We start from the raw sequence: 51,578 nt of genomic DNA on the forward strand, positions 1-51,578 counted from the left end.
TCATCCCGGCCAGCGGCCCGGCGGCGGCTACGGCCCGCGCGCCCTCGCCGTCGGTGGCGTCCGTCGCTTCGGTCCCGTCGGCCGTCGGTGGGGCGGGCGGGGTCGCGCCGGGCTCGGTCATGTTCACCCCGGCGGCGACGAGTCTGTCGATGAGCGGGGCGAGTTCGGCGAGTTCGGCGACGATGGACGGGGCCTTCTCGGTGCCGATGCCCTCGACCTGCTGGATCGCTTCGGCGTCGGCGGCCCGCAGCAGGTCCATGGTGGCGAAGTGGCGTGCGATTCGGCGGGACATGGAGCGGCCGGTGCCACGCACGCCGAGGGCGCACAGGACGCGCGACAGCGGTTGGTTCTTGGCCGCGGAGAGCGCGGCGAGGAGGTTGTCGGTGCTGGTCTCCCCCATCCGTTCCAGGCCGAGGAGCTGGTCGCGGGTGAGGGCGAACAGGCCGGCGAGGTCGGTGACGAGTCCGGCCTCGACGAGTTGGACGACCCGGGTGTGGCCGAGCCCCTCGATGTCGAGCTGGTCGCGTCCGGCGGCGTAGGAGAGGGAGGCGACCAGGTGGCAGTCGCGGCCGTTGACGCAGCGCCAGCGCTGTTCGCCGGTGTCGATGCCCGATCCGCAGCGCGGGCACACCTCGGGGAACACGATGGGCTGTTCGTCGCCGGTGCGCAGATGGGCGACGGGCGCCTCGATGCGTGGGATGACGTCTCCGGCCCGGTGGACCATGACGTGGTCGCCGAGGCGCAGGTCGCGGCGGGTGATGTCGGCCGCGTTGTGGAGGGTGGCGTAGGTGATGGTGGAGCCGTCGATGCGCACCGGTTCCAGGACGGCGCGGGGGGCGATGATGCCGGTGCGGCCCACGTTCCACTCCACCGCCAGCAGCCGGGTGATCTTCTCGACGGCTGGCAGTTTGTAGGCGGTCGCCCAGCGCGGGGCGCGTGAACCCGATCCGGCCGCCCGCTGGTCGGCGGCGAGGTCGGCCTTGACGACGATCCCGTCGATCCCGAACGGCAGCGAGGCGCGCAGCCCGGCGATCTCGGCCACCCGGGCGAGGACCTCCTCGCCGGTGCTCGCGGTGATGCCGGGCACGGCCGTGGTCGCGGTGGTGTTCACGCCGTAGCCGCCGGTCCGGGTCATGAGGTCGCTGTGCGCGCTCTCCTCCAGCAGCGCGGCCAGCGCCGGTTCGGTGTCGTCCAGGGGCAGCAGCCCGTAGCCGAAGAAGGTCATCGGCACGGTGTACGCGCGGTCCTTCGCGCGCAGGGTGCCCGCCGCGGCGTTGCGCGGGTTGGCGAACGGGGCGCCGCCGTGCGCGGTGCGTACCTCGTTGGCGTGCTCGAACTGGGCGTTCGTCATCAGGACTTCGCCGCGCACCTCGACGCTCACGGGCTCCGTCAGTTCGTCCGGCAGGCCCTCGACGGTGCCGATCGCGTGCGAGACGTCCTCCCCGGCCGTCCCGTCGCCCCGGGTGATCAGCCGTGTGAGGCGGCCGCGGGTGTAGCGGGCCGCGATCGCGAGGCCGTCCAGCTTCGGTTCGACACTGAACGGGGTGACGTCGTGGCCGACGCGCCGGGTGAGCGAGGCGGTCCACGCGGTGAACTCCTCGGCGGAGAACACGTTGTCCAGGCTCAGCATCGCTCTCGTGTGCGGGACATCGCCCTCGACGGCTCCGCCGGCGACCTTGCCGGTCGGCGAGTCGGGCAGCACCTGCTCCGGGTGCTCGTCCTCCCACGCCGAGATGGCGCGCACCAGCCGGTCGTAGGCGTCGTCGTCCAGCACCGAAGTGCCACCCGCGTAGTAGGCGGCCGACGCCTTCACCGCGTCCTCGATCGCCTGCGCGTAGGCGACGGCGTCCACAATCACTGCACCGGGTGTTGTCATGCCCCACATCCTGCCTCCCACCACTGACAACGCCACGGAAGGAGAGGGCGGGACGGACTCGCGGGCGCGGTCCCGCGGCCCGGACACGCCGTTGATCCACCCGCCGCCCACCCCATAGGTTCCGGGGCATGACGAACGTGACGAACGTACGGGTCGGCGTGATGTACGACCGCGACTGGGCGCCCGAGGAGTTGCCCGGGTTCGCGCGGCGGGCCGAGGCGCTCGGGGTGGACGACCTGTGGGTGGTCGAGGACCTCGGCTGGAACGGCGGGGTGTCGGCGGCGGCCGTGGCGCTGGGGGCGACCGAGCGGCTGCGGGTGGGCATCGGGATCGCACCGGCGCCGTTGCGCAGTCCGGCGTTGCTGGCGATGGAACTGGCCACGCTGGCGCGGGTGTTCCCCGGGCGGCTGGTGGCCGGGATCGGGCACGGAGTGCGGGAGTGGATGGAGTCGGCCGGTGTCGCTCCCCGGTCGCCGCTGGCTCTCCTGGAGGAGACGATCACCTCCGTGCGCGCGTTGCTGCGCGGTGCGCGGGTCGACCTCGATGGACGTGAAGTGCGTCTGGACGGGGTGCAGTTGGTGCATCCGCCGGTCCAGGTTCCGCCGGTGGTGGCGGGCGTGGTCCGCCCTCGCTCCCTCGAACTGTCCGGCCGGGTCGCGGACGGCACCCTGATCGCCGAGGGGCACGGCCCGCGGGACCTGGAGAACACCCGGGCCCTCACCGCCAAGGGCGGGGCCGGCCCCGACCACACACTGACCGTGCTGTCCTTCGCCTGCGTGGGCGACGACCCCGAGCAGGTCGCGCGGATCCTGCACCCGCACACGGAGGGCCACGGCGCCTGGCTGGGCCGCCCGCAGGAGGAGGTGTTCACCGTCTCGGGCACCCCCGCGCAGGCCGTCGCCGACATCCGGGCCCTGAAGGACTCCGGCGCCGACACCGTCGTCCTGCGCATCGTCGGCCCCGAACCGCTGCGCCAGCTCGAAGCCGTGCTGACGGCTTTCGGACGCTGAACGGGTGGCCGGGCGGCCCGGACCGGCCCCGGGGCGCCCGGCCGGAACTCCGGGCCACCGTCCGGGCGTTCCCTCGTGGGTGGCGTACGACAACGGGGCCGTGCGTCCGTGAGCGGAACAGCGGGGTGAGGCATGGCGCGCCTACTGGTCATCGGCGGCGGGATCGCCGGCACGGCGGCGGCTCTGGCGCTGGACAAGGCGGGCCAGGAGGTCGCCGTGTACGAGGCGCATCCCGACTCCGCCGAGGACATCGGCGCGTTCCTCACCCTCGCGAGCAACGGCCTGCGGGCCCTCGCACAGCTCGACGCGACCCCCGCGGTCACCGCGATCGGCTTCCCGCTCACCACCATGCGGCTGCTGGACGCCCGGGGCGGCGAGGTGGCCCGCGCTCCGCTCGGCGAGGCCGACGACCCCGGGCTGCGGTACCGGTGCCTGCGCCGCGGCGAACTCGCCGCGGCCCTCCGGGCGGAGGCCGGCCGCCGCGGCATCGGTGTCGTCCACGGCGCCCGGCTCGCCTCCGTAGAGAGCGGCTCCGAAGGGGTCACCGCGCACTTCACCGACAGCAGCACGGCGACGGGCGACCTGCTGCTCGGCGCCGACGGCCTGAACTCCACGGTCCGCCGGGCCATCGCCCCCGCCGCACAGCCCCGTTACGCGGGGCAGCGGGTCTTCTACGGCTGCGCCACCGGCGCGCCGGCGGCCGGGGAGGACGAGGCCGCGTGCATCACGATGATCCGCGGCAGCGGGGCCGCCTTCGGCCACACGACGTCACCGGAAGGCGAGACGTACTGGTTCGCCCGGGTCACCGCCGACGCCCCGCTGACCGCCGACGAGATCGCGCACGCCGCCCCCACCCAATGGCGTGACCTGCTTGTTCCGTTGCTGCGCGAGGACGCCACGCCCGCCGCGGACATCGTCGCGGCCACCACGGCCCCCGTCCTGGTCACCAACGCGACCGAGATGCCGTGCGGCACGCCCTGGCGCTCCGGCCGGACCCTGCTCATCGGCGACGCGGCCCACGCGGCGTCCCCCGCGACCGGACAGGGCGCCTCCATGGCCCTGGAGGACGCGGTGATCCTCGCCAAGTGCCTGCGCGACGCCCCGGACACCGAGGCGGCGCTCGCCCACTACGAGGCGCTCCGCCGCCCCCGCGTGGAACACAACACGACCGTCAGCGGCAACATCTCCCGCGGCGTCCACACCCCGCGGCCCCGCACCCCCGGGAACCCGCCCCCGGCCCGGCCCGACGAGGAACTCACCCGCCAGCTGGAGTGGACCACGGCCCTCCTGTGACCAGCACGGTCCGCGAACTCCCGGCTCCGCACAGCGACTTGCCGGGGTGCCCGGTCGGGCGCTCGCTACGATCCTCGGCGTGTGCGCAAACATCATGGTCGCCGAAGACGACGCGAAGCAGGCAGAACTGGTGCGTCGCTACCTCGAGCACGAGGGACACGCGGTCACGGTCGTCGAGGACGGCCGTGCGGCTCTCGAGGAGGTCCGGCACCGGGAACCCGACCTGCTCGTCCTCGATGTGATGATGCCCCGGGCCGACGGCCTCGACGTGGTACGCATCCTGCGCGCCGAGGACCGGGAGATACCGGTCCTGATGCTGACGGCCCGCAGCACGGAGGACGATCTCCTGCTCGGGCTGGATCTCGGCGCCGACGACTACATGACCAAGCCGTTCAGCCCCCGTGAACTGGTGGCCCGGGTCCGCACGCTGCTGCGCCGCAACCGGCGCGCCGCGGCCCCCTCCCCCGCCGTCGACCCCGCGCCCGTGCCCGGCCCCGCGCCCGCCGGGGCCGAGGCCGAGTCCGACGACGCGCTGACGGTCGGCACGCTCCGGGTCGATCCGGTCCGGCACGAGGTGTCGGTCGGCGGGACACCGGTCGTGTGCACGCCCGGCGAGTTCCGCATCCTCGCCGCGATGGCGGCGGAACCCGACCGGGTGTTCACCAGGCAGCGGCTCCTGGCGGAGCTGCACGGCTTCGACAAGTACATCAGCGGCCGCACCGTCGATGTGCACGTCATGCATCTGCGCAAGAAGATCGAGCGGGCCCCGCGGCGGCCGGTCCGGCTGCTCACCGTCTTCGGCGTCGGCTACAAGCTGACCGACCCGGCCAAGGGAGCACGCCGTGCGTCGTCGTGACGAGCGGGCGGCACGGACGCGGCTGCCGCTCCGCAGGAGCCTGCTCGGCCGGCTGCTGACCGTGTCGGCGCTCGTGGCCTTCTGCTCGGTCGCCGCCACCGCCTGGCTCGCCGTGCAGACGACCTCCGTCGCGATCCGCCAGGAGCAGGGGCGCAACCTCAGCACCGACGCGAGGATCTACGACACCCTGCTGGGCTACGCGGCCGGCCATCCCGACTGGGCGGGCGTCGACGGCACCGTACGGGATCTGGCCCGGGAGTCCGGGCGCCGGGTCGTGCTGACCACCGAGGACCGGCAGCCGCTCTTCGACTCCGCCGCCGGCGCCCCGCCCGCCGCCGAGCTGCCGGCGCAGGCTTCGGCGGTCGTCGACCCGCTGTCGGTCGACACCGTGCTGGTGCCCGACGCCGTTCCGGTCGGCACGGACCGCGTCGATCCACGGGCCGTCGGGCCCTTCCTGCTGCCCGCGAAGGAACGAACGCTCCTGCGCAGGGCCACCACCCGCAGCGCGGAGTGCCTCGCGGGAATGGGGATCGCCGCGGACGTCGTCGACAGCCCCAGCGGGCGGCCCTGGGTCCGGTTCGTGAGCGACGGCACCGACCGCGACAGCGAGCTGAAGTGCCTGTCCGTCGACGGCGCCGGTACCACCGCGACCGAGGACAAGGCCCTGCGGGCGCTGGAGCAGCTCGCCGACGCCTGTCTGAAGCGGCAGGGCCGCACGGGCGTGAAGCTGAACCTGGATCTGTCCTGGGACCGGGGATACGGGCAGGAAGGCACGGATGTCGGCTCGTCGGCGCCCGTCCCCGTGCCCGACACCGGCCTCACCAAGGAAGAGGCGATCGAGCGGCGCAGGGCCGAGGAGAAGGCGGCCGCGGCGGGCGTTCCGGCGGACGGCAGGAAGACGGTCTCGGACGAAGGCGCGGACCAGGCCCGCGGCAGCGGGTACGACCGGGCCGTGGCCGCCTGTGTCGGCAGCGCCCGCCGTGAACAGCTCACGGCCTATGTCGCCGCGCCCGCCCTGCTGTTCATCGACGGCCCCGGCGCCGTCAGCGTGCCCGGTTTCGACCTCTCACCGGCCAACACCGCGCGCATCGCCGGAGTCACGGCCCTCGTCCTCGCCCTCACCGTCGGCGCCTCGGTGATCGCCGGAACCCGGCTGGTACGCCCGCTGCACGCGCTCACCGGCGCCGCCCAGCGGATGCGGGACGGCCTGGACTCGGCTCCGGTGCCGGTCGGCGCGGACAACGAGATCGGACGCCTCGCGCTGGCCTTCAACGACATGGCCGCGCACCGGACCCGGCTCGAGGAACAGCGCAAGGTGATGGTCAGCGACGTCGCCCACGAACTGCGCACCCCGCTGAGCAACATCCGTGGCTGGCTGGAGGCGGCGCACGACGGTCTGGCCGAGCCGGACCCGGCGTTCGTCTCGTCGCTCCTCGACGAGGCGGTGCAGCTCCAGCACCTCATCAACGATCTCCAGGACCTGGGGGCCGCCGAAGCGGGCGCGCTGCGGCTGCACCTGGAGCCGGTGACCGTCGGCGACCTCCTCGGCCAGGTCGCCGCGGCGCACCAGGGGCCGGCCGAGACCGCGGGTGTGACCCTGAAGGTCGCCACGGCGCCCGGCGCCCCTCCCCCGCCGCCGGTCGAGGCGGACCCGGTCCGGCTGCGCCAGGCCGTCAGCAACCTGCTCTCCAACGCGGTACGCCACACCCCGCCAGGTGGCCGGGTGACGCTGCGTTCGTACGTCACGAAGGGCGGGGACGAGGTGGCCGTGGAGGTGTCCGACACCGGCAGCGGCATCCCGGCGGGCGATGTCCCGCATGTGTTCGACCGCTTCTGGCGGGCGGAGAAGTCCCGCAACCGCAGCACCGGCGGCAGCGGCCTCGGGCTGGCGATCGTGCTCAAGCTGACCGAGGCGCACGGGGGCACGGTGACCGTGGAGAGCACCGAGGGAGAGGGCTCCGTCTTCACCCTGCGGTTGCCCGCCATGACCGACGGGAACGCCGAGCGGCCGAGAAGCGGCGAGGGGACCCCCGTCCGACCCTGATGCGACGACCCTGATGCGATGACCACGGCGCTCTGACAGCTTCTTCACAAGTGACGGCAAGTCTTCGGTCATGCCCGCGGCCACCGAGGCCGGGCTGGAACTGGAGTCCTACATGTCCCGCCGTCCCATCCTGCGTCTCGCCGTGCTGACCGCCCTCGCCGGCGGCGCGCTGCTCGCCCCCGCCACCGCGGCCCTCGCCGCCGACCCGTCCCCGGCGGCGTCCGCGCCGACGGACGGCAGGGACACGACCGTGGACCAGAAGAAGGCCGAAGACGCCAAGACCAAGGAGGAGGAGGCGGTCGCGGCCCGGAAGGCCGAGGCCGCCAAGCAGCTGCCGCGGGGCGGCGTCGACGCGGGCGAGGCCCCGGCCGGCGGCAGCGGCTCCGGCACCACCGCTCTCGTCGGTTCCGCCGCCGGCGCCCTGCTGCTCGCGGGCGCGGGCACCTTCGTGGTACGCCGCCGCGCCGCCGGCCGCCCCACCGGCTGACCCCACACCCCACCCGACCGACACACCCTGGCGCCGCCCCTCACGGGCGGCGCCCTCGCGTATCGCCGCGTGTCTTCACGTACCTCGCGTGTCTTCACGTACCTCCGCGCGTCGCCGCGCGCGCACTCGGCGCGTCGCCCCGCACCTCCGCGCGTCGTCGCGGACTTCCGCTCACCTCCGCGGGTCTTCGCGCCTCCGCCCACCCCCGCGGGCGTCCGCGGGGCGTCCGTGTACCGCCGCGCACGCATCCACCCTGCTTGGAGCCCGTCATGTCCCCCGCACACCGTCCGGTACGGCCCCGCGCCACCTTGTCGGTCCCGGCCGCCGCCCGTCTCGTCCGCCTCGCCCTCGTCGTACCGGCGGCGCTGGCCGTGTTCAGCGGCTGCTCGTCCGCCCCCGAGAAGGCCGCCGCGGCCACCCCGGTTTCCTCCGCCGCCGCGGGCACCCCCGCGCCCGGCGGCGCGCCGCAGTCCGAGCAGCCCCCGGCCCCCGCCGAGGTGAGCATCCCCTCGCTCAAGATCACCGGTCCCCTGATGGAGCTCGGCCTCAACACCGACGGCAGCGTCGAGGTCCCGCCGGCCGACAAGGGCATGACCGCCGGCTGGTACACCGGCGGTGCCGTGCCCGGTGAACCCGGTGCCGCCGTCATCATCGGCCACAACGACACCCGGTTCGGCAAGGCCGTCTTCCATGACCTCGACAAGATCGCCGAGGGTGCGGAGATCACCGTCACCGACGCTCAGGGGGATGCGGCGCACTTCTCCGTCACGAGCACCGAGAGCGTCAGCAAGAGCTCCTTCCCCACCGAGAAGGTCTACGGCCCGACAGGGGACCGCGCCCTGCGGCTGATCACCTGCGACGGCGACTTCGACGCCGAGGGACACCCGGTGAACAACCTCATCGTCTACGCGACGCGGGACTGACCCACGGGCCGGGACCGGCGGGCGCCCCGCTCAGCCCTCGCGGAGGCGGGTCGCCAGGGCGGCCAGGGTCTGGGCCGTGTCGGTCAGGGACTGGACGGCCGCCTCCAGGTCCGCGGCCAGGAGGGGCGCCGGGATGGCGACGACCGCCGGCCCGGGTGCGGGGACCGGCGTTCCGCGGTAGCCGATGGGACCCTCGTTGTAACGCTGGTAGTAACCGGTGAACGCCCGGCCGACGGGACCCTCGACGAAGCGGACCCGGGCGAGCTGGGTCTCGGTCGCACCCGAGTTGCGGGTGATGTCGAGACGGTAGTGACGGTAGGGCGCGGGGGCGGCTCCGAGCTGGAACTCCCGCGCCTGGTAACGCCCGTCGAAGGTCTCTCCGGCACGGGAGTCCAGGCGCGTCCAGGTACGGCCGTCGGTCGAGCCGTGGAGGGTCCAGTCGCGCGGGTCGCGATCGGGGCAGTCGTTCGCCGACGTCAGGGTGTACGAGGTGACGGTGGCGGAGCGGGCGAGGGTGAATCGGAGTGTGGCGGTGTCGTCGAAGGCCAGCCACTTGGCCCGGGTGCCGGTCAGCAGGTTGTCCGCCGTCTCCCCGCCTTCCTCGAACTCCTCGCTCGCCTCGACGTCGGTCACCTCGACGTCGTCCGACCTCGTACCGGACGCCCCGGCCGCGGCCAGCGGGACCTGGAGCACGGCCACGCCGGAGTTGCCCCGCTGATCACGCCAGGTCACCCGTTCCACGGGGGCTCCACCGTCGTCCACCAGCAACCGCAGTTCGTGCGAGGCGTGCCAGCCTCCGCCCCATCCCTCCTCGGTGAGGAAGCGATGCAGGCGGCCCGCCGACGCCTCCTCGAGCCCTTCCGGATACACCCGGCCGCCGGTGAGGCGGCCCCGGTACTCGTAGGCCGTACCGTCGGCGGCGCGGTGGCAGCCGTGGAAGTCGGACATGTTCGACTGGAAGCTGATGGCCGATTCGGTCCCGTCCACCCCTCGCCAGCCGAGCTGCGCGGGCAGCGAGTGCTCGTCCCGGTCGAGGTGGAACACCAGCCGCGGGGCCTCCTGCCAGGGCGTGGACGGGGAGGCGTGGGCGGCGCGGAGTTCCGTCCGGAAGGCGAAGACCGAGTTCCGGGCGGCCTGCGCCGCCAGCGCACGCTCCGAGCGGCCCCGCTCGTCGACGGAGTCCAGGGTGATCCGGTAGAGCCGGAGCGTGCTGCGCGCCTCGGCCGACGCCCGTATCTCCAGGGTGTTGGTCCCCGGCTTCAGCAGGGCGGCCGGTACCGCGAACACGTTGTCCTGCGGAAGGTCTCCGCCGCCGGGCACGGTGAGGTTCTCGGCCAGCGCCTCGCCCTGGAGCAGTACGTCGATCGGCGCGTGGCCCGGGGCGGAGCCGAGCCTGGAGACGAGTGCCGTGACGGTGAGCGTCGCCTCGGGGATGTCCTCCGGGTCCGCCACCTCGAAGTCCAGCGTCACCGTGCCGCCCGCGTTCAGCGTCAGGTGGGATCCGCCGAACTCGGCCCGGTCCTGCCCGACCACGGCGTTGGACAGCCGGGCCGGGTCGACGGAGAAGTCGGCGAAGGTGGCCTGCATGCTCATGGTGCTCAGCTCCTGATAGGCAGTCAACAACGCTGCCACCAAAGGGAGGTGGCGCGTTCAGGGGGACCCTAGCGTCCCGCTCTGACAGCGCCGGTCGGCCAAGTCGCCCCCCTCGCACCGCGATTCACGCATCCGGCTCCCTCTGCCCCGGCGGGGACGACGGCACGTCCAGGCGGAGCAGCACGGCGGTGCCGGGGCGTGGCAGGGAGACGGTGAGCTGCCCGGCCGCGACGTCCCAGGTCGCGGTCGCGTCGGCGGTGACGGGGTAGAGCGGTGTGGGGTGAAGGCGGCTGCCGCGCAGGTGGGAGACGGGGACGGTGCAGGTGCTGCCGTCGACGGCGTGGGCCGCGTCGACGGCGTGCGCCGCGCGGGCAGTGTGCCGTCCGCGGGGGCGCGGGGCGCCCTCTTGTCCCCCGACTGCCGACTGCTCCCCGGCCGCCGACTGTCCCCCGGCTGCCGACTGCTCCCCTGCCGCCGGTTCCCCGACTGCCGGCTGTTCCCCGGCCGCCGGCGCCCGTCGCCACAGCACGAGCCAGGTGGCGGTGGGGCCGCGCCAGCCGTAGGCGATCCAGGCGTCCTCCCAGGAGGGCAGCCCGAGCGGCCAGAAGGGCAGACTGCCGGGGATCTCCGCGCGCAGGGCCTTGTAGGCGGAGAGACCCGAGCGGACGAGGTCGAACCGCTCCGGGCTCATGCGGTCGAGGAACCCGGACAGGTGGATGCGGCCCGCCAGCGCGCCGGTGAGGGTGAAGGCGATCTCGTCGAGGCTGAAGTCCGGCTGGGGGTAGGCCCACACGGCGGCCTGCTCGGGGGTCGCCGCGGTGGCGGCCGCGGCGGCGATGGGCGGGTAGCGCAGGGGGTCCTGCTGGTCGCTGGTGGACTGGATCTGAACGACGGCGAGCTGCGCGTAGTCCATGCGCAGCCCGCCCGAAGCGCAGTTCTCCAGGACGAGGCCGGGGTGCCGGTCGAGGAGGGAGCCGAGCCAGTCGAGATGCGCGCGATGGTGCCCGAGCAGCCCGGCGCCGGCGCTTTCGCCGCCGTTCTCGGTGCCGGGACCGATGTTGATGTTGTAGTCGAACTTCAGATAGCCCACCCCCCACTCCCCCACGAGCCGGTCGACGACCCGGTCGAGGTGGGCGCGGGCCGCCGGGTGGCGCAGGTCCAGGTGATGACGGCCGTGTTCGGTGACGCGGACTCCGCCCCGGCGGAAGAACGCCTCGGGCGGCAGGGAGTCGGCCAACGGGCTGCGTACACCGACCACTTCGGGCTCCAGCCACAGTCCCGGGGTCATCCCGTGCCGCCTGATGGCGTCCAGGACCTGTCGGATACCGCCCGGGAAGCGCCTGGCGGAGGCGTCCCAGGCGCCGACGGCGTCCCACCAGCCCTGGGCGTCGTCGTCGTACCAGCCGGCGTCGATGACGAAGACCTCGGCACCTGCGGCTCCCGCCGCCTCGACCAGCGGCAGGAGCCTCTCGGTGGTGGGGTCGCCCATCAGGGTGTTCATGTAGTCGTTGTAGATCACCGGGAGCGCCGTGCGATCGGGATGACGACGACGGATCCGGCGCCGGTAGGTGGTGAGTTCGCCGAACGCGGCATCCAGGCCACCGGTTGCGACGCCGACGAGAACAGCCGGGACGGTGATGAACTCCTGTCCGGGCACGAGGAGTTGGTGCCAATGATGGTGGACGTCGTCGGGACCGAAGAGAGCGAGATAGGCGGCCCCCTCCCGCTCGCCGGTCTCGTAGCGCCAGCCCGCGCTGGACTCGATCTGCCAGAGCCAGGCCCGGCCCGTCCGGTCGTCGGTGAGCGCGGCCATCGGCAGGTGCCGTCCCGTGGACCAACTGCCCTGCGAGTACCGCTCGAAGCAGCCGCGCCCCTCGTGGCCGTGGGCGGCCCGGCTCAGCGGGACGACATGGTCACGGAAGGCGGCGGACCGCCAACGGCACTCGGCGAGCCAGTCGTTGTCCGCCCAGTGCAGGGTCAGGCCGTCCGGCGCGCCCGCATCGTCCACGATGCCGCCGAGGGTCAGGGTCGACACGCTCTCCAGCCGGAGCGGCACGCTTCCCTCGTTGACCAGGCGGACCTGGGAACGGAGGAACCGGCTGCCGGGGCGGCTCCGCAGGATGATGTGGGCGGCGAGGCCGGTCACCGGATCCGCCAGCCGGATCGTGGTGCGGTGCCCGTCCCCCTCGTCGGCCGTCTCGTGGCCCCGGTAGGCCAGACGGTCACCGACGGCGGTGTCGACGAACCGCTCGCCCGACCAGGTGCGGCCGTGCCCGGTGACCGTGACCTCGACGAGCGGCAGCAGGGTGTTCCGGTCCCGGCACGGCGCGCCCAGCCTGACCGACCCGCCGGAATCCACGACGGCACGCAGCCCCAGGGCCTCATGGGACCAGAGCAGAGACCCTCCGAGTGCTTCGACGGCAACGGTCAACGCGGTCTCCCCTTCCCGCTTTCCCGCCCGGCTCCGCGCCCGTCGGCGCGCGATGCGCGTTGGTACGATCGCCGGGCAAATCCCGGGTCCGTGTTGACGGTTGACCTTGTGAGCGCTCACAATCGTGACATGGATGTGACCGGTCACACAAGCCCCGACAGCCCCTCGGATCCCGGACCGGCACCGCGCAGGGCCGCCAGTATCCGTGACGTCGCTCAGGCTGCGGGCGTCTCGTACCAGACCGTCTCCAGGGTCATCAACCACCACCCGAACGTCCGCGAGGAGACCCGCAAGCGGGTCGAGGCGGCCGTCGAGACGCTGGGCTTCCGACGCAACGCCACCGCGTTCGCGCTGGCCAGCGGCGTCACCCGGTCGGTCACCGTACTGACGTCGAACACCACCCTCTACGGCTATGCGGCCACCCTCCAGGGCCTGGAGGAAGCGGCCCGCGCCGCGGGTTACTCGCTGGGCGTGAAACTGCTGACGCCCGAGGACGACCTGGACCGCACCGTCTCCTCGGCGGCGGCCGACGGTGGCGGACTGATGGTCATCGGCTTCGATCCACTCGGCGCCTCCGCACTGAGCCGGGTCCCGGTGGACGTGCCGTGCGCCGCGGTCGTCGAAGCGCCCTCGCACGGCCGGACTCCTCCCCGTCCGGCCGTGTGGGCCGACGACCGTGAGGCCGCCCGGGCCGCCACCACGTACCTGCTGGAGCTCGGACACGAGACCGTCCACTACGTGGCGATCCCGACATCGGTGGGCACCCGCCGCTCGGAAGGGCCGCGCGCGCAGGGCTGGCGCACGGCCCTGGAAGCGGCCGGCATCACCCCTCCCGAGCCTCGCGGCGGCAAGGGCTGGGACGCGCGGGTCGGCTACGACGAGGGACGGGAACTCGCCCACGACCCGGGCGTCACGGCGATCCTGTGCGGCAACGACGACCTGGCACTGGGCGTCCTGCGCGCCCTGCACCACGCCGGCCGGTCGGTGCCGGGAGACGTCAGCGTCATCGGCTTCGACGACGCCCCGCACTCGGGGTTCGTCACCCCGGCCCTCACCACCGTCCGGATGGACTTCCAGGGCCTGGGCCGCGACGCCTTCGCCCTCCTGCGCGGCCGGCTGGAGAACGACTTCCGGCCCCCCGCTCCGACCTTCGCCGGCACCGACCTGATCATCCGCGAGAGCACCGGGCCCGCCGACGCCTGAGGCCCGAGGCCTCTTGCCTCACGCCCGACACCCGACACCCGACACCTGACACCCGACACCTGACACCTGACACCTGACGCCTGACGCCTGGTGAGCGGTCACGGGCCCGGCCCGGACGGGACGGGACGGATCTTCGCGCCCGTCAGTAGATTTCCGCCATGAGTGACGACGAGGAGTACCTGGACAAGAGCCCGGCCGCCGCGCGGATGGGGAAGGCCGCCGAGTACTTGGTCGCGGCCTCCTCCATCCTGGCCACGGGCGGCGAGTTGAACGTTTCCACCTCGCTCGTGGACGACGAGGGCGTGGACCTCGTGTTCCACCGGCGCGGGAGCTCCGCGACCCTGGCCGTGCAGGTGAAGGCCCGGATGTCCACCGGAACGCAGGTCCAGCAGGGCAAGTTCATGGCGTTCGTGCGGTCGCAGACGTTCCAGCCGCGGTCCGACCTGGACATGCTGTTCGTCGCCGTGGACGTGGAGCACGGGGCGATCATGACGGCCTGGCTGATACCGAGCGCCGCCTTCGAGGCGATGGTGACCGAGCCCAACAGCAAGGGGCGCTACCGGTTCTCGGCTTCCATGAAGCCGGACTCCAGGGACCGCTGGACGCCGTTCCGGCTGACGGCGGCTGAACTCCCCCGGCGCATTCTCGCTCGGCTCGCTGAAGTGTGAGCACGGTGTCCGCCGGGCCGACCGCGTCCGCGGCGGCGCGAACCCCCATGCGGGGTTGAGTACCCGTACTCAACCCCGAACGCGCGTCCTGATCCATCGTGGAGATCACCGACCCGGACCGACCTGGACCGACCCGGACCGACCCGAAGGATCCCACGATGACCGATGCCTCGCGCTCGCGCTCCCGCGCCCTCCCGCGCCTGGGCCGCCTCCTCGCGCTCGCCACGGACAACTGGCCCGCCCGGGGCTATCTGGCAGTGGTCGCCGCCTCCGTCGCGCTCATGTTCCTGTTCCCGGAGAGCGGCTTCGCCGCAGACCCCCTGACGCTCACCGCGCCCCTCTCCTTCCTGGCTGTGGTCCTTCCCTTCGGACCCGGCACCGAGAGCGGCGGGGCGGTCGGGGTGGCGGCCGTCGGCTTCTGGGCCGGGTGGCTGCTGCTGTGCGCCTTCGTGAACGCCGCCGTGCTCGGCGCCCTCGTCGCGAGGTCCGCGACCGCGGCACCGTCCGGCAGCCCCGCACCCCTCCCCCGTGCATCCCTCCCCCGTGTCCCGGCCCCCGCCGAGCGCCCCCGGCTGCGGAGGACTCGGGCCCTGCTGGCGCCCGCGGTGGACAACTGGCTCGCGCGCGGGTACCTCGCCGTGGTCGCGGCGGCGCTGGGGTTCTTCCTCTGCGCCGCGTACGTGCTGGCGGACCCGGGGTTCGCCGGGATCTGGCCGCTCATGGCCACGGCACCGGTCGGCCTGTTCGCCTTCCTGTTGTCGACGCCCGCGGAGTACTCCTCGCTCCCCTGGCTCAGCCCGCTGATCTTCGCCGCCGGTACGGCCCTGGCCGGGCTGTTCAACGCCGTGCTGCTGGGGCGGCTCGCGCACAGGCTGCGGGTGCGGGAACCGCGTCCGGCCGTCTGAGATCGGCGCTTCGGGGACTCCCGGCGCCCGGTCAGTGGCCGGGCACGGGGCGGACCGTGAGGATCTGCTGCGCGTGTCCGACCGGGCCGTCGATGTCGTGCAGGACCGTGCTGGTGAGGCCTTGGCCGGTGGGGCCGAACGTGACCGTGGTGTCCAGGCCGGTCCAGCGGCCTGCCGGTTGGCGGTGGAGGTGGAGGGTCAGGTCGACGTTGGGGAACATCCAGGCGGTGGGCGGCTGTCGTACGGCGATGCCGTTGGCGGTGTCGACGAGCGCCACGTAGGACGCGAGGGGGCTGCTGCGCTCGCCCGCGACGAGGTCGAGGGGGGTCGAGATCCAGGCGGTCGTGCGGCCCGGCCGGGGCGGTGCGAGCGGACGGACGTCCAGTGAGGCGATGTAGCCGCCGGGCCATACGGACGCCATCGGCCACGGGGTGAGCTCCTCGGGAGCGGTGAGCCGCTCGTCGGAACCGCCGGCCACGGTGGAGGTGTCGAGGGCCGCGAGGAGCCAGGCGCGGGCCCGGACCACCGGGCGGTCGGCCATGAGCACCGTGGCTTCGACCAGCTCGATGGTGCGGCCGGGGCGGATGGTCTCCACCTGGATCTCGCACTCGTCGAGGGCGAGTCGGCCCAGGATGTCGTAGCTGATCCGGGCCGGGACCAGGCCGGGGCCCGGCCGCGCGGCCAGATGACGGTCGACGGCGTGGACGACGAGGCCGCCGAGCGGGCTGAAGTGCTGTTCGTCCGGGTCCCAGGCCCCGCCCGCGTGGGCCGTCGCCTTGTAGCGGTGCTCGTCGATGCGCTCGTAGTAGCTGCCGGGGACCGTGGTGCCGGTGTTCAACGGACGTCTCTCCTCAGGCTGATCGCAAGGCTGAATACAGGATGCCGAATACGGGATGCTCATCACGGGGTGATCGACATGGGGTGATCGATACGGGGTGCTGAGCACAGCGCGCTGATCACAGGGTGTTGAGCAGGGCGACGTAGAGGGCGGTGCCGATGCCCACGCTCAGGATCGTGCGGCGGCCGAAGGCCAGATGGACGCCGATGGTGACGGCGACCGCGAGCAGCGCGTACCCCGTTCCGTGCGGGTCGGTCGTGATCGTGCCGCTCAGGGCCGTGACGGCGAGGATCACGAGGATGCCGACCGGCATCCACACCGACAGCTGCCGCACGGTCGCCGAACCGCGCAGGGCGCGCAGCACCGCGAACGGCAGGGCCCGCAGGGCGAGAGTGATCGTGAAGACGATCGCCAGGACGGCGATGAGATACGAGGTGCTAGGCATCGGCGGCCTCCTCGGCGGGGCGGGCTCCGGGGCGGGCCGAGGTCAGCGCGTGGCGTACGAGGAGCAGGGCGACGAACAGCAGCAGCGCGGTGAACAGCGCGAGACCCGGGGTCAGTACGAGCGCGACCGCGGCGCCGACGCCGGCCAGCAGGACCGAGGGGAGTTCGCGACGGGAGCGGAAGGCGTCCAGGGTGAGCACGGTGAACAGGGCGCACAGGGCGAACTCCAGGCCCTTGACCGGCGCGGGCAGCGCGGCGCCGAGCGCGACCCCGACCAGGCCGCCGCCGACCCAGTAGGTCTCGCAGGCGAACTGCATCGCGAGCAGCCGGGGCGCCGAGCGTTCCGCCTCGGGCAGGGAGGAGTTGACGGCGTACGCCTCGTCGATCATCGCGTAGACCGCGTACGCCTTCGCCACCGGATGCCTGACCAGATGGAGAGGAAAGGAGAAGGCGTAGAAGACGTGCCGGAAGTTGACCACGAGGACGGTCAGCGCGACGGCGGCCAGCGGTGTGACGGCGGCCGTCATGCCCACCAGCAGCAGTTCCAGGGAACCGGCGAACGCGGCCAGGGACAGGGCGGGAGCGAGCCACCAGGGCAGACCGGCCTGGACGATCAGCAGGCCGAGGGCGATGCCCAGGGGGAAGATCCCGAGGCCGGCGGAGAAGGAGTCGCGGACTCCGGCGGCGATCTGCCGACGCCGGTCGGCCGGCGCCGGTGCGGCACCCGGCGCCGCCGCATCCGGCACCACGGCATCAGGCGCCGCTGCCCGGGTGGGAACGTCCTCTTTCATCTCTTCATCGTCCCGGAAAACGCATGACACGTGGTTGCGAAGATTGCTCACCGAGGGCCTCGGGGTGCAATCTTCTGTCATGGATCCGATCGATCTCGCAATCATCGCCGAGTTGGAGCAGGACGGGCGGCTGACCAACGTCGAGCTGGCACAGCGGGTCGGCCTCACGACCGGGCCGTGCCTGCGGCGCGTCCAGCGTCTGGAGGCCGACGGCGTCATCAGCGGCTACCGGGCCGTCGTCGACCCCGCGGCCGTGGGCCGCTCCTTCGAGGTGCTCATCGACCTCAGCCTCGAGGCCCAGGACGCGGACACGGTGGAGCGCTTCGAAGAGATCCTGACCCGGGCCGAGGAAGTCATCGAGCTGAGACGGCTGTTCGGCAGCCCGGACTACTTCGTACGGGTCGCCGTCGCCGACCTGGCGGCCTACGAGACCTTCCTCAGCCGGCAGGTCATGACCATCCCGCGGATCAAGAACGTCACGTCGCACTTCACGATGAAGACGGTCAAGCCGGCCTGACTACGGGCCACTTCGAGGCCGCCGGGGCAGCCGCTCCTGCCGGGAAGCTCGCGGCTCCCGGCATGGACGGGCCCCGCCGGCCCTCTAGGCTGGCGGTCGCCCACGGAAGGGGTCGGATGAACGGCAATCCGCTGTACCACTGGATAGGGCTGGCCGTGTCGACGGCCCTCATGCTGCCGGTGCCGGTGGCGATGCTGGCAGGGTGGACCCCGCCGTGGCTCCGCAAGCGCCCGGCCGGAATGCGGCTGCGCGCCTACGGCTTGCTGTGCTTCTACGCCCTCGTGCTCGTCAACAGCATCCCCCGGATCGCCGATGCCTCCTACGAGACGGTCATGGCCTGCATGACCGTCGGCTTCGCCTTCATCGCCGCCGCCGCAGTCCTGTTCCTGCTCGCGGAGCGCAGGGATTTCAGCGCCCGGGCGACCGGCCCCGCCGAACCCCGCGAAAGCTGAGCCTGCGGCCTCGTACCGGTTCCGCCCCGGCGCCTCCCTCCCTACCGGTGGCCGCGCAGGCGGGCGCGCAGGAGATTGGGGTCGGTGGCCGTGGTGTAGGCGGCGCTGAGCACGTACACGTCGTCCCCGCGCAGGGCGACGGAGGTGGGGTTCTGCAGTCCGTCGGCGGCGTCCAGAACGGTGGTGCTGGTGCCGTCGGGCCGGATGCGCACGACCGTGCCGGGGGCGTTGAGGGCGGCGAGGATCTCGTCTCCGCGGCCGGTGAAGGCGAAATCGTCGATACCGGTCAAGCCCGATGCCTTGACCTGCGGTGCTCCCGCCCGGTTTCCCGACCGGATCGGGATGCGCAGGACGGTGCCCCGGTCCAGGTTGGTCACCCACAGCGCGCCGCCGTGCACCTTCGCGCCGTTGGCGCCGAGGAAGCCCGTCGAGGCGAGTTCGGGGGCGGTGGACCATGCGGTGGGTGTGCCTCCGGTGACGGGGACGGTCCATACGGTGCCGAGTACCGAGTCGGTGATGTAGAGCTGTCGCCTGCGCTCGTCCAGTGCCAGCCCGTTGGGCAGGCCGTCCGCGGGCAGTGCGGCGATGCGCTCCGGCGGCTGTGCGGGGCGCAGCCGCCACAACCCCGTCAGGTCGGCCGTGCCGGTCGCGTACAGCACGTACACGGTGCCGTCCGGGGTGTGGACGATGCCGGTGGCCAGGGGGAAGCCGAGGACCGGGGTGCCGGTTCCGCCGTCGGCGGGTGCGGGCAGCGTCGCCAGGATGCGTGTCGCGCCCCGGGGGGAGACCTGAGCCACCTGGCGGCTGGCGGCGAAGGTGACGTCCGCCGTGCCGTCGGGCAGCAGGGTGATGTTCTCCGGCATCTGCCCCGCGGACAGGTCGAAGTGGGTGGCGACCCGCACATCCGTCAGCGGTCCTCCGGCGGAGGCCGCGTCGGCGGGCACAGCCGCGGTGAGGGCGGCAGCGGCCACCACGACGGCCGACATGATCAGTTTGATGCTTCGCTGGGACATGGGTTCCTTCGCTGTTTTCGGGCATGCGGCAGCCGCGGTGCGGTGCCATGGGGGTTCAGGGGGGCCGGGAGCCGGGCGCGGGGCGCGGGGCGCCGGTGCGTGATCGTGATGCCGACGCGCGGGCGCGGGAGCGTTGCCCGCGCCGGGCGCCCCCGGCGACGAGGGGTCCGGGTCAGGGGGTTCGGGTCAGGGGGTCCGGGTCAGGGGGTCCGGGTCAGGGGGTTCGGGTTGCGGCGCCGGGGCGGGGCCGGGTCGACTCCCGGGGCGCGGTGGTGTGGGCGAGCAGGGTCAGGGCCGTCGCGGACGGGGAGCCGGGGGCGGCCGTGGCCACCACCAGGGACGGTCCGGATCCTTGCGGGCTCTGCAGCGTCTGCTGGGTGACTTCCAGCGTCCCGACCAGCGGGTGGCGCATCTCGTAGTCGGCGGCATCGCAGGCCAGGATCCGGTGATCGGCCCACATCGTGGCGAACTCCGGGCTGCGCATGGTCAGTTCGCCGATCAGTGCGGCAAGCAGGGGATCGTTCGGGAAGCGGCCGGCCGTCAGCCGCAGATTGCCCACCACGGCCCGGGCCTTGGCGGGCCAGTCGGTGTACAGGTCGCGGGTGTGCGCGTCGAGGAACACCAGCCTGGCCATGTTCGGCCGTCGGCCCGGGTCGTCGGGACCGTCCGGATCGAGATGCCCGGCGAACAGCCCGTGTCCCGGCCGGTTCCAGGCCAGGACGTCGCTGCGGCGGCCGACGACGACGGCGGGTGTGCCCTCGACGGCCGCGAGCAAGGCGCTCATCGCCGGGGGGACGCGTTCGGCGGGCGGCCGGCCGGCAGCCCTGGCCCTTCTCGGCGCACGGGCCAGGGTGTGCAGATGGGCGCGCTCGGACTCGTCCAGTCGCAGGGCGCTCGCCACCGCGTCGAGCACCTCGCGTGAGGCGTTGCGTGACTGGCCCTGTTCCAGGCGGGTGTAGTAGGGCGCGCTGATGCCCGCGAGCATCGCGAGTTCCTCCCGCCGCAGCCCGGGCACCCGGCGCCGTTCGCCGTAGGTCTCCAACCCGACGTCCTGGGGACGCAGTTGGCTACGGCGTGCCTGGAGGAAGTCGGCGAGTCGCCCGTGCTCGTTCATGGAACCGAGTATGCGTACCGCCGACGGCCCGTGCCTCACCCCGCTGGGGTAGGGATCGGCAGGGTCTGGCTCGGCCCGGCCCCGGTCTCCAGGATGGGCCGCGTTCCTCTTCGTCGCTTCCGGGAGATTCCATGAGCGCCACCGCCTCCGGCCCCCGACACGCCCTCGCCGGGCTGGATCCGGCTCCCTTCGCCTTCACCCGGCAGTGCTGGGTCGACGCGGCGCCGGACTCCGTCTACCGCCTCATCAGCGACGTGTCACTGATCGAGACGTGGAGTCCGAGCGCCGACGGGGTGAGCTACGCGCCGGGCGACGGTCCGTGGGTCGGCGCCCGCTTCAGCGGCCGCAACCGCCGGGACGGGCGCGAATGGGTCAGCCACTCCGAGGTGGTGCGGGCCGATCCGGGCAGCGCGTTCGCCTTCGTCGTCGGCGGGGCCGACGACGGCGCCGACGACGGCATCGTGCGCTGGGACTGGCACTTCCACGAGCGGGGCAGGGGCAGCGTCGTCCAGCAGTCCTGGCAGTTGCTGCGCACTGATCCGGTCCTGGGCGACACCGTTCAGGACGTCCGATCGTTGCAGGACCACATGACCGCCAGCGCGGAGTCCACTCTGCTCGCCCTGGCGGAGTGGATCGCCGGCCACCGCACCGGCTGACAGGTTCCGCCACGGCAGGCAGCACGCATGCGCCCTCGCCACTCGAACCGGCCTGTCGCGCCGCGGAGACGGCCGTCACGCCCCGGCGCGGACCTGCTCGTACAGGGTCGGGTCGTGGGCGGAGAAGATCGCCAGGTCGGGGTCCCCGCGGCGGTACAGCTCGGTGAGCCGGGCGTGGTTGTCCCGGACCTTTTTCAGATCCCAGGCGACGAGGGTTTCCATGGCCCGCAGAGCGGCGGGCACGGGCGTACGCCCGTCGATCGTGCCGTGGTGGTAGAACGCGTCGCCGGCGTGCAGCAGCCAGCGGGTGCCGGTGTCGACCGCGACGCACGCGTGCCCGCGGGTGTGGCCGGGGAGCGACACGAGGACGATGCCGGGGGCGATGGCGTCGAGCTCCTTGGCGGCGGCGAAGCCTCGCCACTTCTCGCCGTCGGGGCGGTGTTCGACGATCTTCGGGCCGTGGGCCCACTGGGCCGACCGGTAGCGGATCCTCTCCCGCCGGGACGGGGAGATCATGGATCCGAGTGCCTCGGCCGCGGTGAGGTGGACCTGGGCGTGCGGGAAGTCGGAGAGGCCGCCGATGTGGTCCGCGTCGAAGTGCGTGAGGATGATGTGCCGGACGTCGTCCCGTTCGAAACCGAGCCGCTCGACCTGGTGGGCGGCGGTTTCCTCGGCCTGCTGTCGTCCCTCTGCTCTCGCTCGCCCTGCCGGCCCGAGAACCCTTCATGCTCAAGCAGGCCGACAGCGGCAAACGGACTGCCGTGGACTTACCCGGAGAGGCCGCCGACGCGCTGCCGCCCTTCCTGACCGAGGAGCCGTTCAGGCGCTCGGCCACATGCCCCGCCGGGAAGGGCGACCCGAGTTCCGTCGGCTGCCGAAGGGCGAACCCTGGTGGCCTGCGAGGTCGCCGCGCAGGCACAGGAAGCGGACGGGTGGCGGTATCGACCCTGGAGGACTGCTCATCGGCAGGGAACCCGCAACCAGGGTCGGGCCGCACGGGGGCGTCAGGCCTCCCGCCTGGAGCAGGCGAACACCGAACTGTTGGCGCGACCGGAGGAGAGGGACGCGGAGCTGAAGGCTGCCCGGGCGGCCAACCGCGAGCCGACCCGGGCACGAACCAGAAGGAAGCCGCGCACGGCCAGGGACTGGCCGGCCCGGTCGTCCAGCTTCCAGCCGACGTGACCCTTGGCCGCGGAAGGCGCGCTCCGGCGGAGCGCCTCTCGCTTCGACCGCCGCCCCGAGGAGACCGATGCGACCGCGGCCGATCCTGCGCAGCCCGAGCGGCAGCAAATACTTGGCTAGCCACATGTTTGCTGTTACGGTGATTATGTGTCCAGCCACCTAAATGGGTGGTGACATGACATGAGAGGAGCCATCATGAAAGCCATCCTGTTCGACCGTTTCGGCGACACTGAAGTGCTGCACGAGGCGGACATCGATGTCCCGCAGCCCGGCCCCGGGCAGATCCGCGTCCGCGTCAAGGCGGCCGGGCTGAACGCGCTGGACGGCAAGATCCGCTCTGGGGCACTGGAGGCCGTGTTCCCCACGCCGCTCCCCTCCGTCCCCGGTCACGAGCTCGCCGGCGTGGTGGACGCCCTCGGCGAGGGCGTGCAGGACCTGCAGATCGGCGATGAGGTGCTGGGGTGGTCGGACACCGGCTCGTACGCCCAGTACGCGCTGGCCACCACCGTGGCCCCCAAGCCCGCCGGCCTCGACTGGCAACACGCGGTCGCGCTGCCGGTGGCCGCCGAGACGGCCGAGCGGGTCCTGGACCTGCTCGGCGTCACCGCCGGGGAGACCGTGCTGATGCACGGCGCGGCCGGAGCGGTCGGCACCCTGGCGGTCCAGCTCGCCACGGCCCGCGGAGCACGCGTCATCGCCACCGCCGGCCCCGCCAACCAGGACTACCTCACCTCGCTCGGCGCCACCGCGACCTTCTACGGCGAGGGCCTGGTCGAACGGGTCCGGACGCTCGCCCCCGACGGCGTGGACGCGGTGTTCGACCTGGCCGGCAAGGGAGCCCTCGAGGACTCCATCACCCTGCGCGGCGGCACCGAGCGCATCGTCACCATCGCCGACTTCCGCGCGCACCAGCTCGGCATCACCTTCTCCAGCGGTGGCCAGGAACGCTCGGCCGCCCGCCTGGCCGCGCTGGCGCAGGACGCCGCGACCGGCAAGCTCGTCACCACCGTCACCGCCCACCCGCTCGACCAGGCCGCCACGGCCCAGCGGATCAGCGACGCCGGGCATGTCCGGGGCAAGCTCGTCCTCACCCTCGACTGATCACGCCCGCCATTCCCTCTTGTTCCGATCATCACCCGGCCATCACCACACCGAAGGACCAATCATGCTGAACGCCCTCTGGACGCCGACCACCGTCGGCGACATCTCCCTCCCGCACCGCCTGGTCATGGCCCCCATGACCCGTGACCGCTCTACGTCTGAAGGCATACCGACCGAGCTCAACGCCGAGTATTACGCCCAGCGGGCCTCGCACGCGCTCATCATCACCGAGGGCACCCAGCCCAACGCCGACGGACAGGGCTACCTCCTCACCCCCGGCATCCACAATGACGAGCAGATCGCCGGGTGGCGCAAGGTCACCGACGCCGTGCACGCGGCCGACGGCCGGATCGTCATCCAGCTGATGCACACCGGACGCATCTCCCACCCTGACAACACCCCTCACGGCCGTCAGCCGGTCGCCCCATCGGCGATCCAGCCGCAGGGCGCGATGTTCACCGCGTCCGGGCCCCAGGAGATGCCGACGCCCCGTTCGCTGTCGACGCAGGAGGTCGTGGCGACCGTCGACGACTTCCGCCGCGCCGCAGCGGCCGCCGTCGCGGCAGGCGCCGACGGCGTGGAGATCCACGGCGCCAACGGCTACCTCGTGCACCAGTTCCTCGCCGACAACACCAACCGGCGCACCGACCGCTACGGCGGCTCCATCGACAACCGCATCCGCTTCGCCGTCGAGGTCGCCGCTGCCGTGGCCGACGAGATCGGCGCCGACCGCACCGGCCTGCGCATCTCCCCCGGCAACCCCTACAACGACATCGCCGAGTCCGACACCGCCGAGCTGTATCCGGCGCTCCTGCGCGCCCTCAGCCCGCTCGGCCTCGCCTACCTCCACATCCTCCACGCGGGCGACGAGGAGCTGCTGGGCACCCTGCGCGCGCTGTGGCCGACCACGCTGATCCTCAACCGGGCCGGCACCGACCTGCCCACCCGCGCCGAGGACGTCGACAACGGCACGGCCGACCTTGTCTCTGTCGGTGCCCTCGCGCTCGCCAACCCGGACCTGGTCGAGCGGCTACGCTCTGACGCGCCGCTGAACACCCCCGACCCGGCGACCTTCTACGGCGGCGGAGTGGCCGGCTACACCGACTACCCCACCCACACCGTCTGAGGAACCGATGCCCGCCCCCACACACCGCACCCCCTCCACGGCCGGCGAGGGGCCGATGAGCTACGCGGTCTTCCAGCTCGCCCGCGCTCACCGCGCCCGCGCCGCCGCCATGCTCCGCGAGATGGACCTGCATCCCGGACAGGAACTGCTGCTGATGCAACTCCTCGACCGAGACGGCCAGACCCAGTCCGAACTGCTCGAAAGCGTCGGCCTGGACCACTCCACCGTCTCCAAGTCCCTGCGCCGCATGCAGGACGCCGGCCTGCTCGTGCGCGAGCCGGCCGAACACGACCGGCGCGTCATGGTCGTCCACCTCACCGACAAGGGCAGTGCCATGCGCGAGCCCATCGCTGCCATGTGGCGGGCCCTGGAGGAGATCTCCGCGCGGGACCTGTCGGCGCAGCAGGCAGAGTCCTTCGTCCGTATCGCTTACACCATCACCGACGCGATCAACGGCCGTGACGTTGCGGCGGGAGAGTCCGACTAACTCCCCTCTGCCTGCACCCCGGTTCCGGCCTGGAGGGCGAATCGTTTCCGGCGTTCCCGCGAAGGCGACGGTGCCGCAGCACACTCGGCCCATGAAGGCCCGTGCTGAACGGAGCCAGGCTCCCCGACTGTCGGAAGAAGCCCCGGTGAGCCGAGCCGGCGGATGCGGCGGAACCCGCCCGTTCACTCCCGTACGTCGGGGAGAACCGGGGTGAACGGGCCTGGCCACGAGGGACACCCTCGATCATCTACTCCGCCGCAGGTCAGAGGGGTTGGAGCTACCACGACCATCGCCGGACCCCGAACCCACGTGCGGCGGGTCCGGTCCGCTCAGGGAAAGTTGACGCCCCGGCACCCAAAAGAAGAACGTTTCCGCAGGTCAGAAGCCTGCGCAGGTGGGGCGGGTGGGACTCGAACCCACGGCCGACGGATTATGAGTCCGCTGCTCTAACCGGCTGAGCTACCGCCCCATCGCGGCGTGTCGCGTACATGTGTGCGCGCCGTCTGCCGCAGCATAGCCGCTCATACGATCTCACGCTCCGGCTGGTCGACCTTGCACGACCATGAGGACAGCACCCCTGGCCTGCACGGTTCCCGCCGACATGAAAAAGGACCCCCATGGGGTCCTCGTTCACGATGCTCCCCCGACTGGACTCGAACCAGTAACCTGCCGGTTAACAGCCGGCTGCTCTGCCAATTGAGCTACGGAGGACCGAGCTCCCCCGACTGGACTCGAACCAGTAACCTGCCGGTTAACAGCCGGCTGCTCTGCCAATTGAGCTACAGGGGAATGCCTCGTTTGCATCGAACGTACTCACCTGGGTATTCGCCAGGAAGCGCTCGCTCGCTGCGACACATACATTAGCGCAAGCAGGGGGGTGCTCCGCCAATCGGTTCCCCCCGGCGCCCATGTCGTGCCAGGGACAACGCAAGGAGAGGATGGCCGTCATGCGCTACAAGCTCACGTTCGTCGTCGGGCTGGCTCTGGGTTACGTACTGGGCACGCGTGCCGGGCGCGAGCGCTACGAGCAGTTGAAGAAGTCCGCGCGGCAGGTCGCCCAGAACCCCGCCGTGCGCAACACCGCCGAGACCGCCGCCCAGCAGGGCCGCCAGTACGCGGGCAAGGCGTACCACGCGGTGAGCGACAAGGTCGGCGACCGGATGCCCGAATCGGTGGCGGGCCGGGTGCGGTCCCTGCGCGACCGCAACAGCAACGGCGCGGGCGGGGACGACTGGGGCACCAGCAACACCTAGCGGCACCTTCGAGGCGCCGGGAGGCTCGTCCCGGGGCCGCGGGGATGTGACATATACGGCTCGGTCACGGGGGCTCCACCAGCGACAACGCCCCGCGTTCGGCGGCAGCGGGGCACCCCTGCGGTCTCCGCGGCCCAACCCGAGCGGCGCGTGCGGCAGAATTTTCGCCATGGGGATAGTCGCCGGGTTGGACAGTTCACCCGATTTCACTCGTATCGTCGTCTGCGACGCGGACACCGGAGCCGTGCTCCGGCAGGGGTATGCGCCGCATCCGATGGAAGGCGCCGAGAGTGCGGGAGGGCGGCCCTCCGATGTCGATCCGCAGGCCTGGCTGCTGTCCCTGGGCGAGGCCGCGGGCGGTGGGCTGCTCGAGGGCGTGCAGGCCATCGGCGTGTCCTCGCAGCAGAACGCCGTCGTGCCGCTGGACTCGCAGGGCAACACCGTGCGTCCCGCGATGGTCGGCGGGGACAAGCGGGCGCAGGTCGCGGCAGCTGATCTGATCGACGCCGTCGGCGGGCGCGAGGCATGGGCGCAGGCGGTGGGCTGCGTCCCGCAGGCCGCCCAGCCGGTGACCAAGCTGCGCTGGCTGGCGAAGAACGAACCGGACGCCGCCGCCCGCACCGCCGTCCTTCTTCAGGCCCACGACTGGCTGGTGTGGCAGCTCCTCGGACGGCCCGTGCGCAGGACCACGGATCGCGGCGGGGCCTCCGGGACCGGCTACTGGTCCGCGGCCACCGGCGGTTATCGGCCAGATCTCGTCGAGCTGGCGCTCGGTCACCAGGCCATGCTTCCCGAGGTCATCGGACCGTCCGACGCGGCCGGTACGACGCCGGAGGGGCTGCTGATCTCGGCCGGGACCGGCGAGACCATGGCCGCGGCCCTGGGGCTGGGAATCGGACACGGGGACGCGGTCGTCTCCCTCGGCGCCTCCGGGTCCGTGATGGCCGTGCACCACGAGGCGCTCATCGACCAGAGCGGGATGATCACCTCGCTGGCCGACGCGACGGGCATGCATCTGCCGGTCGTCACCACCCTGAACGCCGTACGGACCCTGCGCGGGGCCGCCGAGCTGATCGGGGCGCCCGATCTGGAGGCGCTGTCGGACCTGGCGATGAAGTCGACGCCGGGGTCGCACGGGCTGGTCATGCTGCCCTACCTGGAGGGCGAGCGGACGCCGAACCTGCCGCACACGGCCGGGACGCTGGCGGGCCTGCGCCGCGAGTCGATGAAGCCCGAGCACTTCGCGCGGGCCGCCTTCGAGGGCATGCTGTGCGGGCTCGCGGACGCTCTCGACGTACTGCGCGGCCGGGGCGTGGACGTGCGGCGCATCTTCCTGCTGGGGGCGGCCGCCGAGCTGCCGGCCGTGCAGGCGGCGGCGCCCGCGCTGTTCGGCGCGCAGGTCGTCGTGCCGCAGCCGGCGGACTACGCGGCGATCGGGGCGGCCCGGCAGGCCGCCTGGGCGCTCGGAGCGTCGCAGGGCACCCTGGACCCGCGGACCCCGCCGGCCTGGCAGGGAGCGGCCGCACAGGTCCTGGACCCGGGCGAGGAGCTGGCCGTCGGGCAGGCGGTGCGGCAGCAGTACGTCTCGGTGCGGGAGCAGACGCATCCGGGAGCGTTCCGCGGATAGAGCGAAGCGTTCGGCGGACAGGAGCGCACGGGGTGTGGCGGGCGCATCGGGTGCGTGGGGCGCATCGGGTGTACGGGTGTGCATCGGGTGTACGGGTGTGCGTCCGGGTTGCACAGACGGCCGTAAAAGCACTGCTCTCAGCTTAATCAGTTGAGGTAACGCGGGTGGAGTGTTCAACGATAGGGGCCAGGGGCAACCAATGTCCCTCCCCTGCTCCTCCCCGCCGACTCCGAGAGACGTAGCGTGCTCATACGACTACTACGGACCTATCTCAGGCCCTACAAGAAACCCATCGCCCTGCTGGTGGCACTGCAGTTCCTCCAGACCTGCGCCACCCTCTACCTGCCCACGCTGAACGCGCACATCATCGACAACGGCGTCGTCGAGGGGGACACCGGATACATCCTGTCCTTCGGCGGCGTGATGATCGCCATCTCGCTGGCGCAGGTCGTGTGCAACATCGGCGCCGTGTACTACGGCGCCAGAACCGCTTCCGCGCTCGGCCGGGACCTGCGGGCGGCGGTCTTCGACCGGGTGCAGTCCTTCTCCGCCCGGGAGGTCGGCCAGTTCGGCGCCCCCTCGCTGATCACCCGGACGACGAACGACGTCCAGCAGATCCAGATGCTGGCCCTGATGACGTTCACGCTGATGGTGTCGGCGCCCATCATGTGCGTGGGCGGGGTCGTGCTGGCGCTCGGCCTGGACGTGCCGCTGTCCGCGGTGCTCGTCGCCGTGGTGCCGGTGCTGGGCATCTGCGTGACGCTGATCGTGCGCCGGCTGCGGCCGCTGTTCCGGTCCATGCAGGTGAAGCTGGACACCGTGAACCGGGTGCTGCGCGAGCAGATCACCGGCAACCGGGTGATCCGCGCGTTCGTCCGCGACGAGTACGAGCAGCAGCGGTTCCGGAAGGCCAACGGCGACCTCACCGACATCTCGCTGAAGACCGGCAACCTGCTGGCGCTGATGTTCCCGGTGGTCATGACCACGGTGAACCTGTCGTCGATCGCCGTGGTGTGGTTCGGCGCCCACCGGATCGACAGCGGCGAGATGCAGATCGGCGATCTGACCGCGTTCCTCGCCTACCTCATGCAGATCGTCATGTCCGTGATGATGGCCACCTTCATGTTCATGATGGTGCCGCGCGCGGAGGTGTGCGCCGAGCGCATCCAGGAGGTGCTGGACACCTCGTCGTCCGTGGTTCCGCCGGTGGCTCCCGTCACCGAGCTGCGGCGGCACGGGCATCTGGAGATCCGGGGGGCCGGATTCCGCTATCCGGGCGCCGAGGAGCCCGTCCTGAAGTCCATCGACCTCGTGGCGCTGCCGGGCGAGACGACGGCCGTGATCGGCTCGACCGGCAGCGGCAAGTCCACGCTGCTCGGGCTGGTGCCCCGGCTGTTCGACGCCACCGAGGGCGAGGTGCTCGTCGACGGGGTGGCCGTCGCCGAGGTCGAGCCGGTGCTGCTGGCGAAGACCGTCGGACTCGTACCGCAGAAGCCGTACCTGTTCGCGGGCACGGTCGCCACCAACCTGCGCTACGGCAATCCGGACGCCACCGACGAGGAGCTGTGGCACGCGCTGGAGGTGGCGCAGGCCAAGGACTTCGTGAGCAGGCTGGAGAACGGCCTCGACTCCCCCATCGCGCAGGGCGGGACGAACGTCTCCGGTGGTCAGCGGCAGCGGCTCGCGATCGCCCGGACGCTCGTGCAGCAGCCGGAGATCTACCTCTTCGACGACTCCTTCTCCGCCCTCGACTACGCCACCGACGCGGCGCTGCGGGCGGCGCTCGGGCAGGAGACCGCCGAGGCGACCGTGGTGATCGTCGCCCAGCGGGTGGCCACCATCCGCGACGCCGACCGGATCATCGTCCTCGACGAGGGCCTGGTCGTCGGCACGGGCACCCACAGCGAGCTGATGGCGGACAACGAGACCTACCGGGAGATCGTTCTCTCCCAGCTCACGGAAGCGGAGGCTGCCTGATGGCCGGGCCCATGGGGCGCATGATGGCCGGCACCGGTCCCGACAGCCACTCGCTGGACTTCAAGGTGTCCGGCAGGCGGCTGCTCGCCCAGTTCAAGCCGGAGCGGTTCACCCTGTACGGGATGCTGTTCTGCGTGGTGCTGAGCGTCGGCCTGAACGTGGTGGGGCCGAAGATCCTCGGCAAGGCCACCGACCTGGTCTTCGCGGGCATCGTCGGACGGCAGATGCCGGCCGGGTCCAGCAAGGAGCAGGTCCTCGACTCGATGCGGGAGCGCGGCGAGGGCAGTGTCGCCGACATGCTCAGGAGCACCGACTTCACGCCCGGCAAGGGCATCGACTTCGGGTCGGTCGGCGAGGTCCTGCTGTTCGCGCTCGGGGTGTTCCTGATCGCCGGTCTGCTGATGGCGGTGGCGACGCGGCTGGTCAACAAGTCCGTCAACCGCACCATGTTCCGGATGCGCGAGGACGTGCAGACGAAGCTGTCCCGGCTGCCGCTGTCGTACTTCGACAAGCGTCAGCGCGGCGAGGTGCTGTCCCGCGCCACCAACGACATAGACAACATCGGGCAGACCCTCCAGCAGTCGATGGGCCAGCTGATCAACTCGCTGCTGACCGTCATCGGTGTGCTGGCGATGATGTTCTGGGTGTCGTGGATCCTGGCCCTGGTCGCGCTCGTCACGGTGCCGCTGTCGGCGGTCGTCGCCACCCGGGTGGGCAAGCGGTCCCAGCCGCACTTCGTGCAGCAGTGGCGCTCCACCGGCAAGCTCAACGCCCACATCGAGGAGATGTACACCGGCCACACGCTGGTGAAGGTGTTCGGCCGCCAGGACGAGTCGGCGCAGCAGTTCGCCGAGCAGAACGACGCGCTGTACGAGGCCGGGTTCAAGGCGCAGTTCAACAGCGGGGTCATGCAGCCGCTGATGATGTTCGTGTCGAACCTCAACTACGTGCTGGTCGCCGTGGTCGGCGGGCTGCGCGTCGCTTCGGGTTCCCTGTCCATCGGTGACGTGCAGGCGTTCATCCAGTACTCGCGCCAGTTCTCGATGCCGCTGACGCAGCTCGCGTCGATGGCGAACCTGGTGCAGTCCGGCGTGGCCTCGGCCGAGCGGGTCTTCGAACTCCTGGACGCGGAGGAGCAGGAGGCGGACCCGGTGGCGGCCGAGCAGCCCGCGGAGCTGCGCGGGCGGGTGGCGCTGGAGGGCGTGTCCTTCCGGTACGACCCGGAGAAGCCGCTGATCGAGGACCTGTCCCTGACGGTGGAGCCCGGCCACACGGTCGCCATCGTCGGCCCGACGGGCGCCGGCAAGACGACGCTGGTGAACCTGCTCATGCGGTTCTACGACGTCTCGGGCGGGCGCATCACCCTCGACGGGGTCGACATAGCGAGGATGTCCCGCGACGACCTGCGGGCCGGCATCGGCATGGTGCTCCAGGACACCTGGCTGTTCGGCGGCACCATCGCGGAGAACATCGCGTACGGGGCGTCGGGCGAGGTCACCCGCGGCGAGATCGAGGAGGCGGCGCGGGCCGCGCACGCCGACCGGTTCGTCCGTACCCTTCCCGACGGCTACGACACGGTGATCGACGACGAGGGCAGCGGGGTCAGCGCCGGTGAGAAGCAGCTGATCACCATCGCGCGGGCGTTCCTGTCCGACCCGACGATCCTGGTGCTCGACGAGGCCACCAGCTCCGTCGACACCCGCACCGAGGTACTGATCCAGAAGGCGATGGCGAAGCTGGCGCACGGGCGTACGTCGTTCGTCATCGCGCACCGGCTGTCGACCATCCGGGACGCCGACACGATCCTGGTGATGGAGAACGGCTCGATCGTCGAGCAGGGCACGCACACCGACCTGCTGGCGGCGGACGGGGCCTACGCGCGGCTGTACAAGGCACAGTTCGCGCAGGCACTGGCCGAGGTCGACTGAGGGCTTCCGGTCCGGAGACCCTCCGGGGGGACCGCTCGCGCCGGGTGACGGCGAGCGGTCCCGCTCAGTCCAGGTAGCCCCTCAGCTGGTCCGCGAAGGCGTGGTCGCGGAGTTTGTTGAGGGTCTTCGACTCGATCTGCCGGATCCGCTCGCGCGTCACGCCGAAGATGCGGCCGATCTCCTCCAGCGTGCGCGGCCGGCCGTCCGCCAGCCCGTAGCGCAGCTGGACGACCTTCCGCTCGCGTTCGCCGAGCGTGGAGAGCACGGCTTCCAGGTGCTCGCGCAGCAGCAGGAAGGCCGCCGACTCGACGGGGCTGGCCGCGTCGCCGTCCTCGATGAGGTCGCCGAGGGCCACGTCGTCCTCCTCGCCCACCGGGGCGTGCAGCGAGACCGGCTCCTGGGCCAGCCGCAGGACCTCTCCGACGCGTTCGGGCAGCAGGTCGAGCTGGGCGGCGACCTCTTCCGCGGTCGGCTCGTAGCCGCGCTCCTGGAGCATCCGGCGCTGGACGCGGACGACCCGGTTGATGAGCTCGACGACATGGACCGGGACGCGGATGGTGCGGGCCTGGTCGGCCAGCGCGCGGGACATGGCCTGGCGGATCCACCAGGTGGCGTACGTGGAGAACTTGTAGCCGCGGGCGTAGTCGAACTTCTCGACCGCCCGGATCAGGCCGAGGTTGCCCTCCTGGACGAGGTCGAGCATGGTGAGCCCGCGCCCGACGTACCGCTTGGCGACGGAGACGACGAGCCGCAGGTTGGCCTCGATGAGGCGGCGCTTGGCCATGCGGCCCAGGACGACCAGGCGGTCGAGGTCGAGGGCCAGTTGGCTGTCCAGGTCGGTCGCGCCGGCCAGCTTCTCCTCGGCGAACAGGCCGGCCTCCACGCGGCGGGCCAGGTCGACCTCCTCGGCCGCGGTGAGCAGCGGGATGCGGCCGATCTCGCGCAGGTACTGCCGGAACAGGTCCGAGGAGGGGCTGCCGTTGTCGGTGGCCCGGGCGCGGGGCGGCGTGACGGGCTCGGGGGCGTCCTCGGGAGTCTCCTCCAGGGCCTCGGCGGGCGGCTCGGTCTCGGGCTCGGCCTGTGTCTGCGGGTGCGCTTCCGCGTGGGGCTCCGGGGCGGTCCCGGGCTGGGTCTCGGGGTGGTGCGCGGCACGGTTCTGCGGCGGGACGGCGGCCAGGACGTCGGCCTCGGCGTCCGGTTCCGTGCCGTCGGCCGTGCCGGCACCGGTGGTACCGGCCGTACTCTCGGCAGTGCTGACGGTCTGGGTCAGGGTCTGGGTCTGCACGGGGGCGACCTCCAGGATGATCGCTGCTGAGGTGAGCAGCAGCGGTACTTCGGGGCGGAGTCGGCGGCCACGCCGCGTCCGTCCGGGATCGGCCGCGCTCCGAGGACTCAGGCACCGCACCCCAGTGTGGAGTACGACACACAGCCGCCACGAGGGGCGTGCGGCGACTTTTTGAGTCCGGTCAGTGACCGCGTGGTTACCCTGCCGCGGGCGGACGGCTCAGAGAGCGGACGGGCCCTCGTGCTGCAACGCCCTGTCGTACCTGGTCAGGATCATCATCTCGTTCTGGACGGCGGCCGACTGGGCCGGGTCCGTGTGGCCGAGACGGGTCAGCGTGCCCTGGAGATCGGTGAGCCTGCGGGTCACGGCCCTGCGGCGGACCGTCACCAACTGCTCCCCCGCGTAGTTCTCGTCGACCGTGCGGCGCATGATCGCCTCGACCGCGAGCTCCGTCACCATCGCGCGGACCGCGTCGTCGGGCGCGGCCTCCCGGACCCGGACGAGGTACTCCTGCCCGTCCTGGACGCCGAACCCGGCGCCGCCCGCGTCCTGGATCGCCTGGCGTACGGCGGCGTAGGGGGCGGCGGTGAACTCGTCGAGCCCGTACGCGTCGAAGGCCGGGGAGACCAGTTCGGGGCGCTGGAGGGCGAGCTTCAGCAGCTCGCGTTCGGTGGCGTAGACGGCGTTGCGGAGATTGAGGGCGGGGCCGCCCGCGGCGGGCCGGGCGGCGGACTCGTACGACTGGGACTGGGGGCCACGGGCCGGCGCCGGGCCCTTGCCGCCCCGGTCGCGGGCCCAACGGGCCAGCTGGGCGACCCTCTTGACGACGAACTGGGTGTCCAGGATGCCGAGCATGCCGGCCAGCTGGACGGCGACCTCGTGCTGGGCTCCGCTGTTCTTGATGCGGGCGACGATGGGCGCGGCCTCGTCGAGGGCGGCGGCGCGGCCCGCCGGGGTGTCGAGGTCGTAGCGGACGACGATCTGGCGGAGCGCGAACTCGAAGAGCGGCGTACGGGGTTCGACCAGGTCGGCGACCGCCTCGTCGCCCTTCGCGAGGCGCAGGTCGCAGGGGTCCATGTTGTCCGGCGCGATGGCGATGTACGTCTCGGCGGCGAACTTCTGGTCGTCCTCGAAGGCGCGCAGGGCCGCCTTCTGGCCGGCCGCGTCGCCGTCGAAGGTGAAGATGACACGGGCGCTGCCGTTGTCCATGAGGAGCCGGCGGAGGATCTTGATGTGGTCGCCGCCGAAGGCCGTGCCGCAGGTCGCGATGGCGGTGGTGACGCCGGCCAGGTGGCAGGCCATGACGTCGGTGTACCCCTCGACGACGACCGCGCGGCTGGACTTGGCGATGTCCTTCTTCGCGAGGTCGATGCCGTAGAGGACCTGGGACTTCTTGTAGATCGCCGTGTCGGGCGTGTTGAGGTACTTGGGCCCGTTGTCGGTCTCGTAGAGCTTGCGCGCGCCGAAGCCGACGACCTCTCCGCCGATGTCGCGGATGGGCCACATCAGCCGGCCCCGGAAGCGGTCGATGGGCCCGCGGCGGCCTTCCTGGGCGAGCCCGGAGAGGAGCAGTTCCTTGTCGGTGAAGCCCTTGCCGCGCAGGAAGCGGGTGAGGTGGTCCCAGCCCTGGGGGCTGTAGCCGACGCCGAAGTGGACGGCCGCGGACTGGTCGAAGCCGCGCTCGGCGAGGAAGATCCGGCCGGTGTCGGCCTCGGGCCCGGTGGCGAGCTGTTCCGCGTACCACTCGGCGGCGACCTTGTGGGCCTCCACCAGCCGGATGCGTTCGCCGCGCTGGTGGGCGGGGTTGTAGCCGCCCTCCTCGTAACGCAGGGTGATGCCGGCCTGGGCGGCGAGCCGCTCGACCACCTCGGAGAAGGTGAGGTGGTCGACCTTCATCACGAACGTGATGGTGTCGCCGCCCTCCTGGCAGCCGAAGCAGTGGAAGAGCCCCTTGCTCGGGCTGACCTGGAAGGACGGTGACTTCTCGTCGTGGAACGGGCAGAGGCCCTTGAGGTTGCCGCCGCCCGCGTTGCGCAGCTGGAGGTACTCGGACACCACGGCGTCGATCGGGACCGCGTCCCGTACCGCCTTCACGTCCTCGTCGTTGATCCGTCCTGCCACGTGGTGATTCTACGGGGGCGCGGTGACATCTCCGGCGGGCCGCGGTGCCCTTGGGGTGCGCGGGGCTGTGCCGTGTGCGGCCCGCCCGCGGGGGAGCGGCCGCACCGCACACGACCCGCGTCGGCCGGCCACAGCCCCACGCACCGCCGGAACCCGGCCTCAGGCGCCGAGGTCCTCCAGCGGCACCCGGGGGTCGGCCAGGGCCTCCGTGTCGATCCGCTCGCGCGAGCGGATCAGCTTCTGGATCGGCTCTGTGACGTCCCACACGTTCACGTTCATCCCCGCGAGGAGGCGGCCCTCCTTCAGCCAGAACGCGACGAACTCCCGCTTGCCCGCGTCGCCGCGGATCACCACCTCGTCGTACGTCCCCGGCGGGGCCCAGCCGCTGTACTCCATGCCCAGGTCGTACTGGTCGGAGAAGAAGTAGGGCACCCGGTCGTAGACGACGTCCTTGCCGAGCATCGCGCGGGCGGCCGCCGGGCCGCCGTTGAGGGCGTTGGCCCAGTGCTCGACGCGCAGCCGGGTGTCGAAGAGCGCGTGCGGGAAGGACGCGACGTCGCCGGCCGCGTGGATGTCGGGGTCGGAGGTGCGCAGCCGGGCGTCGACCGCGATCCCGCCGCCGTGCGCGCGGTCGGCGAGGGTGAGGCCCGCCGCCTCCGCGAGGCCCGTGCGGGGGGCCGCGCCGATCGCCGCGAGGACGTCGTGCGCCGGGTGTTCCTCGCCGTCGTCGGTGCGGACGGCGAGCACCATGCCGTCCTGGCCGACGATCTCGGTGAGGCGGGTGCCGAAGTGGAAGCGGACGCCGTGCTCGCGGTGCAGATCGGCGAAGACGCTCCCGAGCTCCGGGCCGAGGACGCCGTGCAGCGGGGTGGGCTCCGGCTCGACGACGGTGACCTCGGCACCGTACTCACGGGCCGCCGCCGCGATCTCCAGGCCGATCCAGCCGCCGCCCGCGATCACGATGTGGCCGTTGTCACGGCCGAGGGCGGCCAGCACGCCCTTGAGGCGCTCGGCGTGCGAGAGCCGGCGCAGATGGTGCACGCCCGCGAGGTCGGTGCCGGGGATGTCCAGCCGGCGGGGCTCCGCGCCGGTGACGAGGAGCAGTTTGTCGTAGTGGACGAGCGTGCCGTCGTCACCGAAGCGGACCGTCTTCGCGGTGCGGTCGATCGCGTCGACGGTCTGGCCGAGGTGCAGCTCGATGTCGTTCTGCGCGTACCAGGCGGGCTCGTGCACGAAGACGCTCTCCCGCGTCTCCTTGCCGAGCAGGAAGCCCTTGGAGAGCGGCGGCCGCTCGTAGGGGTGGTCGCGTTCGTCGCAGATCAGTATCACGCGGCCGGTGAAGCCCTCCGCCCTCAGCGTCTCGGCCGCCTTGGCGCCGGCCAGGCCTCCTCCGACGATGACAAATGTCTGATCCGCGTCGACCACGTGATGCCTCCTACCGGGGATCCGGGGGGTGGTCCCCCGGATAACACTGTGCGTGCCGCCACATGCGAGCGTCCCGCACGCAGCGTGATGCGTGCGTGCCGCCACATGCGAGCGTCCCGCACGCAGCGTGATGGGGGAAGGGGGACGTGCCCGATCAGGGCACGTCGGGTCACGTTCCGGGCCCGTTCGGGCGCACCCGGTCCGCACTTGTCAGGATCTCGTCCGCTCCGTCAGACGGCTGTGCAGCGAGCGGGCCGAGGCGTCGGTGAGGGACGCGATCTGGTCGACGACGACCCGCTTGCGGGAGCGGTCGTCGGGCGCCTGGTCGAACAGGGCGCGGAACTGGGGGTCGAGGCCGTCGGGGGCGCGGGCGGTGAGCGCCTCGGCGAGCTCGGTGATGACCACGCGCTGGTCGGCGCGCAGGAGTTCCTGTTCGGCGCGCTGCATGACGTACCGGTCGGCGACCGCCTTGAGGACCGCGCACTCCAGGCGCGCCTCTTCGGGTACGACGAGCTCGGCCTCGTAACGGGTGAGGCGCCCGTTTCCGTACCGTGCGCGTGTGGCGCCCTCGGCGGCCAGGCAGAAGCGGCCGATGAGCTGGCTGGTGGCGTCCTTCAGCCGGGCCTGGGCGGCCGCCGTGCCGTCGTACCCGTGCGGCCACCAGTCCTGGTCCTGGAGTCGGTCCAGGGCGGCGGCGAGCGCGGCCGGATCGGTGTCGGCGGGGACGTAGCGGCCGACGGCGACCCGGAAGATCTCCTGGCGCTCCGGTTCGGCGTGCAGGCAGTTGGGGTCGATGTGCCCCGCGTGCAGGCCGTCCTCCACGTCGTGCACCGAGTACGCCACGTCGTCGGCCCAGTCCATGACCTGCGCCTCGAAGCACGTCCGCGTACCGGGGGCCGCCGCGCGGACCCAGTCGAAGACGGGCCTGTCGTCCTCGTACACGCCGAACTTGGGGGACGCCGGGTCGGCGGGACGGGCGCCGCGGGGCCAGGGGTACTTGGTGGCGGCGTCGAGGGTGGCCCGGGTGAGGTTGAGGCCCACGGAGCCCTCGGCGGTGAAGCGCTTGGGTTCGATGCGGGTGAGGAGCCGCAGCGACTGGGCGTTGCCCTCGAAGCCGCCGCAGTCCCGCGCGAACTCGTTCAGCGCCTGTTCGCCGTTGTGACCGAAAGGGGGGTGCCCGAGGTCGTGGGAGAGGCAGGCCGCCTCGACCAGGTCGGGGTCGCAGCCGAGGGCGGCGCCGAGCTCGCGGCCCACCTGGGCGCACTCCAGGGAGTGGGTGAGCCGGGTGCGGGGGGTGGCGTCCCAGGCGTCGGTGCGGGTGCCCGGTGTGACCACCTGGGTCTTGCCGGAGAGCCTTCTCAGGGCGGACGAGTGCAGCACGCGGGCGCGGTCCCGTTGGAAGGCGGTCCGGCCGGGGCGTTTGTCCGGCTCGGGGGCCCAGCGGGCGACTGACGTCGGGTCATAAGGGGTGTCGAGGTGTGCGGTGCCTTCCATGCCTCGACAGTAAGCGGCGGGGGTGACAATCAGGTGGTACCGGGCGCCTGACCGGCTGTCGGGTCCGGCCCGTCGGCGGTCCGGGCCGTCGGTCCCGCGCGTCGGCACGTCGGCGGTCCGGCGCGGCGGGTCCGGCACGGCGGCGGGTCCGGCACGGCGGTGGGTCCGGCGGGTCCGGCGCGGCGGTGGGTCCGGTGGGGCCGGTGGGTCCGGCGGGTCCGGTGGGTCCGGTGGGTCCGGTGGGTCCGGGCCGGTCGGGGGTCTCAGGCCGACGCCAGTTCGGGGGCCGCGTTCGCCGGGGTCGCCCGCGCCTGGTCGTAGCGGTGCAGGAGCAGGCTCGCCATGGCCGGATGGGTGCCCAGCGGAGCGGACGCGATCCAGGGGGCCGCCTGCGCGGACTCGGTCGCGAAGCGGCCGGGGGCCGTGAAGTAGGAGGCGACCGCCACCCGGTCGCGGCCCCGCGCGGCCAGGGCGCGCAGCGCCGTCGGGACGGTCGGGGTCGCCGTGGAGGCGTACGCGGGGACCACCGGGACGCCCAGACGGCGTGCCAGGAGACGGGCCGTACGGCGGGTGTCGACGGCCGAGTCGGGGTCGCGGGAGCCCGCCGCCGCCAGGACGACCGCGCTCGTCCGGCGCTCCTCCTGCGTCATGTCCGGGCGCCAGCCCGCCTCGACCAGGCGGGTGTACAGGGTCTCCACGAGGAACGGGTGCGGGCCGAGGGGTGCGGCCACGCGCGTGTGCACCCGCGCCTGCGCGGCCGTCTCGGGGATGTCCCGCCTGACGTGGTAGCCGCGGGCCAGGAGGAGCGGGACCAGGACGGCGTCCGTCGTGCCGTGGGCGTCGAGGTCGGCGAGGGTGTCCGACAGCAGCGGCTCGTTGAGCTCGATGTGGCCGAGGTGCACCGGCAGGCCGGGACGCTGCTCGCGGACGCGGTCCAGGAGCGTGCGGACGGTGCTCAGCGCGCGGGGGTCGCGGCTGCCGTGGGCGACGACGACCAGCGCGGGCGGGCCGGGACGCCGGCGGCCGTCGAGCTGGACGAGGCTGAGCTGGCTGGCGAGCTGGGAGCTGATCCGGTTCATGATGTGCGCCGTACTGTCGAGGTGGACTTCGGACTCGTCGTACTGAGCGGGCGACGCCTTCATGAACAGATCCTGACGGCTCGAGGTTGCACCCCCGTTGCCTGACCGTCACGAGTGTTTTCGGGTCGTTCACTGCGTGCCCGGGCGCGGTGTGAGATGTGGCTCGTGGTGCGAGGGGCGTGCGAGGGGCGAACCGGATCACCGTCGGCTGCGTCTTCCGGGGCCGAAGGAGCTTTCGACCTGTTCGACCTGGGGGGAACACCGTATGGACATCCGTCGACCGCGGCTGCCGCGCACCCGTGCCGGCCGGCGGCGGCTGGTGCAGGCCGTGATGGCCGGGTGCGTGCTCGCGCTGCTGCCGGCCACCTGGCTGTACGTGTCCACGGCCGGCCGGCTCCGTACGACCGCCGACGCGCCGCGCACCGAGGTCGCCGTCGTGTTCGGCGCCGGTCTGTGGGACGGCGAGCCCTCGCCGTATCTCGCGCACCGGCTGGACGCGGCGGCGAAGCTGTACCGGGAGGGCCGTATCGAGGTCGTGCTCGTGACGGGCGACAACAGCCGCGAGGACTACGACGAGCCCGACGCCATGCGCACGTATCTGACCGGGCACGGGGTGCCCGACGCGCGGATCGTCAGCGACTACGCCGGTTTCGACACCTGGGACTCCTGCGTCCGCGCCAAGAAGATCTTCGGGGTCGACCGGGCCGTGCTGATCAGCCAGGACTTCCACATCCGGCGGGCCGTCGCCCTGTGCGAGGCGGCGGGGGTGGACTCGTACGGGGTCGGCGTCGCCGCCAAGCACGACGTGACCTGGTACTACGGGGGCGCACGGGAGGTTCTGGCGGCCGGCAAGGCGGCCCTGGACGCGGTGTTCGAGCCGGACCCCAGGTTCCTCGGACCGAGGGAAGCGGGAGTGACGAAGGCCCTCGCCGGCGACCGGTGAGGGCCGGGGGTGCCGATGTGGCTGCGGCGGGGGCGCGGCTGCCGGCGGGGCGAGGGGGCGGCTGCCGGCGGGGCGAGGGGGCGGCTGCCGGCGGGGCGGGGGTACGGCTGCCGGCGGGGCGGGGGTACGGCGACCGGTGAGGCGGGGGTGCGGCTGCGGATGCGGCGGGTCCGCCCCTGTGGGCGCCTCACGGTGGGTCCGGTCCGGTGAGGAGGGCACCACCACACCGCCGTAACAGGAGACCGCACGGCGCGTAACACGGCCGAAGCACGCTGGAGCGTATGCCGACCACTTCGACGCCCACCCACTGCCCGTACTGCGCCCTGCAGTGCGGGATGGCCCTGTCGCCCCTGCCCACGGGTGGCGTCGAGGTGGTCGAGCGCCCGGACTTCCCGGTGAACCGGGGCGCGCTGTGCGGCAAGGGCCGTACGGCGCCCGCCGTGCTCTCCTCCCGGGTGCGGCTGACCTCCCCGTTGGTGCGGTCCGGCGACACGCTCGTACCGGCCACCTGGGAGGAGGCGCTGGACCGGATCGCCGGGGAGTTCCGCAGGGTGCGCTCCGAGCGCGGGGCCGACGCGCTCGGCGTGTTCGGCGGGGGCGGGCTGACGAACGAGAAGGCGTACACGCTCGGCAAGTTCGCGCGGGTCGTGCTCGGCACCTCGCAGATCGACTACAACGGCCGTTTCTGCATGTCGTCCGCGGCGGCGGCGGGCATCAAGGCCTTCGGGCTCGACCGGGGGCTCCCCTTCCCGCTGGAGGACATCCCGAGGACGGGGTGCGTGATCCTCGTCGGATCCAACCTCGCCGAGACCATGCCGCCCGCTCTGCGGTTCTTCAACGAACTGCGGGAGAACGGCGGCACGCTGATCGTGATCGACCCGCGCCGCACGAAGACCGCCGAGCAGGCCGACCTGCACCTCGCACCCCGGCCCGGGACGGATCTCGCGCTGGCGCTGGGCCTGCTGCACCTGATCGTCGCCGAGGGGCGGGTCGACGAGGAGTACGTGCGGGAGCGGACCAGCGGCTGGGAGGAGACGCGGGCGGCCGCCATGGCGCACTGGCCGGAGTACGTGGAGCGGATCACGGGGGTGTCCGTTCCACAACTCCGCGAGACCGTACGGCTGTTCTGCGAGCCCGAGGCCGCGATGGTGCTCACCGCGCGCGGGCCCGAGCAGCAGTCCAAGGGCACCGACACGGTCGGCGCGTGGATCAACCTCTGCCTGGCGACCGGGCGGGCCGGTCGACCGCTCAGCGGCTACGGCTGCCTCACCGGCCAGGGCAACGGACAGGGCGGGCGCGAGCACGGCCAGAAGGCCGACCAGCTGCCCGGCTACCGCAAGCTGGACGACCCGGCGGCCCGACGGCACGTCGCCGAGGTCTGGGGCGTGGACCCGGACTCGCTGCCCGGGCCCGGGCGCAGCGCGTACGAGCTGCTGGACGCGCTGGGGACCGACATCCGGTCGCTGCTGCTGATGGGGTCGAACCCGGTGGTGTCGGCGCCGCACGCCGCGCACATCGAGGAGCGCATCAAGTCCCTCGAGTTCCTCGCCGTCTGCGATGTCGTCCTGTCGGAGACGGCGGCCCTCGCGGACGTCGTCCTGCCGGTCACCCAGTGGGCGGAGGAGACGGGGACGACGACCAGCCTGGAGGGACGGGTCCTGCTGCGGCGCCGGGCGATCACCGCCCCCGAGGGGGTACGGAGCGACCTGGAGGTCCTGCACGAGCTGGCGGCACGGCTGGGCGTCGAGAAGGGCTTCCCGACCGAACCCGAGGAGGTCTTCGAGGAGCTCCGGCGGGCCAGCGCGGGCGGCATCGCGGACTACTCCGGCATCACCTACGCGCGCCTGGCGGAGGACGGCGGGACCGGCGTGTTCTGGCCCTGCCCGGCGGAGGGTGAGAGTGACGCCGGGGGCGAGAGTGACGCGGGGGGCGACCGGCGGCGCAACGGGGCGGCCGGGGGCGATGCGCAGGCCGAGGCCGGCGCGGCGATCGAGGCCGGCGCGGCGGCCGAGAGGGGGCGGGGGGCGGCCGGTACGCCTCGGCTCTTCCTCGACCGGTTCGCCACGGAGGACGGGCGGGCGCGCTTCGTGCCGGTCTCGCACCGGCCCAACGCCGAGGAACCGGACGACGAGTACCCCGTCCTGCTCACCACCGGACGGGTCGTGGCGCAGTACCAGTCCGGCGCCCAGACCCGCCGGGTGGACGAGCTGAACGCCGCCGCGCCCGGCCCGTTCGTCGAGCTGCACCCCCGGCTGGCGGCGCGGCTCGGCGCGGCCGAGGGCGACCGGCTGGCCGTGGTGTCGCGGCGCGGACGGGCGGTGGCCCCCGCCCGGATCACCACCAAGATCCGCCCCGACACCGTCTTCATGCCGTTCCACTGGCCGGGCGAGGGCCGCGTCAACACGCTGACCAACCCGGCGCTGGACCCGACCTCGCGCATGCCGGAGTTCAAGGTGTGCGCGGTGCGGGTGGAGATCGCCGGGTAACCGGCCGCCGGCGGGCTAGCCGGGCAGGCGCAGCGCGAGGCCGTCCAGGACGACCTCCAGGCCGTACCGGAACTTCTCGTCGCGCAGCGCGACCGGGTCGGCGGCCGTCGCGGCGGCGTCCGCGTAGCCGTCGGCGAGATGCTCGTGCCCGGCCGCGGCCCGCTGGGCGGCAGGCATGAGGCGGGCGATGAAATCGGACTCGCTCTCTCCCGAGCGGGCGACCGTGGTGAGCCAGGCGGCCTCGGTGGTGCTCATGCCGATGACGTACGACAGGACGGTGTCGATGGCGCGGCTCGGCTCGGGGAACCCGGCGGCCGTGAACAGCGCGGCGAGGCGCTCGGAGAAGGACATGAGGTTGGGGCCGAGGTAGGCGAGACCCGCCTGGCCGAGAACCGACGACAGCCAGGTGTGGCGCAGACTCGTCGCGCGGAAGGCGGCGGCGGCCTCGGTGACGGCCGTCCGCCAGTCGGGGGCGTCCGCGTCCGGGACGTGGATCTCGGCGGCGACCTCGTCGACGGCCAGCTCCATCAGCTCGTCCTTGGTGGCGACGTGCCGGTACAGGGAGGTCGCGCCGGCGTTCAGCCGGGCGCCCAGCTTGCGCATGCTCAGCGCCTCGATGCCGTCGGCGTCCAGCATGGCGACCGCCTCGCGGACGATCGAGTCCCGGCTGAGCGTCGGCTGATCGGGCTCCCGGCGCTGCCTGGCCCAGACGGACGGCACGGACGGCACGGGCTGCGGGTTCTTCGTCCTGGCGGCCATGGGCGCTCCCATTCCTCTTCCTCGGTCCGTACTGCTGCGTCGCGTACTGCCGCATCGCGCATCGCCGTGCGGCGACGGGTTCGGCGCGTACATCGTGCGCTTCCAGCGTACAGAGTTCGATGGTTGCGCACACTGTTCCACTCTGCATACAGTGTGCGCACCGAACGGAACGCTGTACGCAATGACCGGAACAGTGTGCGCATCGAGAGAACGTTGTGCGCACGACCGAAGGGACAGGACGCCGTCATGGAGAACCCCGGGAAAATCCGCGACCCCCGCCGCTGGTGGATCCTCGTCGTGCTGTGTCTGAGCACGGTGGTCCTGACCATCGACAGCATGGCGCTGACCGTCGCGATCCCCTCGATGACCGAGGACATCGGCGCGAGCGCCCAGGACACCCAGTGGATCCTGGACTCCTACATCCTTGTCTTCGCCGGCCTCCTGCTGACCTCCGGCAGCCTCGGCGACCGCTTCGGCCGCCGCAAGGTCATGCTGCTCGGCCTGCTGCTCTTCGGGACGGCCTCACTGGCCGCGACGCTCTGCACCGACCCGGGCGAGGTGATCGCCGTGCGCACCACGATGGGCGTCGGCGGGGCGCTGATCATGCCGTCCACCCTCTCGATCCTCATCACCGTCTTCGACGACGAGGAGCGCGGCAGGGCGATGGCGGCGTGGGGTTCCGTGTCGATGCTGGGGCTGGTCGGCAGCCCGGTCCTGGGAGGCGTCCTGATCGACCACTTCTCCTGGCACTCGATCTTCCTCATCAACGTCCCGGTCGTCGCGCTCGCCGTCGTCGCCGCCGTGGTCCTGATGCCGGAGTCGAAGGCGCCCTGGCAGAAGCCCGACCCGCTGGGCGCGGTGCTCTCCGCGGTCGGCATGACCGCCCTGGTCTGGTGGATCATCGAACTCCCGCAGCACGGCGCGTTCGGCGGCCGCTCGACGCTCTCGCTGGCGGTCGCCGTGGCCGGCCTGGCCGGCTTCGTGATCTGGGAGAACGTCACATCCGCCCCGATGGTCCCGCTGGTTCTCTTCAAGCACCGCAACTTCAGCGGCGGTTCGCTGTCGCTGGCCCTGGTCCAGATCGGCAACGGCGGCCTGCTGCTGGTCCTCACCCAGTACCTGCAGTTCGTCCTCGGCTACTCCCCCGTCAAGGCGGGCCTCGCCTTCCTGCCCCTCGCCGTCGCCGCGCTGATCGGCAACGGCATGGGCGTGAAGCTGGCCGAGAAGATCGGCAACCGGTTCGTGATCCTGTCCGGGATGCTGGTGATGACGACCTGCTTCGCCCTGCTGACGACGGTCGACGCCGACTCGGGCTTCACCGTCCCGGCCATCGCCCTCGGGCTGCTCGGCCTCGGCGCGGGACTGGCGATGCCGGCGGCCGTCGGCGCGCTGATGGGCACCATCCCCGAGGACAAGGCGGGCGTCGGCTCGGCCCTCAACGACACCGTCCAGCAGGCCGGCACCGCCCTCGGCATCGCGATCCTCGGCTCGCTGCTGACCAGCGGCTACGCGGCCGAGATGCCGTCCGACGCCCCCGAGGCCGCCCGGCAGTCGATCGGCGGGGCGCTGGCGGTGGCCGGCCAGGACGCGGGCCTGGTCCGGGCGGCCCGGGAGGCCTTCACCGCCTCGATGACGACGACCTTCACGGTGAGCGCGATCGGTGTCCTGACGGCGGCGGTCCTGGCGACCCTGGTGATGCGGGACGGCAAGCCGGAGCAGGAGCAGGAGCAGCCCGTGGCCGGGGCCCCGGTGACGGAGCCCGAGCCTGCGGTCTGAACCGGACGCCTGAGCCGGACGTCTGAACCGGACGTCTGAACCGGACGCCTGAGCCGCCGTCCGGGCGGCAGGTCTTCCGTTGCGAGAAGGCCGGCATCCTGCGGGGTGCCGGTCTTCCGCGTGGCCGACGGCGTGCGACGCGGCCGGGCCGCCGCCGGCCGACCACCGCCGACCGACCGCGGTCAACCGGCGTCTGCCGGCCGGCGTGTGTCAACCGGCGCCTGTCAGCCGGCGGCCGCCCAGCCCGGGATCGCGGGCAGGACCTTCTGCGCGATGCTCAGCAGGGCCGCGTCGTCCGGTCGCACGTTGTCCTGGCGCCAGATGGCGAGTTCGTAGGAGCCGCCGCCGTCCTTGGTGTCCGGGGCGACCATGAGCACGCGGGCGGTACCGCCGGGGGCGGTGTCGGACTTGTCGCCGCCGAGGTCGAAGCTGAAGGCGATCGTCTGGCTCGAGTAGAGCACCGCGGGGTGGCTCACGACCGTCTTCGCCTCCGCTTCGCTCAGCAGGTCCTCCATCCCCGCGATGGGGAGGTCGTCGTAGGACCGCGAGAGCTGCACGGTGTACGTGTCCAGCCGGACGGTCCCCTCGGGGGTGGGAATCTCGGTGCCGCTCGCCATCTTGACCGAGCCGTCACTGCCGTAGGCCGTGACCGCGTGCTCCTGCGGAGTGCCGAGAAGCGCCGGCAGGTCCGCGCGGTTCAGCGCGGTGCACAGCTCCGTCCCGGAGATGTGGTGCGCCGCGTGCGCCTTCTCGGTGGCCTTCTTGTCGTCGTCGTCGGAGCGGCACACCGCCGGCTTGTCGGCGGCCACGGCGGCGTTCTGCGCGTCGTTCTTCTGGATCACGTACAGCCCGCCCCCGAGCGCGCCGACCACCACCAGCGCCGCGATGGCCTGAGCCCATGCGTTCGGGCCCTTCTCGGGCGCGGCAACTATCTCCGCCATGTCCCCCATTACCCCCATTACCCCCGGTACTCCCTGCTCGCGCGGGATGCGCGCTGGGGGAGCGTAACGGGTGATCCAGCCACGGGGAAGCGGGATTCCTCACCAGTAGGTCACGTCCAACACCCGCGCGCAGTGCGGATCCCCGCCGTCCGCCACCATCCGCTCCGTCTCCCCTCCGACCAGCGAGGGGAGCGCCGCGATCAGCGCCGTCAGCGCTCCGGTCGTCCGGACGTCGGCGGCTGTCACCCCCGGGAGTCCGTCGGCCCGGAAGTACAGCCGCACCCGGTCCTGGTCCAGGAGGAGAAACCCGTGCAGGAGGGGATCCGCCGAGTGGTTCTCGTCGAAGCACGACGACCGGACCAGGGTCCGCACCAACCGAAGCCCCCGGTCGGCGGCCGTCTCGTCGGCACGCGGCACGACCGCCGGGTCCACGGGAACGAACGGCATCCCCATCACGGTGCCCGACACGGCCGGCCGGCCGCCCTCACCGCACAGGGTGCGCAGCATCCCGATGACGTCGTACGCGGTCACACAGTCCTCGCCGACGAGGAGCGGAAACTCGTAGAGCGTCGACTCCCCTGTGTCCACGGCGTCCACGGGCCCGACGACGACCCGCACGCCATCGGCGCCACCGGGGGCGGGCAGCACACCGCGCACGTACGACGTCCCGACGAGCGGGGCGTGAAGATGCTGAAGCATGAGGGGGATCAGGTCCGCCTGATCCCGCACGGTCTCGTCGTCCACGGTCTCGTCGTCCACGGCCTCTTCGCCCACGGTGTCTTCGTCCACAGGTGCATTGTCGAGGCCGGGGCTCGAGACGCGACACGGCGGCCGACCGTGTCGGCGCGGCCCGGCGGGGCACGGACGGACCCGGGCGGCCTGCACTCGCAGTACGGCTGCCTCAGCGGCTCCTGCTTGCCCGTTCCCGGCGGGCCGCTGGTCATCACGGTGACCGACGGCTGACAGTCGTGACCGCGCACGGTCGCCCCGGTCCCCGGGGTTCGGGACCGGGGCGACCGCGTACACCGCCGGGAAAGGGTCAGTTCACGTTGACCGCCGTCCAGGTTGCCGCTACCGCGTTGTACTCCGTGGTGCCCGTGCCGTAGAGGTCACGGGCCGCGTTCAGGGTGGCTGTTCTCGCCGCCGCGTAGTTCGTCGAGGACGTCATGTAGACGGTCAGGGCGCGGTACCAGATCGCGCCGAGCTTGTCGCGGCCGATGCCGGTGAGCGTCGAGCCGTTGTACGTCGGGGAGTTGTAGGTGACGCCGTTGACGGTCTTGGTGCCGCTGCCCTCCGCGAGGAGGTAGGCGAAGTGGTTGGCGACCCCGGAGGAGTAGTGGACGTCGAGGTTGCCGACCGAACTGCTCCAGTAGTCGGCGGAGTTGCCGTCCTTGCTCGGCTTGTCCATGTAGCGCAGGGCGTCCCGGCCGAAGCCGGAGCGGACGATCTTCTCGCCGATGAGGTAGTCGCCGGAGTCCGAGGCGTTCCCGGCGTAGAACTCGACCAGGCTGCCGAAGATGTCGGACGTCGCCTCGTTCAGGCCGCCCGACTCCCCCGAGTAGGTCAGCTTGGCGGTCTTGGAGGTCACGCCGTGGGACATCTCGTGACCGGCCACGTCCAGGGCGACCAGCGGGCCCAGCTGGGTGCCGTCACCGTCGCCGTAGGTCATGCAGAAGCAACTGTCGTCCCAGAAGGCGTTGTTGTAGCTGTTGCCGTAGTGGACGCGGTTGTAGGAGCCCTTGCCGTCGTTGCCGATGCCGTTGCGGCCGTGCACGTTCTTGTAGTAGTCCCAGGTCACGTCGGTGCCGTACTGGGCGTCGACGGCGGCCGTGGAGCGGTCCGCCGTGGCGCCGGTGCCCCAGTGGTTGTCGGTGTCCGTGAAGAGGGTCGCGGGGGCGCGGCTGATGCAGATGCCGAAGATGCACAGGTCGGTCTTGTTGGCCGCGTCGCCGGTGTACGTGTTGCCGCGGGTCGGGTCCTTGAGCTGGTACGTCGATCCCGAGAGGGTCGTCTCCAGCGGGACCGTGCCGCCGTACAGGGACTTGCCGTCGCCCGTGGCGGTCTCGATGGTGTCCCAGGCGTCGATCTGGGCGCCGGTGCGCGCGTCGGTCAGCACCGCGCGGGCGACCGGGTTGCCGAGCGTGTCCAGGGCGACGACGTCGGTCCGCCAGGCCAGCTTCGGGGCGCCGTGCAGCGCGTCGACGACCAGCTGCGGCTTGGCCTTCACCTGCTTCAGCGTCTCGCCGAGGTTGGCCGCGCGCAGGGCGTTCACGGCGACGTCGGCGGCCTTGGGGGCGGACACCCGCGGGGTGATGCTCGACAGGGAGATCGCCGTCCTCGTCGCCCGGTTCGCGCTGCGGTACGCGCCGTCGGGGGCCAGGTGGACGATGAAGTCGCCGCCCAGGACGGGGAGTTCGCGGTAGGTGCGGTCGTAGCGGACGTGCTGGGTGCCGTCCTTGTCGACGACCACGTCACGGACGGAGGTGCCCTGTACGGAGGTGAGGCCGAGGGTCGCCGCGTGGTCGGCGAGGACCGCCGCCGCGTTGTCGAGCGCTGTCGCCCGGGTCGGCCTGTCGGCCGCGTCGGCGACCGGGGAGAGTACGGCGGCCAGGAGCGTGGCCGTGGTGGCGGCGATACCGGCGGTGGCGAGACGGGAACCTCGGACGTGCTGCCGTATCCGACTCATCAGTGTCTTCGGTCTCCTCGAGAAGGCGCCGTGGGGGCGCGTGTGGGGGTGGCCTGTGGGTGGCCTGTGGAGGTGGCGCTGATGTCGTCCTGGCATTTAAGAGGGCATGACATGTCATGTCCATAGCGCATACGCGATGGACCGGTGAGGGGGCGGTGAGGGGAGAGAATCGTTTCCGTGAGCGCCCCGGAACTCCCCTTCTTCGTCTACGGCACCCTCCGCCCCGGCGAGGTCAACCACGACCTCCTCCTGCGCGGACACACCCTCCGCGAGGAACCGGCCCGGCTGTCGGGAGCGGTGCTCTACCGGGGCCCCGGCTACCCCTACGCGGTGGAGGAGCCGGGCGGGACGGTGGCCGGCGAACTCGTCACACCCCACCCGCGGGCGTACGCGCGACTGCTCGCCGAGCTCGACCGGCTCGAGGAGTACACGCCGGGCGACCCGCGCAACCTGTACGAGCGGGTCGAGCGCGAGGTGGCAGTGGCCGGGGCCGGGGCCGGCCTCGGGGACGGGGGCGGGGACGGGGCGGTCCGGCCGGGCGGGGTTCGTCCCGTGCGCGCCTGGGTGTACGTCGCCGCACCCGCCGTCGCCGACCGTCTGCGGGCCCGGGGCGAACCGATCGAGAGCGGGGACTGGCTCGCCACCCGGCGGTGACCCCACCCGGCCCGGCGGCGGTCACCCGTTCACCCGCCCCGTGCGCGCTTTTCCGTGCCGGGCCGTCCGCACGCCGGTGACCTGGTGAAACCCACGCACGGGCCACTCTCCCGCACGCACATCTGACACCCATTCATCCCATTCCTGACGCTCCCTCAGGAAGCGCGCTCGCCGCGCTGCGACTTACCTCGGAAGGGCAGGGAGACTCGAAGAGCTCGAAGGAGCACCGATGCGACGCACCGCCCGTCGTACCGCACGTCGTGCCGCACATGTGCTGACCGGTACCGCGCTGGCCGTCATCGCCACGGCCGGGTTCGCCGCACCCGCCCACGGCGCCGGCGCCGGAACCCGTGCCGGAAGTCTGGAGGTGTACCCCTCCACCGCGGTGCCGGGCGGAACGGTCTCGGTGAACACGGCGGCGTGCGGGGACGGCGGAGCGGCGACGGGCGACGCCGGGGCGGTGGGCGCCGGTCGCTTCCCGCTGGCGCCCGGCGCGCAGGAGGGCGAGGCGATCGGCCGGTTCCGGGTGCCGCCGAGCGCGCAGCCGGGGACGTACGAGATCGTCGCGGAGTGCGCCGCGGGCGGACGGCGCGTCACCGGGGACCTGGTGGTCGTGCTGGCCTCGGACCGGCAGCCGGCCCAGCCGGTGCAGCCGCGAGGAAGTGTGAAGACGGGGGTCGGCGGCGCACTGGGCCCCGACCCCGTACAGACCGCGGCCGGTGTGGCGGCTCTCGCCGTCGCCGCCGCGGGCGGTACCTGGCTCCTGCATCGCCGGGCGAGAGGCGACGGGATCTGACGGACACCCTCCGCTGTCCGTCCGCCGGTACCGCATGTCCCCTCCCCCTCCGGGTCCGACGCCCCTCGCGGCCCGGAGGGGGAACGGGGTTCCCCCCGACCAGGAGCTGCACGGAAGGCGTTCGCGCGAGGAATCACGGAGAAGGGTCCTGGGATGCGCAGGGTCGGCAACATCGCCATAGCGACCGTCACCGTGATCGCTCTGGGCAGCGGCGCCTGGCTGCTGCACAGCGGCACGGAGACACACGCCCCGCCGCAGCCTTCCGCGGCCGAGGCCCACTCGAACGGCCCGGACGTACGGGCCCGGTCCGCCCCGGCGCTGCCGCCCTCCCCGCCCGACCGGGTCCGTATCCCCTCGATCCACGTGGACGCCCCGCTGACGGGCCTCGCCCTCACCCCGGCCGGCAGCCTCGACGTCCCGCCCGCCGGGAAGAAGAACCTGGCCGGCTGGTACGAGGCCGGCACCACTCCCGGCGAGACGGGCACGGCGATCGTCGCCGGCCATGTCGACAACGCCGACGGCCCGGCCGTCTTCTACGACCTGGGCGCCCTGCGCAAGGGCAGTGCCGTCGAGGTGGACCGGCGCGACGGAAGCGTGGCCGTGTTCACCGTGGACGCCGTCGAGGTCTACCGGGCGCACGACTTCCCCGACGAGAAGGTGTACGGGGCGGCGAGCAGGCCGGAGCTGCGGGTGATCACCTGTGGCGGGGGCTACACGAAGTCGACCGGCTACCAGGGGAACGTCGTCGTGTTCGCACACCTCACCTCCTCGCGCGCCTGACCGCCGCCATTGCTTCGGGCTTGTCGCGGATTGGTTAACTCCCCACCACCTGCCGGGAGATGGCAGATGATCGGAGCATGCGTTCTCAGGACCAGCACGACACCACCGCGCCTCCTGCCCGGACGACACCCGCTGCCGCGCGCGCTACCGCCACCGCCGGCCCGGCCCCGTTGTCCGCAGGACCGGTCGGCCCCGGTGGCACGCCGACCGCGGACCGGTTACTGGCGTTGCAGCGCACGGCCGGCAACGCCGCCGTCGCCCAGGCGCTGGAACAGCAGCGGCAGGCCCGGCGCCACACGCACGGACCCGCCTGCGGCCACGACGACTCCGCGCCCCCGCAACGTCCCCCGCACGAACCCGCCTCCGCCCCCGTCCAGCGCCACGCGCACGGACCCGCCTGCGGGCACGACGAGTCCGCGCCCCCGCAACGTCCCCCGCACGAACCCGCCTCCACCCCCGTCCAGCGCCACACGCACGGACCCGCCTGCGGCCACGACGACTCCGCGCCCCCGCAACGTCCCCCGCACGAACCCGCCTCCGCCCCCGTCCAGCGCCACG

Annotated in this window: 41 protein-coding genes, 3 tRNA genes and 3 pseudogenes (1 of these 47 only partly in view); 26 read left to right on the forward strand and 21 right to left on the reverse strand. The window is 72.4% G+C overall.

Going from position 1 to position 51,578, the window contains the following annotated elements; translation table 11 throughout:
- Positions 1–1,876, reverse strand: partial view of an NAD-dependent DNA ligase LigA gene (gene ligA, locus ABT070_RS02525; protein ID WP_351753541.1) — the 5' portion only. Its footprint begins 260 nt before the window's first position; only the first 1,876 of its 2,136 coding nucleotides appear in the window; its start codon is at positions 1,874–1,876; its stop codon lies off the left edge, out of view.
- Between the two features lie 137 nt (positions 1,877–2,013).
- Between ligA and ABT070_RS02530 the strand changes: the two genes are divergently transcribed.
- From ABT070_RS02530 to ABT070_RS02555, 6 genes are all read left to right on the forward strand, one after another.
- Positions 2,014–2,886: an LLM class flavin-dependent oxidoreductase gene (locus tag ABT070_RS02530; protein WP_351754414.1), complete on the forward strand. Its 873-nt coding sequence runs from the start codon at positions 2,014–2,016 to the stop codon at positions 2,884–2,886.
- Positions 2,887–3,018: 132 nt separating this feature from the next.
- Positions 3,019–4,179, forward strand: coding sequence for an FAD-dependent oxidoreductase (locus tag ABT070_RS02535; protein WP_351753544.1), 1,161 nt, complete (start codon positions 3,019–3,021; stop codon positions 4,177–4,179).
- Positions 4,180–4,273: 94 nt separating this feature from the next.
- The gene (locus ABT070_RS02540; protein ID WP_351754416.1) at positions 4,274–5,035 is read left to right on the forward strand and encodes a response regulator transcription factor; all 762 of its coding nucleotides are present in this window, start codon (positions 4,274–4,276) and stop codon (positions 5,033–5,035) included.
- On the forward strand, positions 5,022–7,079 hold the full coding sequence (locus ABT070_RS02545; RefSeq protein WP_351753546.1) for a sensor histidine kinase: 2,058 nt from the start codon (positions 5,022–5,024) through the stop codon (positions 7,077–7,079). The genes ABT070_RS02540 and ABT070_RS02545 overlap by 14 nt, the downstream gene beginning before the upstream one ends.
- Before the next feature lie 70 nt (positions 7,080–7,149).
- Positions 7,150–7,566: a hypothetical protein gene (locus tag ABT070_RS02550; protein WP_351753548.1), complete on the forward strand. Its 417-nt coding sequence runs from the start codon at positions 7,150–7,152 to the stop codon at positions 7,564–7,566.
- A gap of 269 nt (positions 7,567–7,835) precedes the next feature.
- Positions 7,836–8,489 (forward strand): class F sortase, encoded by a 654-nt coding sequence (locus ABT070_RS02555; protein WP_351753551.1) that lies wholly within the window; start codon positions 7,836–7,838, stop codon positions 8,487–8,489.
- Positions 8,490–8,519: 30 nt separating this feature from the next.
- Here the strand turns inward: ABT070_RS02555 and ABT070_RS02560 are convergent, their stop codons facing one another.
- The gene (locus ABT070_RS02560) at positions 8,520–10,082 is read right to left on the reverse strand and encodes a discoidin domain-containing protein (protein WP_351753553.1); all 1,563 of its coding nucleotides are present in this window, start codon (positions 10,080–10,082) and stop codon (positions 8,520–8,522) included.
- A gap of 124 nt (positions 10,083–10,206) precedes the next feature.
- Complete coding sequence (locus ABT070_RS02565) at positions 10,207–12,513, reverse strand: glycoside hydrolase family 36 protein (RefSeq protein WP_351753556.1); 2,307 nt, start codon at positions 12,511–12,513, stop codon at positions 10,207–10,209.
- Positions 12,514–12,642: 129 nt separating this feature from the next.
- Here ABT070_RS02565 and ABT070_RS02570 point away from each other — a divergent pair, with 129 nt between their 5' ends.
- From ABT070_RS02570 to ABT070_RS02580, 3 genes are all read left to right on the forward strand, one after another.
- Positions 12,643–13,716: a LacI family DNA-binding transcriptional regulator gene (locus ABT070_RS02570; RefSeq protein ID WP_351753558.1), complete on the forward strand. Its 1,074-nt coding sequence runs from the start codon at positions 12,643–12,645 to the stop codon at positions 13,714–13,716.
- Between the two features lie 158 nt (positions 13,717–13,874).
- On the forward strand, positions 13,875–14,384 hold the full coding sequence (locus ABT070_RS02575; RefSeq protein ID WP_351753561.1) for a hypothetical protein: 510 nt from the start codon (positions 13,875–13,877) through the stop codon (positions 14,382–14,384).
- 158 nt (positions 14,385–14,542) lie between these two features.
- Positions 14,543–15,289: an SCO4225 family membrane protein gene (locus ABT070_RS02580; protein ID WP_351753564.1), complete on the forward strand. Its 747-nt coding sequence runs from the start codon at positions 14,543–14,545 to the stop codon at positions 15,287–15,289.
- Between the two features lie 31 nt (positions 15,290–15,320).
- Here the strand turns inward: ABT070_RS02580 and ABT070_RS02585 are convergent, their stop codons facing one another.
- The 3 genes from ABT070_RS02585 to ABT070_RS02595 all read right to left on the reverse strand — a co-directional run bounded on the left by ABT070_RS02585 (position 15,321) and on the right by ABT070_RS02595 (position 17,362).
- Positions 15,321–16,127: a thioesterase family protein gene (locus ABT070_RS02585; protein WP_351753566.1), complete on the reverse strand. Its 807-nt coding sequence runs from the start codon at positions 16,125–16,127 to the stop codon at positions 15,321–15,323.
- Positions 16,128–16,245: 118 nt separating this feature from the next.
- Complete coding sequence (locus tag ABT070_RS02590; RefSeq protein WP_351753569.1) at positions 16,246–16,572, reverse strand: branched-chain amino acid transporter permease; 327 nt, start codon at positions 16,570–16,572, stop codon at positions 16,246–16,248.
- Positions 16,565–17,362 carry an AzlC family ABC transporter permease gene (locus ABT070_RS02595; protein ID WP_351753571.1) on the reverse strand — a complete coding sequence of 266 codons (798 nt, stop codon included), beginning with the start codon at positions 17,360–17,362 and terminating at the stop codon, positions 16,565–16,567. Before ABT070_RS02595 ends, ABT070_RS02590 begins: the two co-directional genes overlap by 8 nt.
- Positions 17,363–17,441: 79 nt before the next feature.
- Between ABT070_RS02595 and ABT070_RS02600 the strand changes: the two genes are divergently transcribed.
- Positions 17,442–17,879: an Lrp/AsnC family transcriptional regulator gene (locus tag ABT070_RS02600; RefSeq protein WP_351753574.1), complete on the forward strand. Its 438-nt coding sequence runs from the start codon at positions 17,442–17,444 to the stop codon at positions 17,877–17,879.
- Positions 17,880–17,995: 116 nt separating this feature from the next.
- The gene (locus ABT070_RS02605) at positions 17,996–18,331 is read left to right on the forward strand and encodes a hypothetical protein (RefSeq protein WP_351753577.1); all 336 of its coding nucleotides are present in this window, start codon (positions 17,996–17,998) and stop codon (positions 18,329–18,331) included.
- 41 nt (positions 18,332–18,372) lie between these two features.
- Here the strand turns inward: ABT070_RS02605 and ABT070_RS02610 are convergent, their stop codons facing one another.
- Positions 18,373–19,344, reverse strand: a complete 972-nt coding sequence (locus ABT070_RS02610; RefSeq protein ID WP_351753580.1) for a hypothetical protein — start codon at positions 19,342–19,344, stop codon at positions 18,373–18,375.
- Positions 19,345–19,558: 214 nt separating this feature from the next.
- Positions 19,559–20,458 (reverse strand): helix-turn-helix domain-containing protein, encoded by a 900-nt coding sequence (locus ABT070_RS02615; RefSeq protein ID WP_351753583.1) that lies wholly within the window; start codon positions 20,456–20,458, stop codon positions 19,559–19,561.
- A gap of 131 nt (positions 20,459–20,589) precedes the next feature.
- Between ABT070_RS02615 and ABT070_RS02620 the strand changes: the two genes are divergently transcribed.
- Positions 20,590–21,114 carry an SRPBCC family protein gene (locus ABT070_RS02620; RefSeq protein ID WP_351753585.1) on the forward strand — a complete coding sequence of 175 codons (525 nt, stop codon included), beginning with the start codon at positions 20,590–20,592 and terminating at the stop codon, positions 21,112–21,114.
- A 75-nt stretch (positions 21,115–21,189) separates the two neighbouring features.
- On the opposite strand, the pseudogene ABT070_RS02625 reads toward ABT070_RS02620, so the two are convergent.
- Positions 21,190–21,759, reverse strand: a pseudogene (locus tag ABT070_RS02625) (MBL fold metallo-hydrolase); the annotation flags it as partial.
- Positions 21,760–22,491: 732 nt separating this feature from the next.
- Between ABT070_RS02625 and ABT070_RS02630 the strand changes: the two are divergent.
- The 3 genes from ABT070_RS02630 to ABT070_RS02640 all read left to right on the forward strand — a co-directional run bounded on the left by ABT070_RS02630 (position 22,492) and on the right by ABT070_RS02640 (position 25,010).
- Complete coding sequence (locus tag ABT070_RS02630) at positions 22,492–23,397, forward strand: NADP-dependent oxidoreductase (protein ID WP_351753587.1); 906 nt, start codon at positions 22,492–22,494, stop codon at positions 23,395–23,397.
- 64 nt (positions 23,398–23,461) lie between these two features.
- The gene (locus ABT070_RS02635; protein ID WP_351753589.1) at positions 23,462–24,523 is read left to right on the forward strand and encodes an alkene reductase; all 1,062 of its coding nucleotides are present in this window, start codon (positions 23,462–23,464) and stop codon (positions 24,521–24,523) included.
- Positions 24,524–24,530: 7 nt separating this feature from the next.
- A complete protein-coding gene (locus ABT070_RS02640) occupies positions 24,531–25,010 on the forward strand; it encodes a MarR family winged helix-turn-helix transcriptional regulator (protein WP_351753592.1) in 480 nt (159 codons plus the stop codon).
- A 395-nt stretch (positions 25,011–25,405) separates the two neighbouring features.
- Here ABT070_RS02640 and ABT070_RS02645 read toward each other — a convergent pair.
- The 3 genes from ABT070_RS02645 to ABT070_RS02655 all read right to left on the reverse strand — a co-directional run bounded on the left by ABT070_RS02645 (position 25,406) and on the right by ABT070_RS02655 (position 25,799).
- A tRNA-Ile gene (locus tag ABT070_RS02645) sits at positions 25,406–25,479 on the reverse strand.
- A gap of 169 nt (positions 25,480–25,648) precedes the next feature.
- Positions 25,649–25,721, reverse strand: a tRNA-Asn gene (locus ABT070_RS02650).
- Between the two features lie 5 nt (positions 25,722–25,726).
- Positions 25,727–25,799: transfer RNA gene (locus ABT070_RS02655), tRNA-Asn, on the reverse strand.
- Between the two features lie 158 nt (positions 25,800–25,957).
- Between ABT070_RS02655 and ABT070_RS02660 the strand changes: the two genes are divergently transcribed.
- The 4 genes from ABT070_RS02660 (at position 25,958) to ABT070_RS02675 (ending at position 31,795) form a co-directional block, all read left to right on the forward strand.
- Positions 25,958–26,263, forward strand: a complete 306-nt coding sequence (locus ABT070_RS02660) for a YtxH domain-containing protein (protein ID WP_171397095.1) — start codon at positions 25,958–25,960, stop codon at positions 26,261–26,263.
- 169 nt (positions 26,264–26,432) lie between these two features.
- On the forward strand, positions 26,433–27,890 hold the full coding sequence (locus ABT070_RS02665) for a xylulokinase (RefSeq protein ID WP_351753596.1): 1,458 nt from the start codon (positions 26,433–26,435) through the stop codon (positions 27,888–27,890).
- A 243-nt stretch (positions 27,891–28,133) separates the two neighbouring features.
- Positions 28,134–29,867 carry an ABC transporter ATP-binding protein gene (locus tag ABT070_RS02670; protein WP_351753599.1) on the forward strand — a complete coding sequence of 578 codons (1,734 nt, stop codon included), beginning with the start codon at positions 28,134–28,136 and terminating at the stop codon, positions 29,865–29,867.
- The gene (locus ABT070_RS02675; RefSeq protein ID WP_351753602.1) at positions 29,867–31,795 is read left to right on the forward strand and encodes an ABC transporter ATP-binding protein; all 1,929 of its coding nucleotides are present in this window, start codon (positions 29,867–29,869) and stop codon (positions 31,793–31,795) included. The genes ABT070_RS02670 and ABT070_RS02675 overlap by 1 nt, the downstream gene beginning before the upstream one ends.
- A 64-nt stretch (positions 31,796–31,859) precedes the next feature.
- On the opposite strand, the pseudogene ABT070_RS02680 reads toward ABT070_RS02675, so the two are convergent.
- The 5 genes and pseudogenes from ABT070_RS02680 to ABT070_RS02700 form a co-directional block, all read right to left on the reverse strand.
- Positions 31,860–33,195, reverse strand: a pseudogene (locus ABT070_RS02680) (sigma-70 family RNA polymerase sigma factor).
- Between the two features lie 104 nt (positions 33,196–33,299).
- Positions 33,300–35,201, reverse strand: a complete 1,902-nt coding sequence (gene dnaG, locus ABT070_RS02685) for a DNA primase (protein WP_351753605.1) — start codon at positions 35,199–35,201, stop codon at positions 33,300–33,302.
- Between the two features lie 159 nt (positions 35,202–35,360).
- A complete protein-coding gene (locus ABT070_RS02690; protein WP_351753607.1) occupies positions 35,361–36,626 on the reverse strand; it encodes an NAD(P)/FAD-dependent oxidoreductase in 1,266 nt (421 codons plus the stop codon).
- A 210-nt stretch (positions 36,627–36,836) separates the two neighbouring features.
- Positions 36,837–38,120: a deoxyguanosinetriphosphate triphosphohydrolase gene (locus tag ABT070_RS02695; protein ID WP_351753610.1), complete on the reverse strand. Its 1,284-nt coding sequence runs from the start codon at positions 38,118–38,120 to the stop codon at positions 36,837–36,839.
- A 263-nt stretch (positions 38,121–38,383) separates the two neighbouring features.
- A complete protein-coding gene (locus ABT070_RS02700) occupies positions 38,384–39,262 on the reverse strand; it encodes a sirohydrochlorin chelatase (RefSeq protein WP_351753613.1) in 879 nt (292 codons plus the stop codon).
- 202 nt (positions 39,263–39,464) lie between these two features.
- On the opposite strand from ABT070_RS02700, the gene ABT070_RS02705 reads away from it, so the two are divergent.
- Together ABT070_RS02705 and ABT070_RS02710 are read left to right on the forward strand one after the other, a co-directional pair.
- The gene (locus ABT070_RS02705; RefSeq protein WP_351753615.1) at positions 39,465–40,142 is read left to right on the forward strand and encodes a SanA/YdcF family protein; all 678 of its coding nucleotides are present in this window, start codon (positions 39,465–39,467) and stop codon (positions 40,140–40,142) included.
- A gap of 281 nt (positions 40,143–40,423) precedes the next feature.
- Positions 40,424–42,628 (forward strand): molybdopterin oxidoreductase family protein, encoded by a 2,205-nt coding sequence (locus tag ABT070_RS02710; protein WP_351753618.1) that lies wholly within the window; start codon positions 40,424–40,426, stop codon positions 42,626–42,628.
- A 15-nt stretch (positions 42,629–42,643) separates the two neighbouring features.
- On the opposite strand, the gene ABT070_RS02715 is transcribed toward ABT070_RS02710, so the two are convergent.
- Positions 42,644–43,387 (reverse strand): TetR/AcrR family transcriptional regulator C-terminal domain-containing protein, encoded by a 744-nt coding sequence (locus tag ABT070_RS02715; protein ID WP_351753621.1) that lies wholly within the window; start codon positions 43,385–43,387, stop codon positions 42,644–42,646.
- 246 nt (positions 43,388–43,633) lie between these two features.
- Between ABT070_RS02715 and ABT070_RS02720 the strand changes: the two genes are divergently transcribed.
- On the forward strand, positions 43,634–45,163 hold the full coding sequence (locus tag ABT070_RS02720; RefSeq protein ID WP_351753623.1) for an MFS transporter: 1,530 nt from the start codon (positions 43,634–43,636) through the stop codon (positions 45,161–45,163).
- Positions 45,164–45,387: 224 nt separating this feature from the next.
- Here the strand turns inward: ABT070_RS02720 and ABT070_RS02725 are convergent, their stop codons facing one another.
- From ABT070_RS02725 to ABT070_RS02735, 3 genes are all read right to left on the reverse strand, one after another.
- Positions 45,388–46,104: a DUF6215 domain-containing protein gene (locus ABT070_RS02725; RefSeq protein WP_351753626.1), complete on the reverse strand. Its 717-nt coding sequence runs from the start codon at positions 46,102–46,104 to the stop codon at positions 45,388–45,390.
- 99 nt (positions 46,105–46,203) lie between these two features.
- Entirely contained in the window at positions 46,204–46,893 is a 690-nt protein-coding gene (locus ABT070_RS02730) for a hypothetical protein (protein ID WP_351753629.1), read from the reverse strand.
- Between the two features lie 250 nt (positions 46,894–47,143).
- Entirely contained in the window at positions 47,144–48,790 is a 1,647-nt protein-coding gene (locus tag ABT070_RS02735; RefSeq protein ID WP_351753632.1) for a M4 family metallopeptidase, read from the reverse strand.
- A gap of 177 nt (positions 48,791–48,967) precedes the next feature.
- On the opposite strand from ABT070_RS02735, the gene ABT070_RS02740 reads away from it, so the two are divergent.
- The 4 genes and pseudogenes from ABT070_RS02740 to ABT070_RS02755 form a co-directional block, all read left to right on the forward strand.
- The gene (locus tag ABT070_RS02740; protein WP_351753634.1) at positions 48,968–49,444 is read left to right on the forward strand and encodes a gamma-glutamylcyclotransferase family protein; all 477 of its coding nucleotides are present in this window, start codon (positions 48,968–48,970) and stop codon (positions 49,442–49,444) included.
- A gap of 229 nt (positions 49,445–49,673) precedes the next feature.
- Positions 49,674–50,240, forward strand: coding sequence for a GVDTG sorting domain-containing protein (locus tag ABT070_RS02745; protein WP_351753635.1), 567 nt, complete (start codon positions 49,674–49,676; stop codon positions 50,238–50,240).
- A 153-nt stretch (positions 50,241–50,393) separates the two neighbouring features.
- Entirely contained in the window at positions 50,394–51,020 is a 627-nt protein-coding gene (locus tag ABT070_RS02750) for a class F sortase (protein WP_351753637.1), read from the forward strand.
- A gap of 77 nt (positions 51,021–51,097) precedes the next feature.
- Positions 51,098–51,578 (forward strand): annotated as a pseudogene (locus ABT070_RS02755) (hypothetical protein); the annotation flags it as partial.

It is taken from the genome of Streptomyces sp. NPDC002884 (genome assembly GCF_040295245.1).
In the GTDB taxonomy this organism is placed as follows: Bacteria; Actinomycetota; Actinomycetes; order Streptomycetales; family Streptomycetaceae; genus Streptomyces.

Coding starts and splice junctions, on each gene's coding strand:
- ABT070_RS02620 (WP_351753585.1), top strand. CDS start 20,590: ATGAGCGCCACCGCCTCCGGCCCCCGACACGCCCTCGCCGGGCTGGAT.
- ABT070_RS02695 (WP_351753610.1), bottom strand. CDS start 38,120: ATGGAAGGCACCGCACACCTCGACACCCCTTATGACCCGACGTCAGTC.
- ABT070_RS02640 (WP_351753592.1), top strand. CDS start 24,531: ATGCCCGCCCCCACACACCGCACCCCCTCCACGGCCGGCGAGGGGCCG.
- ABT070_RS02710 (WP_351753618.1), top strand. CDS start 40,424: ATGCCGACCACTTCGACGCCCACCCACTGCCCGTACTGCGCCCTGCAG.
- ABT070_RS02750 (WP_351753637.1), top strand. CDS start 50,394: ATGCGCAGGGTCGGCAACATCGCCATAGCGACCGTCACCGTGATCGCT.
- ABT070_RS02705 (WP_351753615.1), top strand. CDS start 39,465: ATGGACATCCGTCGACCGCGGCTGCCGCGCACCCGTGCCGGCCGGCGG.
- ABT070_RS02735 (WP_351753632.1), bottom strand. CDS start 48,790: ATGAGTCGGATACGGCAGCACGTCCGAGGTTCCCGTCTCGCCACCGCC.
- ABT070_RS02630 (WP_351753587.1), top strand. CDS start 22,492: ATGAAAGCCATCCTGTTCGACCGTTTCGGCGACACTGAAGTGCTGCAC.
- ABT070_RS02745 (WP_351753635.1), top strand. CDS start 49,674: ATGCGACGCACCGCCCGTCGTACCGCACGTCGTGCCGCACATGTGCTG.
- ABT070_RS02665 (WP_351753596.1), top strand. CDS start 26,433: ATGGGGATAGTCGCCGGGTTGGACAGTTCACCCGATTTCACTCGTATC.
- ABT070_RS02610 (WP_351753580.1), bottom strand. CDS start 19,344: ATGTCCCAGCGAAGCATCAAACTGATCATGTCGGCCGTCGTGGTGGCC.
- ABT070_RS02675 (WP_351753602.1), top strand. CDS start 29,867: ATGGCCGGGCCCATGGGGCGCATGATGGCCGGCACCGGTCCCGACAGC.
- ABT070_RS02540 (WP_351754416.1), top strand. CDS start 4,274: ATGGTCGCCGAAGACGACGCGAAGCAGGCAGAACTGGTGCGTCGCTAC.
- ABT070_RS02725 (WP_351753626.1), bottom strand. CDS start 46,104: ATGGCGGAGATAGTTGCCGCGCCCGAGAAGGGCCCGAACGCATGGGCT.
- ABT070_RS02570 (WP_351753558.1), top strand. CDS start 12,643: ATGGATGTGACCGGTCACACAAGCCCCGACAGCCCCTCGGATCCCGGA.
- ABT070_RS02595 (WP_351753571.1), bottom strand. CDS start 17,362: ATGAAAGAGGACGTTCCCACCCGGGCAGCGGCGCCTGATGCCGTGGTG.
- ABT070_RS02605 (WP_351753577.1), top strand. CDS start 17,996: ATGAACGGCAATCCGCTGTACCACTGGATAGGGCTGGCCGTGTCGACG.
- ABT070_RS02635 (WP_351753589.1), top strand. CDS start 23,462: ATGCTGAACGCCCTCTGGACGCCGACCACCGTCGGCGACATCTCCCTC.
- ABT070_RS02590 (WP_351753569.1), bottom strand. CDS start 16,572: ATGCCTAGCACCTCGTATCTCATCGCCGTCCTGGCGATCGTCTTCACG.
- ABT070_RS02580 (WP_351753564.1), top strand. CDS start 14,543: ATGACCGATGCCTCGCGCTCGCGCTCCCGCGCCCTCCCGCGCCTGGGC.
- ABT070_RS02715 (WP_351753621.1), bottom strand. CDS start 43,387: ATGGCCGCCAGGACGAAGAACCCGCAGCCCGTGCCGTCCGTGCCGTCC.
- ABT070_RS02555 (WP_351753551.1), top strand. CDS start 7,836: ATGTCCCCCGCACACCGTCCGGTACGGCCCCGCGCCACCTTGTCGGTC.
- ABT070_RS02560 (WP_351753553.1), bottom strand. CDS start 10,082: ATGAGCATGCAGGCCACCTTCGCCGACTTCTCCGTCGACCCGGCCCGG.
- ABT070_RS02615 (WP_351753583.1), bottom strand. CDS start 20,458: ATGAACGAGCACGGGCGACTCGCCGACTTCCTCCAGGCACGCCGTAGC.
- ABT070_RS02720 (WP_351753623.1), top strand. CDS start 43,634: ATGGAGAACCCCGGGAAAATCCGCGACCCCCGCCGCTGGTGGATCCTC.
- ABT070_RS02575 (WP_351753561.1), top strand. CDS start 13,875: ATGAGTGACGACGAGGAGTACCTGGACAAGAGCCCGGCCGCCGCGCGG.
- ABT070_RS02550 (WP_351753548.1), top strand. CDS start 7,150: ATGCCCGCGGCCACCGAGGCCGGGCTGGAACTGGAGTCCTACATGTCC.
- ABT070_RS02660 (WP_171397095.1), top strand. CDS start 25,958: ATGCGCTACAAGCTCACGTTCGTCGTCGGGCTGGCTCTGGGTTACGTA.
- ABT070_RS02700 (WP_351753613.1), bottom strand. CDS start 39,262: ATGAAGGCGTCGCCCGCTCAGTACGACGAGTCCGAAGTCCACCTCGAC.
- ABT070_RS02535 (WP_351753544.1), top strand. CDS start 3,019: ATGGCGCGCCTACTGGTCATCGGCGGCGGGATCGCCGGCACGGCGGCG.
- ABT070_RS02600 (WP_351753574.1), top strand. CDS start 17,442: ATGGATCCGATCGATCTCGCAATCATCGCCGAGTTGGAGCAGGACGGG.